The sequence below is a fragment of the Mycolicibacterium stellerae genome, assembly GCF_003719305.1.
Taxonomy (GTDB): domain Bacteria; phylum Actinomycetota; class Actinomycetes; order Mycobacteriales; family Mycobacteriaceae; genus Mycobacterium; species Mycobacterium stellerae.
Map to the genome: position 1 here is coordinate 57,038 of NZ_RARC01000024.1, position 43,325 is coordinate 100,362.

General features: G+C 65.9%; 42 protein-coding genes and 2 tRNA genes (1 of these 44 cut by a window edge). 14 read left to right on the top strand and 30 right to left on the bottom strand.

Annotation, left to right across the window (positions count from 1 at the left end):
* Positions 1-373 carry the 5' end (the start) of a cytochrome P450 gene (locus D6M19_RS24290; protein WP_123027830.1) on the bottom strand. It extends 935 nt beyond the left edge of the window, so the window shows 373 of its 1,308 coding nt (coding positions 1-373); its start codon is at positions 371-373; its stop codon lies beyond the left edge, outside the window.
* A gap of 127 nt (positions 374-500) precedes the next feature.
* On the opposite strand from D6M19_RS24290, the gene D6M19_RS24295 reads away from it, so the two are divergent.
* Entirely contained in the window at positions 501-1,385 is an 885-nt protein-coding gene (locus D6M19_RS24295) for a fructose bisphosphate aldolase (protein ID WP_123027831.1), read from the top strand.
* Positions 1,386-1,389: 4 nt separating this feature from the next.
* Here the strand turns inward: D6M19_RS24295 and D6M19_RS24300 are convergent, their stop codons facing one another.
* Together D6M19_RS24300 and D6M19_RS24305 are read right to left on the bottom strand one after the other, a co-directional pair.
* On the bottom strand, positions 1,390-2,211 hold the full coding sequence (locus D6M19_RS24300) for a lysophospholipid acyltransferase family protein (RefSeq protein ID WP_123027870.1): 822 nt from the start codon (positions 2,209-2,211) through the stop codon (positions 1,390-1,392).
* A 132-nt stretch (positions 2,212-2,343) separates the two neighbouring features.
* Entirely contained in the window at positions 2,344-2,790 is a 447-nt protein-coding gene (locus D6M19_RS24305; protein ID WP_123027832.1) for a universal stress protein, read from the bottom strand.
* Between the two features lie 181 nt (positions 2,791-2,971).
* Between D6M19_RS24305 and D6M19_RS24310 the strand changes: the two genes are divergently transcribed.
* Entirely contained in the window at positions 2,972-3,592 is a 621-nt protein-coding gene (locus tag D6M19_RS24310) for a UdgX family uracil-DNA binding protein (RefSeq protein ID WP_234835023.1), read from the top strand.
* A 9-nt stretch (positions 3,593-3,601) separates the two neighbouring features.
* Here D6M19_RS24310 and D6M19_RS24315 read toward each other — a convergent pair.
* Positions 3,602-3,672 (bottom strand) — tRNA-Cys (locus D6M19_RS24315).
* Positions 3,673-3,785: 113 nt separating this feature from the next.
* On the opposite strand from D6M19_RS24315, the gene D6M19_RS24320 reads away from it, so the two are divergent.
* On the top strand, positions 3,786-4,523 hold the full coding sequence (locus D6M19_RS24320) for an MgtC/SapB family protein (protein WP_123027834.1): 738 nt from the start codon (positions 3,786-3,788) through the stop codon (positions 4,521-4,523).
* Here D6M19_RS24320 and D6M19_RS24325 read toward each other — a convergent pair.
* Both D6M19_RS24325 and uvrB read right to left on the bottom strand, forming a co-directional pair.
* On the bottom strand, positions 4,520-5,914 hold the full coding sequence (locus tag D6M19_RS24325; RefSeq protein WP_123027835.1) for an MFS transporter: 1,395 nt from the start codon (positions 5,912-5,914) through the stop codon (positions 4,520-4,522). The genes D6M19_RS24320 and D6M19_RS24325 overlap by 4 nt on opposite strands.
* Positions 5,915-5,953: 39 nt before the next feature.
* Positions 5,954-8,110: an excinuclease ABC subunit UvrB gene (gene uvrB, locus D6M19_RS24330; protein ID WP_123027871.1), complete on the bottom strand. Its 2,157-nt coding sequence runs from the start codon at positions 8,108-8,110 to the stop codon at positions 5,954-5,956.
* Between the two features lie 56 nt (positions 8,111-8,166).
* On the opposite strand from uvrB, the gene D6M19_RS24335 reads away from it, so the two are divergent.
* Together D6M19_RS24335 and D6M19_RS24340 are read left to right on the top strand one after the other, a co-directional pair.
* Entirely contained in the window at positions 8,167-8,679 is a 513-nt protein-coding gene (locus D6M19_RS24335) for a ribonuclease FAU-1 family protein (protein WP_206428624.1), read from the top strand.
* A gap of 104 nt (positions 8,680-8,783) precedes the next feature.
* A complete protein-coding gene (locus D6M19_RS24340; RefSeq protein ID WP_123027836.1) occupies positions 8,784-9,320 on the top strand; it encodes a hypothetical protein in 537 nt (178 codons plus the stop codon).
* On the opposite strand, the gene coaE is transcribed toward D6M19_RS24340, so the two are convergent.
* Together coaE and rpsA are read right to left on the bottom strand one after the other, a co-directional pair.
* Positions 9,317-10,486, bottom strand: coding sequence for a dephospho-CoA kinase (coaE, locus tag D6M19_RS24345; RefSeq protein ID WP_123027837.1), 1,170 nt, complete (start codon positions 10,484-10,486; stop codon positions 9,317-9,319). The two genes, D6M19_RS24340 and coaE, sit on opposite strands and share 4 nt — an antisense overlap.
* A 15-nt stretch (positions 10,487-10,501) precedes the next feature.
* Positions 10,502-11,950 (bottom strand): 30S ribosomal protein S1, encoded by a 1,449-nt coding sequence (gene rpsA, locus D6M19_RS24350; RefSeq protein ID WP_123027838.1) that lies wholly within the window; start codon positions 11,948-11,950, stop codon positions 10,502-10,504.
* Between the two features lie 168 nt (positions 11,951-12,118).
* Between rpsA and D6M19_RS24355 the strand changes: the two genes are divergently transcribed.
* The gene (locus tag D6M19_RS24355; RefSeq protein WP_123027873.1) at positions 12,119-13,291 is read left to right on the top strand and encodes a PrsW family intramembrane metalloprotease; all 1,173 of its coding nucleotides are present in this window, start codon (positions 12,119-12,121) and stop codon (positions 13,289-13,291) included.
* Between the two features lie 26 nt (positions 13,292-13,317).
* Here D6M19_RS24355 and D6M19_RS24360 read toward each other — a convergent pair whose 3' ends face one another.
* From D6M19_RS24360 to D6M19_RS24370, 3 genes are read right to left on the bottom strand one after another with little or no spacing between them, the layout of a single operon-like run.
* Entirely contained in the window at positions 13,318-14,877 is a 1,560-nt protein-coding gene (locus tag D6M19_RS24360) for an APC family permease (protein ID WP_123027839.1), read from the bottom strand.
* Positions 14,878-14,895: 18 nt separating this feature from the next.
* A complete protein-coding gene (locus tag D6M19_RS24365) occupies positions 14,896-15,303 on the bottom strand; it encodes a RidA family protein (protein ID WP_164478665.1) in 408 nt (135 codons plus the stop codon).
* Entirely contained in the window at positions 15,300-16,235 is a 936-nt protein-coding gene (locus tag D6M19_RS24370) for a phytanoyl-CoA dioxygenase family protein (protein WP_206428622.1), read from the bottom strand. Before D6M19_RS24370 ends, D6M19_RS24365 begins: the two co-directional genes overlap by 4 nt.
* A 134-nt stretch (positions 16,236-16,369) precedes the next feature.
* Here D6M19_RS24370 and D6M19_RS24375 point away from each other — a divergent pair, with 134 nt between their 5' ends.
* Positions 16,370-17,068, top strand: coding sequence for a TetR/AcrR family transcriptional regulator (locus tag D6M19_RS24375; protein ID WP_123027841.1), 699 nt, complete (start codon positions 16,370-16,372; stop codon positions 17,066-17,068).
* Between the two features lie 8 nt (positions 17,069-17,076).
* Here the strand turns inward: D6M19_RS24375 and polA are convergent, their stop codons facing one another.
* On the bottom strand, positions 17,077-19,737 hold the full coding sequence (gene polA / locus D6M19_RS24380; RefSeq protein ID WP_234835026.1) for a DNA polymerase I: 2,661 nt from the start codon (positions 19,735-19,737) through the stop codon (positions 17,077-17,079).
* Between the two features lie 57 nt (positions 19,738-19,794).
* The gene (locus tag D6M19_RS24385) at positions 19,795-20,685 is read right to left on the bottom strand and encodes a LysR family transcriptional regulator (RefSeq protein WP_123027843.1); all 891 of its coding nucleotides are present in this window, start codon (positions 20,683-20,685) and stop codon (positions 19,795-19,797) included.
* Between the two features lie 70 nt (positions 20,686-20,755).
* Here D6M19_RS24385 and D6M19_RS24390 point away from each other — a divergent pair, with 70 nt between their 5' ends.
* Both D6M19_RS24390 and D6M19_RS24395 read left to right on the top strand, forming a co-directional pair.
* Positions 20,756-21,898 (top strand): FAD-dependent monooxygenase, encoded by a 1,143-nt coding sequence (locus D6M19_RS24390; protein ID WP_123027844.1) that lies wholly within the window; start codon positions 20,756-20,758, stop codon positions 21,896-21,898.
* Entirely contained in the window at positions 21,895-22,575 is a 681-nt protein-coding gene (locus D6M19_RS24395) for an alpha/beta fold hydrolase (RefSeq protein WP_123027845.1), read from the top strand. The genes D6M19_RS24390 and D6M19_RS24395 overlap by 4 nt, the downstream gene beginning before the upstream one ends.
* Here the strand turns inward: D6M19_RS24395 and D6M19_RS24400 are convergent.
* Together D6M19_RS24400 and D6M19_RS24405 are read right to left on the bottom strand one after the other, a co-directional pair.
* The gene (locus D6M19_RS24400; RefSeq protein ID WP_123027846.1) at positions 22,566-23,003 is read right to left on the bottom strand and encodes a hypothetical protein; all 438 of its coding nucleotides are present in this window, start codon (positions 23,001-23,003) and stop codon (positions 22,566-22,568) included. The two genes, D6M19_RS24395 and D6M19_RS24400, sit on opposite strands and share 10 nt — an antisense overlap.
* A gap of 17 nt (positions 23,004-23,020) precedes the next feature.
* The gene (locus D6M19_RS24405) at positions 23,021-23,395 is read right to left on the bottom strand and encodes a hypothetical protein (protein ID WP_123027847.1); all 375 of its coding nucleotides are present in this window, start codon (positions 23,393-23,395) and stop codon (positions 23,021-23,023) included.
* A gap of 156 nt (positions 23,396-23,551) precedes the next feature.
* On the opposite strand from D6M19_RS24405, the gene D6M19_RS24410 reads away from it, so the two are divergent.
* Complete coding sequence (locus D6M19_RS24410) at positions 23,552-23,986, top strand: Zn-ribbon domain-containing OB-fold protein (RefSeq protein WP_123027848.1); 435 nt, start codon at positions 23,552-23,554, stop codon at positions 23,984-23,986.
* On the top strand, positions 23,971-25,182 hold the full coding sequence (locus D6M19_RS24415; RefSeq protein ID WP_407665402.1) for a lipid-transfer protein: 1,212 nt from the start codon (positions 23,971-23,973) through the stop codon (positions 25,180-25,182). Before D6M19_RS24410 ends, D6M19_RS24415 begins: the two co-directional genes overlap by 16 nt.
* Before the next feature lie 289 nt (positions 25,183-25,471).
* On the opposite strand, the gene D6M19_RS24420 is transcribed toward D6M19_RS24415, so the two are convergent.
* From D6M19_RS24420 to D6M19_RS24445, 6 genes are all read right to left on the bottom strand, one after another.
* A complete protein-coding gene (locus tag D6M19_RS24420) occupies positions 25,472-26,224 on the bottom strand; it encodes an ABC transporter ATP-binding protein (protein WP_123027849.1) in 753 nt (250 codons plus the stop codon).
* Positions 26,208-27,062, bottom strand: coding sequence for an ABC transporter ATP-binding protein (locus tag D6M19_RS24425; RefSeq protein ID WP_123027850.1), 855 nt, complete (start codon positions 27,060-27,062; stop codon positions 26,208-26,210). The genes D6M19_RS24420 and D6M19_RS24425 overlap by 17 nt, the downstream gene beginning before the upstream one ends.
* Positions 27,059-28,273: a branched-chain amino acid ABC transporter permease gene (locus D6M19_RS24430; RefSeq protein ID WP_123027851.1), complete on the bottom strand. Its 1,215-nt coding sequence runs from the start codon at positions 28,271-28,273 to the stop codon at positions 27,059-27,061. The genes D6M19_RS24425 and D6M19_RS24430 overlap by 4 nt, the downstream gene beginning before the upstream one ends.
* Positions 28,270-29,307 carry a branched-chain amino acid ABC transporter permease gene (locus tag D6M19_RS24435; RefSeq protein ID WP_123027876.1) on the bottom strand — a complete coding sequence of 346 codons (1,038 nt, stop codon included), beginning with the start codon at positions 29,305-29,307 and terminating at the stop codon, positions 28,270-28,272. The genes D6M19_RS24430 and D6M19_RS24435 overlap by 4 nt, the downstream gene beginning before the upstream one ends.
* A gap of 92 nt (positions 29,308-29,399) precedes the next feature.
* Positions 29,400-30,611, bottom strand: coding sequence for a branched-chain amino acid ABC transporter substrate-binding protein (locus D6M19_RS24440; RefSeq protein ID WP_123027852.1), 1,212 nt, complete (start codon positions 30,609-30,611; stop codon positions 29,400-29,402).
* 123 nt (positions 30,612-30,734) lie between these two features.
* Positions 30,735-31,358 carry a two-component system response regulator PdtaR gene (locus D6M19_RS24445; RefSeq protein WP_123027877.1) on the bottom strand — a complete coding sequence of 208 codons (624 nt, stop codon included), beginning with the start codon at positions 31,356-31,358 and terminating at the stop codon, positions 30,735-30,737.
* 67 nt (positions 31,359-31,425) lie between these two features.
* On the opposite strand from D6M19_RS24445, the gene D6M19_RS24450 reads away from it, so the two are divergent.
* Positions 31,426-31,499: transfer RNA gene (locus tag D6M19_RS24450), tRNA-Leu, on the top strand.
* A gap of 60 nt (positions 31,500-31,559) precedes the next feature.
* Here D6M19_RS24450 and D6M19_RS24455 read toward each other — a convergent pair.
* From D6M19_RS24455 to speB, 6 genes are all read right to left on the bottom strand, one after another.
* A complete protein-coding gene (locus D6M19_RS24455) occupies positions 31,560-31,907 on the bottom strand; it encodes a limonene-1,2-epoxide hydrolase family protein (protein ID WP_123027853.1) in 348 nt (115 codons plus the stop codon).
* A 154-nt stretch (positions 31,908-32,061) separates the two neighbouring features.
* Positions 32,062-32,772, bottom strand: a complete 711-nt coding sequence (locus tag D6M19_RS24460) for a hypothetical protein (RefSeq protein WP_164478666.1) — start codon at positions 32,770-32,772, stop codon at positions 32,062-32,064.
* Between the two features lie 106 nt (positions 32,773-32,878).
* On the bottom strand, positions 32,879-33,661 hold the full coding sequence (locus D6M19_RS24465; RefSeq protein WP_164478667.1) for a hypothetical protein: 783 nt from the start codon (positions 33,659-33,661) through the stop codon (positions 32,879-32,881).
* A gap of 108 nt (positions 33,662-33,769) precedes the next feature.
* On the bottom strand, positions 33,770-35,224 hold the full coding sequence (locus D6M19_RS24470) for a sodium:solute symporter family protein (RefSeq protein ID WP_123027856.1): 1,455 nt from the start codon (positions 35,222-35,224) through the stop codon (positions 33,770-33,772).
* A 13-nt stretch (positions 35,225-35,237) separates the two neighbouring features.
* Positions 35,238-36,815, bottom strand: coding sequence for a thiamine pyrophosphate-binding protein (locus tag D6M19_RS24475; RefSeq protein ID WP_123027857.1), 1,578 nt, complete (start codon positions 36,813-36,815; stop codon positions 35,238-35,240).
* Positions 36,812-37,762 carry an agmatinase gene (speB, locus tag D6M19_RS24480; RefSeq protein WP_123027878.1) on the bottom strand — a complete coding sequence of 317 codons (951 nt, stop codon included), beginning with the start codon at positions 37,760-37,762 and terminating at the stop codon, positions 36,812-36,814. The genes D6M19_RS24475 and speB overlap by 4 nt, the downstream gene beginning before the upstream one ends.
* Before the next feature lie 83 nt (positions 37,763-37,845).
* Between speB and D6M19_RS24485 the strand changes: the two genes are divergently transcribed.
* Both D6M19_RS24485 and D6M19_RS24490 read left to right on the top strand, forming a co-directional pair.
* The gene (locus D6M19_RS24485; RefSeq protein ID WP_164478668.1) at positions 37,846-39,354 is read left to right on the top strand and encodes a PucR family transcriptional regulator; all 1,509 of its coding nucleotides are present in this window, start codon (positions 37,846-37,848) and stop codon (positions 39,352-39,354) included.
* A 9-nt stretch (positions 39,355-39,363) separates the two neighbouring features.
* Entirely contained in the window at positions 39,364-40,671 is a 1,308-nt protein-coding gene (locus D6M19_RS24490) for an adenylate/guanylate cyclase domain-containing protein (protein ID WP_234835024.1), read from the top strand.
* Here D6M19_RS24490 and D6M19_RS24495 read toward each other — a convergent pair.
* The 3 genes from D6M19_RS24495 to D6M19_RS24505 all read right to left on the bottom strand — a co-directional run.
* Positions 40,643-41,095 (bottom strand): SRPBCC family protein, encoded by a 453-nt coding sequence (locus D6M19_RS24495; RefSeq protein ID WP_123027860.1) that lies wholly within the window; start codon positions 41,093-41,095, stop codon positions 40,643-40,645. The two genes, D6M19_RS24490 and D6M19_RS24495, sit on opposite strands and share 29 nt — an antisense overlap.
* A gap of 29 nt (positions 41,096-41,124) precedes the next feature.
* A complete protein-coding gene (locus D6M19_RS24500; protein WP_123027861.1) occupies positions 41,125-41,610 on the bottom strand; it encodes a Dps family protein in 486 nt (161 codons plus the stop codon).
* Positions 41,611-41,665: 55 nt separating this feature from the next.
* The coding region (locus tag D6M19_RS24505; protein WP_123027879.1) for a DUF2339 domain-containing protein at positions 41,666-43,325 on the bottom strand (1,660 nt) is incomplete at its 5' end.

Below are 43,325 nucleotides of genomic sequence, written 5' to 3' on the forward strand. Positions count from 1 at the left end.
GCCGCAGATGACGCGGATCGTCGAGGCTGATCATCGACCCCGCGAACTCCGCGATCTCGGGTGGCACTTCGTTGAGGGACGTGCTGGTCGGAATGGAGCTGAAGATCTCGGGATGGCGGCTGGCGTGGTGGATATCGTCAAACTTCGTCAACGCCCAGTGGCCGGCGCCAGCGGGGAAACCGGGAAAATCCGCAACGTCGAAGAAGGCGATAGGCGACTCCCGTCGCAACGTCGCGAACGCGCCGTCGCGAAGGTCGTCGTCGCGCTCCCAGAACTCGAGCGACCCGAGGTCGATATCCTCGAGCGGTACGTCGGGAGGGGCAACGCCGTTTTCCCGGCGCGCGATACCGACCCGAGGTGTTGTGATCGTCATAGTTACCCCCGTCGTCAATTCGAGTGTCGCACCCCCCAAGTTCCGATGATCGGATTTTGAGTCAGCCTTCGTTCGGGTCGCGATGCGGGCAGCGCTAGATTGCCTGGTGACGAAGAAAGGGGAAGAAATGAACAACGACCAGTTCAAGAAGGCGCATACCGGCGCGGGCTTCATCGCGGCGCTCGACCAGAGCGGCGGCAGCACCCCCAAGGCACTGAAGCTCTACGGCATCCCCGAGGACGCGTACTCGGGCGACGAGCAGATGTTCGACCTGGTGCACGAGATGCGGACTCGGATCATCACCAGCCCCGCCTTCGGCTCGGACCGCATCATGGGCGCCATCCTGTTCGAACAGACCATGGACCGCCAGATCGAGGGCCGCCCCACCGCCGACTACCTGTGGAACGTCAAGGGCATCGTGCCGTTCCTGAAGATCGACAAGGGGCTGGCCGACGAGCAGGACGGCGCTCAGACGATGAAGCCGATGCCCGGCCTCGACGACCTGTTGGACCGCGCGGTGGCCAACGGCGTCTTCGGCACCAAGGAGCGGTCGGTCATCAAGCTGCCCGGCGCAGGCCTCGATGCAGTCGTGGCGCAGCAGTTCGAGGTCGCTGCACAGGTCATCGCGAAAGGTCTGGTGCCGATCATCGAGCCCGAGGTCGACATCAAGAGCCCCAAGAAGGCCGAGGCGGAGGACCAGCTGAAGGCGCGCCTCCTCGACGGCGTGAGCCAGCTCGGTGACGGCCAGAAGGTCATGCTGAAGCTGACGCTGCCCGATACCGACAACCTGTATCGGGATTTCGTCGAACACCCCAATGTGGTTCGTGTTGTGGCACTTTCGGGTGGTTACAGCCGCGACGAGGCCTGCGAGAAGCTGTCCCGCAACAACGGCGTGATCGCCAGCTTCTCGCGCGCCCTCACCGAGGGACTCACCGCGCAGCAGAGCGACGAAGAGTTCAATGCCACGCTTGATGCGGCGATCGCCGAGATCGCCAAGGCGTCGAGCACGTAAGGAGCTACCCGAATATCGGCAGCCGGCGACGGCGGCCAAGCGTGTCGAGCACGGACTGCATCACCCAGCGAACGTAGCGGTCGACGTCGTGTACGTCGGGGTCCTTGCCAAACCTGGCGGCGATGTCGATCGGCGGCAACACCTGCGTGACGATCTTGCTCGGCAGCGGCATGTTCAGCGGAATGGTGAAGATGCTCAGCCCGAACGGGAATCCGAACGTGATCGGCAGAATGTCGCTGCGCCCGACCTTGCGGCTCAGCTTCGCCAGCCCGAGCCGACGCGACAGCCATTCGCCGCGGGCCAGAAAGAGCTGTGTCTCCTGGGCGCCGACCGACACCGCGGGAACGATCGGCACACCCGCTTCGATCGCGGTGCTGACGTAGCCCGTCCTGCCGCCGAACGCGATCTTGTTGCGTCGCAGGGTCGACCTGTAGACCTCGTGGTCGCCACCGGGGAACACCATCACCGCCGCTCCGGCCGCCAATCCGGCAGCGGCGTTCTCGCGCGTCGCCCGGATGACCCCCGTGCGCCTCAGCAGGGCTGCCGCCGGCGTGTCGAACAGCAGGTCGTGGGCGAGCGTGTACAGCGGACGGTCATAGCCGTACTCGTCGTAGTAGGCGACGGCGAACACGGACATGTCCGGGGTGAGCAGGCCTCCCGAATGGTTGCCGACCACCAGGCACGGGCCAGCGGGGATGTTGTCGATGCCGCGTACCTCGGAGCGGAAGTATGTCTTGACGATCGGGCGGGTCAGCCCGACGATCGTCTCGGTCAGGCCCGGGTCGTATCGGCCGACGTCGGATTTCTCGATAGCAGCGTCACTCATGCCCGTCCCCACTCTTCTGCGGAGATCGTGCATCCTCGCGTCGGAGCCACACCAGGGCCCGAGAGCCCGACTGGCGGTGACCTTGGACCCCTAGCCAGCCGGACGGCGGTCGACCTGATCGCGCCGAGCGGATTACGTCGTGGTGTGAACGATCAGCACGTCGGTCTTCGACCGCCGCGCGACGTTAGCCGGCACCGAGCCGAGCAACCGGCCTGCGATGGTGCTCAGGCCGACGTTGCCGACAACAAGAAGGTCCGCGTTAACCTCCTCGGCAAGGTCGACGAGGGCGTCGACGGGGGCGCCGACGACGGCCTTCTCCTCGACTTCGGTAGCCCCAGCGGCCTTCGCGCGGTCCCTGGCTTCGCGCAGGATCGCATAGATCGGCGCGTTGCCCGACATCTTGTAGCCCTCGTCCTTGAGGACGTCGGCTGCCCGCTGGTCTTCGCTCTGGGGAAAGTACGCGGTCGCGACGATGACCTTCGCGCCCGAACCCGCAGCGATCTGACCGGCCTTGTCCACCGCACGCAACGACGAATCCGATCCGTCCGTGCCGACCAAAACGGTCTGATAGCCGCTCATTCATACCCTCCGAGTGTCGTTTGCACCGCCAACGAACGACCCTAACCCGATGTCGGGCGAAACTGGGAGTTATTCACCACCGTGAGCAGCATTTTCCTGGGTCTTTGCGGCCTTTGCGCTATCAAGGTCACGACGCCGCCGCATAAGTGACAGCGGCAACAGGATGGGTATCCATCGACTCGTGACAGGTCTGACCGGGCTGGCCAAGCAGGCCGAGGGCTGTCAGCGCTGCGATTTGTACCGCAACGCAAAACAGACTGTGTTCGGGGACGGTGCGCACGCGGCCTCGCTGGTCCTGGTGGGCGAGCAACCCGGCGACCAGGAGGACACGGCCGGAAAGCCGTTCGTCGGCCCCGCGGGGCGGTTGCTCGACAAGGCGCTCACCGCCGCACACATCGATCGCGCGAACGTCTACCTGACCAACGCGGTCAAACACTTCAAGTTCGAGCAGCGCGGCAAGCGCCGAATCCACAAGGCGCCGAGCAGGACCGAGGTGATCGCGTGTCAGCCGTGGTTGCTTGCCGAGCTCAATGAAATCGGACCCGACGTCGTTGTGCTGCTTGGCGCCACGGCCGCCAAATCACTGCTGGGCAACGCCTTTCGGTTGACGCAGCACCGCGGTGAGGTGCTCCGACTGCCCGCAGGAGCCGCACCCGTCGATCTGAATGTCGACCCGCGGCTGGTGGCGACCGCGCACCCGTCTTCGGTGCTGCGCGGACCGCCCGCGGACCGTGAGACGGCGTTCGACGCGCTCGTCTCCGATCTGAAGTTCGCCGCCGGTCTGCTGCCTCACGCAGGCTAGAACATGTCGAGCGAGTGACGGGATTCGAACCCGTGTAGACGGCTTTGCAGGCCGCTGCCTAGCCGCTCAGCCACACCCGCACGAGCACCACCTTGCCAGGCCGCATCGGCACAGAACAGCATTCGGCTCGCGGTGAGGTTTTCGCCCGGCGCGCCGGAAGCCGCGTCGAGGACGCCGGCGTTAGCTTGTTCCCATGGATCTGTGGCTGGCGGCCGATCCGCCGTTCTTCGGCGGACCGGGGCAGGGTATCCGGCAGATCACCGAGTTGTTCGTCGCATTCGGACTGACGGCGCTCATCGGGCTGGAACGCGAACTCCAGGGCAAGAGCGCAGGCATCCGCACCCAGACCATCGTCGGCACCGCGGCCGCCCTGATTCTCTTGGTCAGCAAGTACGGGTTCAGCGATGTCCTCGCCGCGGGCACCGTTGAGGTCGACCCGTCGCGTGTGGCGGCCCAAATCGTCTCGGGGATCGGCTTTCTCGGCGCGGGCATCATCATCTTCCGCCGCGGGTCGGTGCACGGTTTGACCACTGCCGCCTCGATATGGGAGTCCGCGGCGATCGGCATGGCCGCTGGCTCCGGCCTGCTCCTGCTGGCGTTCACGGTGACCGCCATGCACTTTCTCGTGGTGGTCGGCTTCATGCCACTGGCCCGGCGGCTGAGCTCCCGGCTCAGCGGTGCGATCCGCCTGCACGTCACCTACTCCGAGGGGCAGGGGGTGATGAGCCGACTGCTGCAGGCCTGTGATCGACGGCAGTGGCAGCTCACCGAACTAACCGCCGATCCGGAGGGTGAACCGCTCGGCAATGCCCCTGGTCAGTCGGGCGTCATGCTGACGCTGGCGGGTAACGGCATCCTGAACGCGCCCACCGTGCTGGCAGGTATCGACGGCGTGACCGCGATCCGTCAGCTCGACGAGGACCCCGACTAGCGTTCGCGCGACGCGCGGTAGGAGGCCGCCAACCCGACGGCGGCCAGCACGGCGAACACGATGAACAACCACCGCGCCGCCGCAGCGTCCCCGCCATGGGTGAGGTTGACGACAACACCGGCCAGTCCCGCGCCGAACGCGCCGCAGATCAGCTGCACGGTGTTGATCGCGGCCGCGGCGGTGCCTGCCTCCACCGGATCCTCAACTGCCCCCATGATCCAGGCCGAAAGATGCGGCCACGCCATGCCGACACCGGCGCCGGCGATGAACAACCCGACAGCCCACACCGTCATCAACGGCCACCTCAACCCCTCGCCGAGGACGAGCGCGCCGAGCGCCAACCCGACCGCCATCACCACGGGAGCCGCGGCAACCAGGCGGACGATCGTGCCCGTCCGGCTTGCCGATGCGCTCACGATCTCCGACACCGTCCAGCCAACCGCCAACACCGCCCCGAAGAATCCGGCCGCGGCAGGAACCATGCCGGCCAAATGCTGAGCGAACAGTGGCACATACATGTCGACCATCGTCGCCGCCATCAGCAGCCCGATCGTGACGTACATCCACTTCAACGGCCCCGGCCCGAACGCCGCGCGCGGCAGCACCGTCGCCCCGGCACGACGGTCGACGACCAGGAACACTGCCACCACCACCGCCGCAAGGGCGAGGAGGCCAAATGTGGCGGCAGCACCTCGCTGCACTCCGGCAACACTGATCGCCAGGGCGGCGGCGCCGAGCAGAAGCAGCGACCACACCGGTACCCGCGGGAGCGTCGAAGGCTCGTCACTGTGTTGGCGGGCGGGCAATGCACCCGGCACCAGCGCCGCCATGCCTGCTGTCAAGATCACCAAAGTCCCGAAAGCCCAACGCCAGATACCGAATTGGGCGAAAACACCGCCCATTGCGGGACCGATGATCACGCTCACGCCCCACATCGCCGACACCAACGCCGACGCCCTCGTCCACAACCAGTTCGGCAGCGCGGAGTTGATCACCGCATAGCCGAGGCCCGCGAGCATGCCACCGGCCGCGCCCTGCACGGTGCGGGCGACCAGCAGCAGCTCCATATTCGGGGCGAGTGCACAACCCAGCGTTCCCACGCCGAAGATCGCCAGTGTCAGTAGGTACGACGCCCTCGGCCCGAACTTGACGAGAAGGGGGTTGACCGCGGCCGCGGCGACGACGGAGCCGACGAGGTACACCGCGATCACCCATGCGTAGAACCTCTGGCCGCCGATGTCGGCGACCGTGCTGGGTAGCAGGCTGATGGTGAGGAACTCGTTGGTGGCATACAACCCGACCCCGCCTGCGAGCAGGGTCGCGGTGCCGAGCCGCTCACGACCCAACAGCTCGCGCCAGCTGCCCGGCTTGATCGTCGGGGTCTCAGTCATACGGTCACCGTATGACCTCAACCACAGTTGAGATCAAGCTTATTTCAGGCCGGCGGCATCCATGCCGCGGAGTTCCTTCTTCAAATCCGCGATTTCGTCCCGTATTCGGGCAGCCAGTTCGAACTGGAGGTCACGCGCTGCGGCCATCATCTGCGCCGTCAGATCCTTGATGAGATCGGCAAGCTCGGCCCTCGGCATGCTCGAGGTGTCGCGGCCCTCGATGATCCCGGCGCTGACCGCGCGACCCGGCTCACCCTGTGCGCGACGGCCCCGCGAAGCATTTCGTCCCGAGCCGCCCACCTCGACGTCCGTGTCGTCGGCCTCGCGGTACACCTGGTCGAGGATGTCGGCGATCTTCTTTCGGAGGGGCTGCGGGTCGATACCGCGCGCCTCGTTGTAGGCGATCTGCTTGGCCCGCCTCCGGTCGGTCTCGTCGATGGCCTGCTTCATCGAATCGGTCATGGTGTCGGCGTACATGTGCACCTCGCCCGACACGTTTCGCGCCGCGCGGCCGATCGTCTGAATCAGGCTTCGCGGCGAGCGGAGGAAGCCCTCCTTGTCCGCGTCCAGGATCGCCACCAGCGACACCTCGGGTAGGTCGAGCCCCTCGCGCAGCAGGTTGATTCCGACCAGAACGTCGTACTCACCCAGCCGCAGCTGTCGCAGCAGCTCGACGCGGCGCAAGGTGTCGACCTCGGAGTGCAGATAGCGGGTCCGGATCCCCGTCTCCAGCAGGTAGTCGGTCAGGTCCTCGGCCATCTTCTTGGTCAGGGTGGTCACCAAGACGCGCTCGTCGACCTCGGTGCGTTTGCGGATCTCCCCGATCAGGTCGTCGATCTGCCCCTTCGTCGGCTTGACCACCACCTGCGGGTCGACAAGGCCGGTGGGCCGGATGACCTGCTCGACGAATTCTCCGCCGGTCTGGCTCAGCTCGTAAGGACCGGGCGTGGCCGACAGATACACCGTCTGGCCGATCCGGTCGGCGAACTCCTCCCACGTCAGCGGCCGGTTATCGATCGCTGACGGCAGGCGGAAGCCGAAATCGACCAGGTTGCGCTTGCGGGAGATGTCGCCCTCGTACATCCCGCCGATCTGCGGCACCGTCACGTGCGACTCGTCGATGACGAGCAGGAAGTCTTCGGGGAAGTAGTCCAACAAGGTGGCGGGCGCAGAGCCGGCCGGACGCGCGTCGATGTGCCGCGAGTAGTTCTCGATACCCGAGCAGAAGCCGACCTGTCGCATCATCTCGACGTCGTAGTTGGTGCGCATCCGGAGTCGCTGCGCCTCCAACAGCTTGCCCTGCTTCTCCAGCTCGGCCAGTCGCTCCTCGAGCTCCTGCTCGATGGTCGAAATCGCGTGCGCCATCCGCTCGGGCCCGGCGACGTAGTGAGTGGCCGGGAAGATCCGCAGCGAGTCGACCTTGCGGACCACGTCGCCGGTCAGCGGGTGCAGGTAGTAGAGCCCCTCGACCTCGTCACCGAAGAACTCGATGCGCACCGCGAGCTCCTCGTACGACGGAATGATCTCGACCGTGTCGCCGCGCACCCGAAACGTACCTCTGGTGAACGCCATGTCGTTGCGGGTGTACTGAACGTCGACCAGCAACCGAAGGAGCGCGTCGCGCGGTATCTCCTCGCCGACCTTCACCTCGACCGACCGGTCCATGTAGGACTGTGGCGTGCCAAGGCCGTAGATGCACGACACGGACGCGACCACCACGACGTCGCGCCGAGACAGCAGGCTCGAGGTCGCGGAGTGCCGGAGCCGCTCCACATCGTCGTTGATCGAGCTGTCCTTCTCGATATAGGTGTCCGTCTGTGCGATGTACGCCTCGGGCTGGTAGTAGTCGTAGTACGAGACGAAGTATTCAACCGCGTTGTGCGGCAACATCTCCCGCAGCTCATTGGCCAACTGTGCGGCGAGTGTCTTGTTCGGCGCCATCACAAGGGTCGGCCGCTGCAGCCGCTCGATCAGCCAGGCAGTCGTAGCAGACTTGCCGGTGCCGGTAGCGCCCAGCAACACAACGTCGCGCTCCCCCGAGTTGATGCGGCGCTCCAGATCGTCGATCGCCGCGGGCTGGTCACCGGCTGGCTCATATTCGCTGACGACCTCGAACCTGCCGCCCGCGCGCACCATCGCCTCGACAGGGCGGTACTCAGAGTGCGCCAATACGGGGTGTTCGGTAGCGAAAGCCATGTTCACAGGGTAGAACCACGCACCGACATCGGCTGTTCCCCAGCCTATGCTTGGGTATCCACGCTCCCAAGCACGAGAAATTCGACCTGGTCGCACGCACCAACACCGATCCCAAGGGGATCGTCCGCGCGGTGGACACATACACCGTGAAGCCGTGGGGACTCTATATGGCCCGCCCGACGCCGGGCCGTGCCCAGTTCCATTACCTGGAGTCGTGGCTGCTGCCGTCACTGGGGCTTCGTGCGTCGATCTTTCATTTCAACCCCGGCTACGAACTCGATCAGGACTATTACCTCGACGTCGGCCGCTACTCCCCCGGCCCGACCAGCTGGCATTCCGAGGACCACTATCTCGACCTGGTGGTGCGCACCGGCGAAAGCGTCGAGCTCGACGACGTCGACGAGCTTCTGACCGCAGTGCGGCACGGCCTGCTGACCCCTGAAGACGCCGAACAGGCGGTTCAGACGGCCGTGGCCGCGACAGCCGGTCTGGCCAGACACGACTACCACCTCGAACGCTGGCTGGCCGAGGCGGACATGACGCTGAGCTGGCTTGGGGCACGTTCCTGAGCAGTATCGGGTAACGGCTCCACACGCCGCAGCGATGGTCTTCATGACGCCAAAACTGCAGGTCGACGAGGCCTGATCACACCCGAGTTGTAAGGTTTTATGTCATGAGTGTCACCAAACGCAGCGCCCTCGCGCTCGTGGCCGCGGCTGCTCTCGGGCTCGCGGCGCAGGTCAATGCTCCCACGGCGCCGGCCGATCCGGGCGCCGATTCCCAGACTGACGTGGCGCCCGCTCCCGGTGACGGGTTGCAGCACAACGTCACGTATCGAGCTCGCGCCGACGGCACGTCGCGCGGAGCGGTGGTGTCCTACAAGATCGATGACACGAACGTCAACAGCGACCAACCGACGCTGCTACCGGGAGCCACGTTCGAGGTCAACACGGTCCTTTCCGACCCGAAGCTGGCGGGCATGACAGTCTCCATCGAGTGGCCGTACGGATCGAATCTGCACTGCGAGATCCTCGTCGACGACGAAATAGTCGCCCAAGCCGATCAATTCATCGCGCCGAGGCTGTTCCGCGTCAAGGACGACCCGCTGTACGGCACGCTGCAGTGCGGCGCGGCGCTTGACAGCCCTATGCCCGATGCGCCTGCGCAGGAAGCACCGCCTGCCGAAGGCGCTGCTCCCGCGGCCGCCTAGCGGGCCCCGGCCGTCCACCCTGTGGAATCGGCCCACGCCTTCGCCCGCCAATAGGCGTCGAGGAACCACGGCTCTTTTGCCTCTGCGTAGTGAGGCTCCGTCAGCGCGTGGCGCTTTGCCTTCAAGTAGTCCTCGCGCACACCGGGATTGGCCTTGAGCCAGTCGGTGAACAAGAGCGCGAACTGTTGACCTGGCCAACCGTCGACCCTGACGTGAACGTTGGCAGGCCTGCCGGGATCGGCCGCGCAGTGAAACCGCTTGCGCCACAATGCCGGATCATCGGTATGGGGGGTGTCGGTGCTGATGTGATCGACGCGCGGGTAGCCGACGTCGGCCAACGGTTCGGCGAGTTCGTCGGCGACATCGAGTGATTCAACGGTGATCTGGATGTCGATGACGTCTTTTGCGTCCATCCCCTCGACGGCGGTGGAGCCGATGTGATCGACCCGCAATGCCTTTGGTCCGCAGGCGGTTTGGATGCGCTTGATGATCCGACTTGCGTCGTCAAACCATGCCGGATTGAAGGGCACGAGCTGATGGACGGACGGGACGCATTGCCCGGCGCGGATATTGGCCGCGAGCGGCAGCACTCGGTTGTACCAGAGGTCGCGTGCCTTCTCGACTAGCGCGCCCTGCGAGCCCGAGTTGTCCAGCAGCACATCGGCAATCGCGCGGCGCTGCTCCTCAGACGCCTGAGCGGCGATCCGCGCGCGGGCGTCGGCCTCGTCCATTCCGCGCTTGATGAGCCGTGCCACCCGAGTCTCTTCATCCGCATGGACGACGACCACGAGCGGGAACATCGGCGCCATCCCCGTCTCGACCAGCAGTGGGATGTCCTCGACCACGACCGCGTCGTCGGACACCGCGGCGATGATCTCCTCGCGCCGCCTGCCCACCAGCGGATGGACGATGCCGTTCAGCTTGGCGCGCTGCTCGTCGTCGACGAACGCCTTGGCGGCCAGCGCCGGCCGGTTCAACGCCCCATCGGGCAGCAGGATGTCCGCGCCGAACGCGTCGACCAGCGCGGACAGTCCCTCGGTGCCGGGCTCGACGACCTCCCTGGCGATGACGTCTCCATCGACGATGATGCCGCCGCACTCGTTGAAGGCGGCGGACACCGTCGACTTGCCGGCGCCGATTCCGCCGGTCAGACCGATGCGCAGCATGCGGTCAAGCGCTGACTATGCGCTGCCCGCGAGCTTCTCCCGGAGCGCCGCCAGCTGAGCGTCGCTGGCAAGCGACCCGCCTGCCGACTGCTCGTCGTCCCGCGGTGCGCCGTTGCCCTTCGATGCGGACGCCGCGACATCTGCTGCCTCGGCTGCTGCGAACTTCTCCATCTGCGTGGTGTGCATCTTGTGCCTGCGCTCGGCCTCCGCGTAGCGAGCCTCCCACTCGTCGCGCTGCTTCTCGAAGCCCTCGAGCCATTCGTTGGTCTCGGAGTCGAAGCCCTCGGGGAAGATGTAGTTGCCCTGCTCGTCGTAGCTGTCGGCCATGCCGTACTTGCTGGGGTCGAACTCCTCGGTGTAATCCTCGTTGGCCTGCTTGAGCGATAGCGAGATGCGGCGACGCTCCAGATCGATGTCGATGACCTTGACCATGGCGTCGTCGCCGACGGCGACTACCTGATCGGGCACCTCCACGTGGCGCTCGGCCAGCTCGGAGATGTGCACCAGGCCCTCGATGCCTTCCTCGACGCGGACGAACGCACCGAACGGCACCAGTTTGGTGACCTTGCCTGGCACGATCTGACCGATCGCGTGGGTGCGGGCGAAGTGCCGCCACGGGTCTTCCTGAGTCGCCTTGAGCGACAACGACACCCGCTCGCGGTCCATGTCGACGTCGAGCACCTCGACGGTGACCTCGTCGCCAACCTGAACAACCTCGGACGGATGATCGATGTGCTTCCAGGACAGCTCGGAGACGTGCACCAGGCCGTCGACACCGCCGAGATCGACGAACGCGCCGAAGTTGACGATGGACGAAACGACACCCTTGCGGATGGCGCCCTTCTGCAGCTGGTTGAGGAACTCGCTGCGCACCTCCGACTGGGTCTGCTCCAGCCAGGCGCGGCGGCTCAGCACCACGTTGTTGCGGTTCTTGTCGAGCTCGATGATCTTGGCCTCGATCTCCTTGCCGATGTACGGCTGCAGATCGCGGACACGGCGCATCTCGACCAGCGACGCGGGCAGGAAGCCACGCAGGCCGATGTCGAGGATCAGGCCGCCCTTGACGACCTCGATGACGGTGCCCTTGACGGCCTCGTCCTTTTCCTTGAGCTCTTCGATGGTGCCCCAGGCGCGCTCGTACTGCGCACGCTTCTTGGACAGGATCAGACGGCCTTCCTTGTCCTCCTTGGTGAGGACAAGGGCTTCGACCTCATCGCCGACGGACACAACCTCAGAGGGGTCGACGTCGTGCTTGATGGAGAGCTCTCGGGAGGGGATGACGCCTTCGGTCTTGTAACCGATGTCGAGCAGGACCTCGTCACGGTCAACTTTGACGATGGTTCCCTCGACGATGTCGCCATCGTTGAAGTATTTGATGGTTTTGTCGATGGCGGCGAGAAAGTCCTCGGCCGAGCCGATGTCGTTGACGGCTACTTGCGGCGAGGTGACGGAGGGACTTGGCATGTGGTGGGTTGCTCCGGACAGGTTGGGTAGTAGGGACAGTTGTTATTGGCGTGACCCGCAGCAGAGATCGCAAAACCACAGACGGGTACCCGTCGAGATTACTCGACTGTGTACACGCTGGACAAACTAGGTCCCTCGGCCTTGGCGATCGACCGCTACCCTGCTCAGGTGACTTATGCCGGTCCGCCGCAGCAGCCACTGCAATTCCTCCCGCCGTATCCGCCGATCCAGAAGAAGGTCCGCAAGGTCGGGGCACCGCTTGCCGTGCTGATCCTGCTGGGAACGATCGCCGGCCTGATCATCATCGCGCTGACCGCGTTCAACCCGGTCGGAACGGCAATTGGGTTCGTGTTGTCCAGCATCGCCATGACGGTCGTCGTGCTGGCCTACCTGTGGTTGGACCGATGGGAGCCGGAGCCAGCTCGGCTGCTTGTGCTGGCCTTTCTCTGGGGCGCGTCGGTCGCCGTCATCATCGCGTCGATACTTCAGCTCGTCGCCGAGGCCGCGATCAACCCTGGCGCAGCGGAGTCGGTCAGCCCGGTCACGATCGTGCTCGGCGCGCCCTTGACCGAAGAGGCGGCGAAGGGCCTGTTTCTTCTGCTGATGATGACCGGTCGGCGTCGCAACGAGCTCAACTCGCTGACCGACTGCCTGGTGTACGCCGGCCTGGTCGGCGCCGGGTTCGCCTGGCTGGAGGACATCCTCTACATCGGCGGAGGAGAGACGGTCGGCGACTCGCTGTTGACCGCGGCGATGCGGCTGATCATGGCGCCTTTCGCGCATTCGCTGTTCACCACGTTCTTCGGCATCGGCGTGTGGTTCGCGTTGCAACACCGAAACGCCCTGGCCAAGGTCGGCTATCTCCTGCTCGGCTACATCGCCGCGGTGATCATGCACGGAATGTGGAACGGGTCGTCGCTGCTCGGCATCGGCGCGTACTTCGGCGTTTACCTGCTGTGGATGGTGCCGATCTTCGGGCTGGCGATCTGGCTCGCGGTGGCAAGCAGGCGCAAGGAGCAGCGGATCGTCGCCGAGAAGCTGCCGGGCATGGTGGCCGCGGGCCTGGTGACGCCCAACGAGGCGACCTGGCTCGGCGCGATCCGTCCGCGGAAGGCGGCGATAGCGCAGGCCGCCCGGATTGGCGGAAAGCCCGCGGCCAAGGCCGTGAAGACCTTCGCCGCGCAAGTGGTCGAGCTGGCCTTCGTCCGGGACCGCATCGACCGCGGCTTCGGGGACCAGCGGGTGAACGCGCTGCTGACCGAGGAGACGTACGCGGTCTACGGAGCGCGGGCGGGCGCCCCTGCCCTGCAGGGGCTGACCCACTTCCGCTCCCCGGCCTAGCGCGCCGACTTAGGGCGCGGGCGACCTCACCCTGCCTCTAGAGCCAGACCGCCGTCGACGGCAGGCGAGCGCACCGGTGCCGGCACCTGCTGAAGGTCCGGCTCCGGATACGCGGATGCCGATAGCATCTGCAGGCTCGACCGGCGCTTCACCAGCAGATAGCCCATCAGTGCGATGCCGATCAGATACCAGGCGGCAACGACTGGACCGGCCAGACTCAACGGCCAACTCAGCGCGGTCGCGAAGCTGAACGCCGGGATCCCGGCCCCCGCGCAGAACGCCGGAATCAGCAAGACCGCACCGAGCACCGGCACGAGGAGGTGCAGGAACACGTTGAACTCGGACCGTCGGTAGCGCAGGTAGTACACCGGGCAGGCCAGGGCCGTCACGAAGTAGATCGGCAACACCGCGACCGTCAGCGCAGTGCCGAACACCGCGTACGCCGTGACCGGATCCCACGCGTAGCCGCCGACCAAGGTGAGAATCGCCCCGAGCACGAAGAACACCGTGATCGCCGTGGACGGCGACCGCCAGCGTGGGTGGACGTGGCCGAAGAACTTCGGCAGCGTCCCGCTGCGTCCCATGGCCATGATGCTCCGGGTGGCAGCCATCGCCGCACCATTCATGCATGCGAACGACGAGACCAGCAAGACCGTCAGCAGGATCACCCAGCCGCCGCCCCACAGATTCGTGGCAAGCCCAATCCAGGCATTGCCGCCGTGATACGCCATGAAGTCAGCCATCTTGTCCGGTCCGAAGTACACCGCCGACGCATAGGAGGTGAGCACGTAGAACAGGCCAATAAGCAAGCAGGACAACATTACCGCCCGAGGGACCGTGCGGCGGGGGTCCTTGGTTTCCTCGGCAAGTGGCGCGGCCGCCTCGAAGCCGATGAACGCGAGGAAGCCGTAGACGGAGGCGGCGATCACACCGCCCATCCCCTCGAATCCGGGCACCGTCGCAGCCGCAGGGGTGAACAGCGTCACGGTGTTGGCGTCACCCGCGGCAAAGACCATCCACACCGACATGACGACGAGTACCGCGATCTCGAACAGGCCGAGTATCAACCCGAACCGGACACCGATCTCCACACCGAAGAAGTTCGTCGCGAACGCGCCACCCAGGCAGGCCAGCGCCCCGACCGTCCAGACGACGTTGAAGGCAGTTCCTCCGTCGGGTGCCACCGTCGTGGCCAGCAGGTTGCCGAACACCAGCGCCAAGTACGGCATCGCGAACAGATACATGAACGGATACGCCCACGCGATGACGAAACCGACACCGGTGTGCATGGCGGTGCCGACGTATGACGCCAACCCGCCGGCCGACGAAATGTGTTTGGCGAGTTGGCCGATCGCCGTCGCTACCAGAAGGCTTCCGACGAGTGCAAAGACCACCGCCAACGGGAGCGCGCCACCGCCGAACAACGCACCGGTGCTGATGGCGTATGCCGCGCCTGCGCCGGGCGCCATCGTCGCGATGGCCACGAATAGAACGCCGGGCAAGTTGACGACGCCCTTTGCCAGACTCGGCTCCGCCGAGTCGTCTGCTACAAGAGGCGCCGCAGCGACCTCAGGGTTTGCGGTCACGTAAGTTCTCCATACCTTCTAGAGGTCGACCGCGGTTGCGGTGAGCTCGACGAGTTGATCGGGGTGAGCAAGGGCGGTGACCCCGACCCAGGTGCTCGAGGGAGGCGCGGCGCCGAATCGCTTCGCGAAGAGCTCGGCGGTCGCCATGAGAGCCGGCACGTCGGTCGCGTAGACGGTGACGGCCACCAAGTTCTCCAGCGTCTGGTGCTCGGACGCCAGACACCGTTCCAGGATGTCCATCAGGAACAGCACCTGCTCTTCCATCGAGCCGGTGCCGATCACCGTGAATTCCGGTGGGGCGCCGGTGAAGGGTGCGATTCCGGAGTAGTAGACGGTGTCCTTGGCGCGAACGACCTGACTGAAACCCAGCAGCTCGAACGTCGACTCGTCGACGTACCCGACCTCGGGGTTGCTACGGACGATCACGCCATTCCTCCTGCAGCAACTGGGGTTTCGGCGTTCACCATCTCTTCGTGGAAGGTATCCATGTAATCGGAGTTGAGGTGGTCGGTCTTCTTCGTCAACGACGCGAACTCGTATTGCTTCTTCGGCAGGTCGTCTCGGATGGCGGCCATGGGGTCTTCGAAGTCCCTGATGTATCCCACTGCCAGCCCACCCATTTGGTAACCCATCAACTTGAGCAGGTCCTCATCGAGCGTGCGTGCCACTTCGATCGGCGTCGACAGATACTGGTTCTCTTCCTGCCGGACCCAGCCGACGCAGTAAGTGAGGTTGATCCCCTGGCGAACCGACTGCGAATTGTTCGCGGCGGCACCGTGATACACCTTGCCGGAGTAGAAGAACATCGAACCGCGCTCCATTTCCGCGCGCACGATCCTCGGGTCGTCGTCCTCGTAGGTCTGCTTGCCCTCGATGAGGTGGCTGCCCGGCACGATGCGGGTCGCACCGTTCTCGACGGTGAAGTCGGTCATCGCCCACATGGTGTTGCACTGGACGTCGTAGTCGAGCGGGAAGGGGAAGAAGTCCCAGGCGAGTTCGTCACGGTGGAGGGGCTGATGCGTCTCACCGGGCAGCACGGAGATCACCTGCGTCAGATGCAGCTGATAGGCCGTGGCCTTGTGCAGGAGGTCCGCCGTGGCACCCAGTACCAGCGGGTGTGCGATGAGCTCACGGCTGGTCACCGACCGTGGAATCAACGAGCCGGTTCGCCGCGTCTGGCGACCGACGAAGTCGTCGAGACCCAGCGGGGTGAGGTCGATGTATTCGTCCAGCTCCTCGGTGATTCGGTCCATGACCTCGTTGGAGACGAGATTGTCGACGATGACGAAGCCGTCCTTGCGGATCGCGGCGGTGACGTCGGCTGGCGTGGCGGTGGGCGGCAGGTGGTACTTGGGCACGCGGGTACTCCATTCGTGTGACAGGGCATTCGAGGCGAACGGCGACGGGGCCTCGGTGGGCTAGAGTCGAGCGATCCGGTGGACTCGGGTGCTTCGGCATTGAGGCGGCGCCCGCAGGAAGGTGACAGCTGAAAGTGAATCAGTCTCAGGTTTCGGCGGCGCTGCCCGTCGGTAAAGGGCTCATTACACCGGAGCGCCTGGCGGACTTGATGATTCCGGTCATGTCGCAGGTCGGCGCCCGACGCTCGGCGATCCAATCTCGCAGCCAGGACAAGTTGGCGCGCGTCCTGCAGGCCACCGCGGCGTTCCTGGACGAGGCCGGCCCGGAGTCGGTGACGACAACATCCGTGGCCGGGCGGGCAGAAGTGTCCATCGGTTGGCTCTACAACTTCTTCGACGACCGCGAAGCGCTCCTGGAAGAGGTCATGGTCAACGGACTGCTCCAACTCGACCGCAGCCTGGACGACGTCGGTTTCAGCCTCGCGGGGCCGGACTGGCGCCCCACGGTGGTCGCCGGAATCGACACGGTGATCGAATTCTTCGACGCTTCACCGGGGTTCAGGTCACTGTGGTTCTCGGCGGAGTTCACCGGCCGCATGCTGCAGGCGAACCGGTTGCACGACGACGCGCTCGCCGCCTACCTCGCCGCCAGTGTCACCGAGATCAGACCCGACGCCCCGAACGTGCCGTTGGACATAGTGACTCAGGTTTTCGTCGGCATGCTCGACAAGGGTCTCGACCTCGCTTATCGAAATGATCCGGTCGGCGACAAGAACATGCTTGCCGAAATGTCCCGCGCAAGCGTCGACTACCTCGGCTGCTTCCTGCGGTAAGACTTCGGTTAGTGCGCCGCAGTGTCCCAGCTCCGGCCGTATCCGACCGACACCTCCAGCGGCACATCCAGCGCATAAGCGCCGCCCATCTTGTCGCGCACCAGCTTCTCGAGGTCGTCTCGTTCCCCCGGCGCGACCTCGAACAGCAATTCGTCGTGCACCTGCAACAGCATCCGCGACTTCAGCCCGGCGTCCTTTAGCGCCGTGTCGACCTCGATCATCGCCACCTTGATGATGTCGGCGGCGCTGCCCTGGATCGGGGCGTTCAGCGCGGCCCGTTCGGCGGCCTCTCGGACGTTGCGGTTGCTGCTGTCCAGCTCCGGCAGGTACCGCCGTCGACCGAACACCGTCGACGTATAACCGTCCTTGCGGGCCTGGTCGACGACATCGCGAAGGTAGTCGCGCACCCCGCCGAACCGGTCGAAGTACTGCTCCATCTGCACCTTGGCCTCTTCGGTGGAGATCTTCAGCTGCGCGGCGAGGCCGTACGCACTCAATCCGTATGCCAGCCCGTAGGACATCGCCTTGACGCGGCGCCGCAGCTCGGCGGTGACCTCGTCGATCGGAACGGAGAACGCCCGCGACGCGACGAACGAGTGCAGATCCTCGCCGGTGCGGAACGCCTCGATGAGGCCCTCGTCCTTCGACAGGTGCGCCATGATCCGCATCTCGATCTGGCTGTAGTCGGCCGTCATCAGCTCTTCGAAGCCGTCGCCGACAACGAACGCGTCGCGGATCCGGCGCCCCGCCTCGGTGCGGATCGGGATGTTCTGCAGGTTCGGTTCGGTCGACGACAGCCGTCCAGTGGCCGCGATCGTCTGGTTGAACGTGGTGTGGATCCGGTCGTCGGACGCGACCGAGTTCAGCAGCCCGTCGACGGTGACCTTGAGCCGGGTGACGTCGCGGTGCGCCAGCAGATGTTGAAGGAACGGGTGGCCGGTCTTGTCGAACAGCGACTGCAGCGCATCTGCATCGGTGGTGTAGCCGGTCTTGGTGCGCTTGGTCTTCGGCATCTCCAGCTCGTCGAACAGCACCACCTGCAGCTGCTTGGGCGAGCCGAGATTGATCTGCTTGCCGATCACTCCGTAAGCCGCCTCCGCGGCGTCGCGGATCTGGGCGGCGAACTCGCTCTGCAGTTCCGAGAGCTGGCCGAGGTCGACGGCGATGCCCGCGGTCTCCATCTCGGCGAGCACCCGCTGGACAGGCAGCTCCATCTCGCCGAGCAGCGATGCCGACTCGATGCGCGCCAACTCCTCATCGAGCGCGTCGGCCAGGTCCATCACCGCACTGGCCCGCAGGATCGACGTCTGGACCGCCTGCTCATCAACTCCTTCGGTGTCGTCGAGTAACGAAAGCTGTTGCTGCTCAGGATTATCCGCACGGAGCTCGCGTTTCAGGTACCGCAATGACAGGTCGTCGAGCGCGAAGCTTCGTTGGCCGGGCCGAACGAGGTAGGCGGCGAGCGCGGTGTCCGACGTGACACCGCGAAGCGTCCAGCCGCGGCCTTGCAGGTCATGCATGGCGAGCTTCGCTTCGTGCAGCGCCTTGGGTATGGCTGCGTCGGCGAGCCACGACGCGAGCGCGGCCTCGTCGTCGGGATGCAGGTTCGCGGTGTCGAGATAGCGACCGTCTCCGTCGGAGGCGACGATCGCCAACGCTGTCGCATCGGCGTCGAAGGCCAGGTGTGTGCCGACGACGGCCATCCCGAACCGGCTGCCGGTACTGCGCTCGGTCAACCATGAGGCCAATTCGCCCGCCTCGAGCGCGCCGCCCCGCACGTCGAACCCCTGGTCGACCTCGGGGTCGGCCGACGCCAGCGTGTCGAACAGCCGGTCTCGCAGCACCCGGAACTCCAGATCGTCGAACAACCGATGGATCTGGTCGCGATTCCACGGCTGCATGCGCAGGGTGTCGGGGGTCTGGGCCAACGGCACGTCCTTGACGAGATCGGTGAGCTCGCGGTTGAGCACGACGTGCGACAAGTTGGCCCGCAGCGCATCGCCGACCTTGCCCTTCACCGTGTCGACCTGATCCACGAGGGCCTGCAGTGAGCCGTATTCTGCGATCCACTTCGTCGCGGTCTTCTCCCCCACGCCAGGGATGCCGGGGAGGTTGTCGCTCGGATCACCGCGCAACGCGGCGAAGTCCGGGTACTGCAGCGGCGTCAGCCCGTACTTCTCGAGCACCGCCTCCGGTGTGAACCGGGTCAGCTCGCTGACGCCCTTGCGCGGGTAAAGCACCGTGACGTCGTCGCTGACCAGCTGCAGCGAGTCGCGGTCGCCGGTGACCACCAGCACCCGGTAGCCCTCGTCTTCGGCCTGCGTCGCGAGCGTGGCGATGACGTCGTCGGCCTCGTACCCCGGTTCGGCAAGCACGGTGATGCCCAGCGCACCGAGCACCTCTTTGGTGATGTCGATCTGCCCGCGGAACTCGTCGGGGGTGGCCGATCGGCCCGCCTTGTACTCGGGATACTTCTCCAGCCGGAACGTCTGGCGCGACACGTCGAACGCGGCGGCGATGTGGCTGGGCTGTTCGTCGCGCAGCAGGTTGATGAGCATCGCGGTGAATCCGTACACCGCGTTGGTGGTCAGGCCGCCCTGGGTCTTGAAGTTCTCGGCAGGCAGCGCGTAGAACGCCCGGAACGCCAGCGAATTGCCGTCCAGCAGCATCAATATCGGCTTCTCGGTCGCCTTCTCGGCCGTCGCGCTTGCGGTCACGGCCCTACTCTATGCATGGCCGCTGACACGCAGTAGCCGACGAGCCCGATCGATCAGAACACGTGCGGCGGGGCTGATCGGTCCCGCCGAGCGCCAGGCCAGCACGAGCCGCCCCCGCAGTTCCGGGACGAACGAGACCGCGTGCAGATCGGCACGGCCACGCGGCACCGAAGCCGGCACGATGGCGACCCCGAGCCCGCGCTCGGCCAGGTCGGCCAGCGCGAGTGGAGTGCTGGCCTCGAAGGCGATCCTCGGTGTCACGCCTGCCCGCGCGCAGGCGCGGTCGAACTGATGGCGGATGCCCGCACCGGCAGGAAGCGCGATCAGCGTTCTGTCCCGCAGATCGGCCAGCCTGATCGTCTTCCGTTTCGCGAGTGGATCGGCTCGGCACATCGCCGCCTCGATCGCCTCGTCGGTGACGACCTCGATGTCGAGCCCGTCGGGCACCTCGTCCGGGCCGACCGAGGCGATCGCGACGTCGAGCTCTCCGGTCCGTACGTTCTCGATCAGATTGTCGGAACTCTCTGTGCCGAGTGTGATCTCGACGTTGGGATGCTCTGCGTGAAAGTCGGCAAGCAGTTGCGGCATGTCGACGTTGTGAGACGTCACCGTTCCGATGGTGACGGTGCCGCGCACCAACTGGGTGAGCTCGTCGGCGGCGACATGCATGTCGCGGACGGCGCCAAGTGCGGCCCTGGCATAGGGCAGCACCGCTTCGCCCGCTGCGGTCAGCCGCACCGCGCGTCGCGACCGATCCACCAGGATCTGACCAAGCTCGCGTTCCAGACGTTGGATCTGTGCGCTGACCGCGGGCTGAGCGACGTGGATGCGTTCGGCTGCCCTGGTGAAGTTGGCCTCCTCGGCGACGGCGACGAGGTACTCCAGCTGTCGAAGTTCCATAAGTTTTCATTATAGTTTGACGACGAGATCGGTATTGGACTTATGAAGGTCATGCGCCAACGCTGGAGACATGACTGAAAACGTTCTCATCGCCGGGGCGGGCATCGGTGGCCTGACCGCCGCACTCGCACTCCATGCCCGTGATGTGGACGTGACCGTCATCGAACGCACGGACCTTCGCCCGCTGGGTGTCGGCATCAACCTGTTGCCGCATGCCGTGCGCGAGCTTTACGAGCTGGGGCTCGGCGACCGGCTGTCGCGGATCGCCGTGGCACCCGCCGCGGTCGCGTACTACGACACCGACGGTGCGCTTCTGTTCAGGGAGCAGCGCGGTATCGACGGGGGTTACGGGTATCCGCAGTACTCGGTGCACCGTGGCCTGCTGCAGATGTTGTTGCTCTCGGCACTGCGGGATCGACTGGGCCCCAACGCTGTTCACGACAACTGCGAGTTGGTCGGCTTCGACGAGTCGGATGGCTGTGTGCGGGTGCACACGTCGTCCGGTGACCTCGTGGCCGGTGCGCTGGTCGGTGCCGACGGCATCCACTCATGTGTCCGCCGCCGCATCCACCGGGGACCGGACCCGCTGCTGTGGTCGGGGTCGCGGATGTTCCGCGGCGCCGTCGACGGCGAGCCGTTCCTGGACGGGCGCACGATGTCAATCGTCAAGGGCGCCAACGGTGTCGATCTCGTCGTGTACCCGATCGGCGGTGGTCAGCTCAACTGGGTGGTGATGCTGCCCGAGGCACAGCAAGGACCACTGCCCGGCGATGCGAAATGGAACCGCCCGGGCGACCGTTCCGAGGTGCTGCGTCACGTCGACCACTGGAATCTGCACTGGCTGGACGCCGCCGATCTGGTGCGCCGGACCGAACCGGTACTGGAATACCCGATGGTCGACCGCGAGGTGCTGCCCTGGTGGGGGCGCGGCCGCGTGACACTGCTCGGCGATGCGGCACATCCGATGTATCCCGTTGGCGCCAATGGCGGCTCGCAGGCCATCGTCGATGCCGCCGTGCTGGCCGAGGAGCTTTCGCGCGACCCCGTGCACGGCTTGCGCGGCTACGAGGACCGGCGCCGGCCCGAGACGGCGAAAGTCGTCGAGGCCAACCGCGAGATGCACAGGGCCGGAGCAACTCAGCGTCCCGACGACCTGGCCCGCGTCACGGCCAAATACCGAACCGATACGAAAGCCGATAGGAGTCACGCATGACCACCTACGTCCTCATCCCCGGCGCCTGCCACGGCCAATGGTGCTTCGACGATCTCGCCGCCGGCTTGCGCAATGAAGGCCACCGGGTGCTCAGCTACACGCTCACCGGAATTGCCGAACGCGCGCACCTGGCGCACGGCGGCGTCAACCTCGAAACACACATCACCGACGTGCTGGCCGCATTGGCGGCCGAGCCCGACGCCGACGATCTGGTGCTGGTCGGACACAGCTATGGCGGCATGGTGATCACGGGGGTCGCCGATCGCGTTCCCGAGCTGGTGGACGCGCTGGTGTATCTCGACGCAGTCGTCCCCCACGACGGCGAATCGTGCTGGGATCTCGTCAACGACGAGCAGCGGCAGTGGTATCTCGACGTCGACGACACCGGTTACGGTGTCCAGCCGATGTCGTTCTTCGACCCGCGCGCGACGGCCCATCCCCTCGCGTCGTTTCTCCAGCGGATAAGGCTGACCGGAGACTTGAACAGGTTCCGGCGTCGCGACTTCGTCTATGCGCTGAAGTGGCCGGGAGATTCGCCGCTGCGGCCGTCGTACGAACGGGTCAAGGACGACCCGAACTGGCACGTGCATGAACTCGATGGCGCCCACAACCTGATGCGGGACAACCCGGGCGATCTACTGCGCATCCTGACCGAGGTGGCGAAAGGTCAGAGCTGACCGCTACGGATCCAGTCGATCGTCATGTCAACCGGGTTCGCCGGATCGACGAACACCGCAAGCGTCGTGCCCGGCCGCATCCGCGCCATGTGCATCTGCGCGACAACCTCGTCGAAGACGGCGCAGTAGGGCGCGGTGCCGTCCTCGCGCTTGACGCGTCCCTGGACCCGCATGACGGGCGACATGTTCATGTATGAGCCGACCTGCCAGGCGCCATCGACGGTGACGATGGCCCGCACACCCGCGCCGTTGTTGAGCGCCGAGTGCCGCATCATCTTCATGCCGATCTCGCCTGCGTCGGCCGCCTCGTGGATCCGGTTGGGGATGTCGCCGATCTGGCCGAAGAAGGACGACGGCCGGCCCTGCGACTCCAGGTATTGCTTGTTGGCGCCGTACATCCGCGCCCAGTCCTTGAACGGGTTGGGCATGATATTTCCCGGCCCGCTCAGTAGCCGAGGAACTTGCGGAACTGCTGCCCGACGGCCATTGACTGACCCATCCGCTGCACCCAGCCGTCGAGCGCGGCCTTGGTGTCGGCGGGATTCCATCCGCGTTCCTTGGCGAGGGTGATCATGCCTGCCTCGTCGTTGATTCCGCGCGCCTGCGCGTCCCGGGCGAGCGCCGCGTAGTCCTGCAGCGAGATGCCGTTGATGGGCTGCCAGATCGGGTCGTCGGCGGCCACCGAGCGGGTCGACGGCCCGCCCATGATGGTCGGGTCGATCGGGCCCGCGCCGCGGACGTGCACCATGCCCTGACCCTGCTGGGCGAATGACTGTTGTGCCTGCTGTGCGGCTTCCTTGGCCTTCTTCAAAAAGCCCATGATGGTCTCCGTTCTTCCTGGCCCGGACCGTGATGCCCGGATCGCTCCTGGTGCCAAAGTGCACACGGGTCCGATCGCTACCGATCCCAAACTTCGCCGGGCCTGCGAAACTGGAACACGTTTCAGTTTCGGCGCCGGAGTCGGTACGCTGACCGCGTGTCAGCTTCCACCCAACCCGCGATCGACGGCTGGTTCGCCACCGACGGCTCAGGCGAGCCATATCTGATCGGCGGTAAGTGCCATCAGTGCGGCACCTACGTGTTTCCGCCGCGCGCAAACAACTGCCCCAACCCTGCCTGTGACGGCGACGAGCTGGCTCAGGTGCCGCTGTCGCGCAGAGGCACGCTGTGGAGCTACACCGAGAACAGATACGCGCCCCCGCCTCCGTATCCCTCTCCGGATCCGTTCGAACCGTTCGCCGTCGCCGCGGTGCAGCTCGCCAAGGAAGGGCTGATCGTGCTGGGCAAGGTCGTCGACGGCACACTGGCCGAGGATCTCAAGGTCGGCATGGAGATGGAGTTGACGACCATGCCGCTTTACACCGACGACGACGGGGTCGAGCGCGTCGTCTACGCATGGAGGATCGCATGAGCCCCGAACCCGTTTACATCCTCGGCGCCGGCATGCATCCGTGGGGGAAGTGGGGTCGCGACTTCACCGAGTACGGCGTCGTCGCCGCGCGAGCCGCACTCGCCGAGGCCGGCCTGGACTGGCGCCAAATCCAGCTGGTTGCGGGCGCCGACACCATCCGCAACGGATACCCCGGCTTCGTCGCGGGGGCGACGTTCGCCCAGAAGCTCGGCTGGAACGGTGTTCCCGTTACCTCGAGCTACGCCGCATGCGCCAGCGGCTCGCAGGCCCTGCAGAGCGCGCGGGCTCAGATTCTGGCGGGATTCTGCGACGTCGCCCTGGTGATCGGTGCAGACACCACGCCCAAGGGCTTCTTCGCGCCGGTCGGCGGAGAACGCAAGAACGATCCGGATTGGCAGCGCTTCCACCTGATCGGCGCGACGAACACGGTGTACTTCGCGCTGCTGGCGCGCCGCCGGATGGACCTCTACGGCGCGACGCTCGAAGACTTCGCGCAGGTAAAGGTCAAGAACGCCAAGCACGGCCTGGACAACCCGAACGCGCGCTACCGCAAGGAAAGCTCCGTCGAGGATGTGCTTGCCAGCCCGGTGGTGTCGGATCCGCTTCGGCTGCTTGATATTTGCGCGACGTCCGACGGCGCGGCGGCTCTGATCGTGGCGAGCAAGGCGTTCGCCGAGAAGCACCTCGGATCGGTGGAGGGTGTGCCTTCGGTGCGTGCCGTCAGCCTTCAAACACCGCAGTATCCTCAGCATCTGCCCGAATTACCGGATATCGCAACCGATTCGACTGCCGCCGTGGCTGCACCAGAACGCGTTTTCAAGGACCAGATCCTCGATGCCGCCTACGCGGAGGCCGGTATCGGACCCGAGGACCTCAGCCTCGCGGAGGTCTACGACCTCTCGACGGCGCTGGAACTCGACTGGTACGAGCATCTCGGCCTGTGCGCCAAGGGCGAGGCCGAGGGGCTGTTGCGCAGCGGCGCAACGACGATCGGCGGAAAGATCCCCGTCAACGCGTCCGGCGGTTTGGCGTGTTTCGGCGAGGCGATCCCGGCTCAGGCCATCGCCCAGGTCTGCGAGTTGACATGGCAGCTGAAGGGCCAGGCCACCGGCCGCCAGGTCGAGGGTGCCACCGTCGGCGTCACGGCCAATCAGGGATTGTTCGGACACGGCTCGTCGGTGGTCGTGGCTCGCTAGCCTCCTCCCATGGCCTCAGCCGTCGAGGAGATTGCGCCCGCCCTCTTTGGTCGTCGATGACACCACCATCGAGGGCGTTGCGAAAGGCGAGTCGACGGGGTGGATCATGCAGGCCCGAGTGGAGGTCCCCGGAGCGGGATCACCCTAGACCCGGGCCCGCGCCGCGGACGCGTCGCGAGCGCTCAACCTTGTACGGTTTGAGCTCGATGATCTGTACAAGAATGAGCGGTCGGCAGTTTTTCACCGGGCCTATTGCCGAGAGCGTCCGCGCGCACCACCGCTCGCTTTGCTAGGCGACGCCGAGGTAGGCGGCGCGAATGCTGTCGTCCTCCAGCAACTCTCGGGCATTACCCTCACGGGTGATCTCGCCCGTCTCCAGAATGTAGGCACGGTCGGACCGGGTGAGCGCCTGCTGCGCGTTCTGCTCGACGAGCAGCACCGTCGTGCCCTGCGCGTTGATGTCGGCGATGATCTTGAAGATCTGAGATATCACCATGGGCGCCAACCCCATCGACGGCTCGTCGAGCAGCAGCACCTCGGGACGCGCCATCAGCGCCCGGCCGATCGCCAGCATCTGCTGCTCACCGCCGGACAGCGTGCCGCCCACCTGGCTCCTGCGCTCGGCCAGCCGAGGAAAGGTCTCCAGCACCCAGTCGAGACGTTCTTTGTGCTCCGCCTTGGACGCGAATTTGCGTCCGTAACAACCCATTTCCAGGTTCTCAATGACGCTCATACCGGGAAACACACCGCGGCCCTCTGGCGCCTGGATCAGTCCTTCTGTCACCCGGCGGTGTGCTTTCACCCGCGAGATGTCTTTGCCCTCGAACCAGACCGAACCCGACGTCAGCGGCCGCAGCCCGGAGATGGCGCGCATGATCGTGGTCTTGCCCGCACCGTTGGAGCCAAGCAGGGTGACCAGCTCGCCTTTGCGTACCACCAGCGACACCCCGTGCAGGGCCTTGATACGGCCGTAGTGCACGACGATGTCGCGGGCCTCCAGCAGGACAGGCCGGTCGTCGGCGTCGTCAGGAGAGTTCGTCATCGGGCACCCCCAGGTAGGCGGCGATGACCTTCGGGTCATCACGGATCTCGGCGGGCAACCCGTCCGCGATCTTTCGGCCGAACTCCAGCACCACGATCCGGTCGGTCACCCCCATCACCAACCGCATGTCGTGCTCGATGAGCAGCACCGTGTAGCCGTCGTCGCGGATCTTGCGGATCAGGTCGATCAACGCCGCCTTCTCGCTCGGGTTGAACCCCGCAGCCGGTTCGTCAAGGCATAGGAGCTTGGGTTCCGTTGCCAGCGCACGCGCGATCTCCAGGCGCCGCTGATCACCGTAGGGCAGGTTCTTCGCCTTCTCCTCACCGCGGTGCGCGATGCCGACGAAGTGCAGCAGCGCCGCGGATCGCTCGATCGCCGACTTCTCCTCGCGGCGGTGTCGCGGGGTGCGGGCTAGAGCGCCTGGCACCGAAGTGTGGTGCCGCGCATCGGTGCCGACAATGACGTTCTCGAGTGCGGTCATCTCGCCGAACAGCCGGATGTTCTGGAACGTGCGGGCGATTCCCTTGCGGGTGATCTGGTGGCGCTTGATGCGGCCCAGCGGCGCCCCGTCGAAGATCACCGAGCCGGAACTCGGTCGGTAGACGCCGGTGATCGCATTGAAGCAGGTGGTCTTGCCCGCACCGTTGGGGCCGATCATGCCGAGGATCTCGCCGCGTCGGATGTTGAAAGTGACCGAATCCAATGCGGTCAGCCCGCCGAACTTGACCGTCAAATCCTCTGTCTGCAGCAGAGTTTCACCTTCGGCGGCATGGATCTCGCGATGGACCCCGGCCAGTTCCTCGACGGTTTCGTCTGCGCCCGGCAACGGTGTGGTCATGCCGCAGGCTCCTTCTCCGCGGGTGTCGCACGCAACAGATCGCGGGCGGCCTTGCCGTACGTCAGTAGCTGCTGGCGGGCCGGGAACAGACCTTCCGGGCGGAAGATCATCAGCACCACCAGCGCCAGACCGAAGAACAGGTACTTCAAGTCACCGAGGTTGATGCCGAGGAATTCCACCCCCAGCAGGCGGTTGGGCAGGTACACGATGATGAATGCGCCGAAGATCACGCCGAGCTTGTTGCCCTGTCCGCCGAGCACCACGGCGCACAGGAACAGCATCGAGTTGATGATGTTGAAGGTCGGCGGGGCAACGTACTGCACCTGGCCCGCGTACAGGGCTCCGGAAAGCCCACCGATCGCAGCACCGATCACGAATGCCCACAGCTTGAACCGGAAGGTGTTGACCCCCATGACTTCTGCAGCATCCTCGTCCTCGCGGATGGCGATCCAGGCGCGGCCGACCCGGCTGCGCTCCAGGTTCCCGACGAGCATCAGGAGGCAGACGATGAGAAAGAGACCGAGCCAGAACCACCAGGTGCCGTAGTTCGCTTCGCCCGTCGAGTTCGCGCTCGAGAACACTCCCTCCGGGAGCTTCTCGCTCTCTCCCACCCGCGGGAACGCGACCTCGTTGAGGCCGCGTGGGCCGTTGGTGATATCGGAGAGGTTGTCCGCCATCAGCCGGATGATCTCGCCGAATCCCAGTGTGACGATCGCCAGGTAGTCGCCGCGCAACCGCAGCGTCGGGATACCGAGGATCAGGCCCGCAAGTGCGGTGATCGCCATCGCCAGCGGCACGCACGACAACCAGGCCCACGGGGTGCTCAAGAACTTGCCGGCACCGACCTGGTTCCACGGGCTGTCCGGGCTGGTGAGCAGCGCGACGGTGTAGGCGCCGACCGCGTAGAAGCCGACGTAGCCGAGGTCGAGCAGGCCGGCCTGGCCCACCACGACGTTGAGGCCGATCGCGATGATCGCGACCATCGCGAACTGCGCCATCGTGCCGCCGAAGCTGATTCCCGGTGTGTCAAGGAACGGCGGGGTGTACAGCGGCAACAAGGCGACGGCGCCGAACAGCAGCACACCGAAAATCCACTTCTGGGTCCGGGACAGACCGTCCCACCACTGCCTCAGGCCGTCGCCGGGCGCCAGCAGCCGCTTTGCCCGCTTCTCGCTTGCCGTCGATGCGCGATCCGACTCGCTTGAACTCATGCGCGTGCCTTCCCGAGGCTCTCACCGAGTATCCCGGTCGGCCGGAACAACAGCACCATGACGAGCAACGCGAAGGCGATCACGTCACGCCACTGGGTGCCGAAAACGGCCTGCCCGTAGTTCTCCATGATGCCGAGCAACAGACCGCCGAGCAGCGCTCCGCGCAAGTTGCCGATACCACCGAGCACCGCAGCCGAGAACGCTTTGATACCGAGAAGGAATCCGCCGGAGTAGATGATCCCCTGCGGGACCTTCAACGTGTACAACAGCGCCGCGGCACCGGCCAACAGGCCGCCGATCAGGAAGGTCGTCATGATGATGCGTTCCCGCGAGACACCCATCAACGTGGCGGTGGTCGAGTCCTGTGCGACGGCGCGAATGCCGCGGCCGAACTTCGTCCTGTTGATCGCGATATCTGTCAGCAGCGCGAGGGCCAATGCCGCCACGATGATGAGCAACGTGACGTTGGACACCGACGCGCCGAAGATGGTGAATTGGGTCTTCGGCTGCACAAGGATGATCGGCTGTTGAGCGTTACTGCCGCCGTAACCCTTGATCAGCTTGGGGAGAACGAAATGCACGAATTCCTGCAGTACGAACGACATGCCGATCGCGGTGATCAGGAAGGTCAGCGACCGCGCATTGCGTCTTCGTAGCGGCCGGTAGGCGACGAACTCCAGTCCGACCGCGGCCGTACCGGAGACCAGCATCGCGAACAACATGGCGATCGCCAGATACAACACCGTCAGCGCGATGCCCTTGTTGTACGCGTTGCCGCTGGGCGTGAAACCCAGGATGATGTCGAGCGCGAAGTAGGTCCCGAACATGCCGAGCATGAAAATCTCGGAATGAGCGAAGTTGATCAGGCGCAGCACACCGAACACCAGCGTGTAGCCGACCGCCACCAGCGCGTAGATCGCCCCCCACGACAATCCGTCGATCGTCAACTGCCAGAAGCCGCTTCGCAGGTTCTCCAGATTGAAGTTGATGTTGGCGGCCAGGCAGGCGTACTGGTCTAGACAGTCAGTGGGCATCAAGCTCATCCGGTGGCGGGTCCCTCGCGAAGGTTATCTTGAAGCGAAAACGCGTCCGAGCCTTCAGGTCTCGGACGCGCTTCGCCGCAGGGTCACTGAACCTTGAAGATCCAGATCAAATTGGTAGTGAGCTCGCCGGTCGGCGACCACTGGTAGTTGCGTGCCACGCCCTGACCGTTGTAGTTCTTCACGAAATCGAGCAACGCGGGCCGGGTGATGGCGCCCGAGTCGATGCCCTTGACCAGGATGGTGCCCAGGTCATAGCCCTCGGCGCTGTAGGTGCCAGCTTCTGCGTTGAACTTCTTCTGGTACTCCTCGGCGAACGGACCGGTGGCCGGACCGCACGGGCACGACAGGATCGCGTCCTTGGCAGCTTCACCGGCCTGGCTGACGAACTGCGGGTCCTTGGTTCCGTCGGCGCTGACGAACGTTCCTTCGAATCCGCCATCCTTGAGCTGCTGGACAAGCGGAGCGGCCTCCGAGTAGTAGCCGCCGTAGAACACCGCGTCCGGGCTGACACCCTTCACCTGGGTCACCGCAGCGGAGAAGTCCTTGTCGCCCTTCTTCACCGAGATGTTGCAACCCGAATCGGCGACGTCGCCCAACGTGTCACGAACGGCAGTCGCCAGGCCGAGGCCGTAGTCGGTGCTGTCGTCGATCACGCAGACCTTCTTGTAGCCCAGCGCGCCCTTCATGTAGTTCGCCACCGACGGACCCTGAACGGCGTCGTTCGCCAAACCGCGGAAGAACGTCTGCCAACCGTTCTCGCTGAGCGTCGGGTTCGTCGCCGAGGCCGTCACGGCCACCAGGCCGGCCTGGGCGAAGACACCGCCGGTGGCCTTCGTCTCGCCCGAGAACGCAGGGCCGACAAGCCCGATCGTGTACTGATCGTCGACAATCTGCGGTGCAATCGCCGTGGCCTTCTGCGGATCGCCCTCGGTATCGAAGGGCTTCAGCTGAATCTGGCAACCCGGATTGGCGGCGTTGTGCTTGTCGATCGCCAGCTGCACGCCGTTCTTGATGTTGATGCCGAGCGCCGCGTCAGGGCCGTTGAGCGCACCTGCCATGGCAATGGACACCGGCGGGCAGTTGGCTTTGCCGTCGCCTGCGGGATCGGCGGGTGCAGCACCCTCCGCCGCCTTGACCTCGCCGCCCTTCTCGTCGATCTGCACCTGCTCGACGATTTTCAGGTCAGTCTGCGATGACTCCTCTTCGGGCTTGGACTGCTGACAGGCAGCCATGCTGAGGACCACCAGTCCTGCGCTACCGAGCGCAACTGCGCTCCGTGTCACGCGACCGCGCACGTTTCACCTCCGACTCGATGTTTCATCGGCATCGGCGATCCGGCCTCCGATCGGCCAGGGCGCTGACGCTTCGGGGTAGAACATAGCCAACACATGGCCGTGGTGCGCGTTTTCGGGGTATTGCTAGGCGGGCGGCGCGGCGTCCTCCGGCTCGTCGAGCGTCTCCAGCACCACCTCGGCAACGCGCCTCATGGTCGTGCGGCGGTCCATCGCCGCCCGCTGAATCCACTTGAACGCCTCGGGTTCGGACATCTGATGCTTGGTCTGGAGCAAACCCTTCGCCCGTTCGACCAGCTTGCGCGTCTCCAGCCGGTCCGAGAGCGTCGCGACTTCCTGCTCCAGCGCGGAGATCTCGTTGAACCGGCTGACCGCCACCTCGATCGCCGGAATCAGGTCGGTGATGGAGAACGGCTTGACGAGGTAGGCCATTGCGCCCGCATCGCGGGCCCTCTCGACCAAGTCACGTTGGCTGAAGGCGGTCAGCACGACGATCGGGGCGATGCGCTTGGCGGCGATTTCGGAGGCCGCGTCGATGCCGTCGCGACGCGGCATCTTGACGTCCATGATCACCAGGTCGGGTTTGAGGCTTTCGGCCAACTCGACGGCTTCCTGCCCGTCACCGGCCTCGCCGACGACCTCGTAGCCCTCCTCGCGGAGCATCTCGGCCAAGTCGAGCCGGATGAGTGCTTCGTCCTCTGCGATGAGAACGCGGTGTGGCTTGACACCGTCTGTCGTTGGGGCGGTCATGGCTGCCATTGTGGCGGTCGCGGCCTCAGTCAGCGACCTCGGGGGATCCTCTATGGTGGTAGGCCGCGCCCTCGTATCCCAACTGGCAGAGGAAACGGATTCAAAACCCGTACAGTGTGAGTTCGAATCTCACCGAGGGCACTCGTGCTGCGAGCGTGTTTCCGCAGGCAAACAGCAATTCCAGGGCCCTGGCCGCTTGGCTCATTGGTTAGGCACGTCGAAGTAGTCGCGCCACGCCGTGATCTTGCCGTCGACGACCTCAAAGGCTCCCATGCACCGAGCAGATACGTTCCTGCCGTCGTAGACGAAGCGGTCGATGCGTTCCACCATGACCAGACCACCGTTGACCGCCACACTCAGGACTTGGAGATCTGCTCGATCCATCCGCTTGATGTAGCCCTCAACTGTTCGACGTATCTCCGCAAGCCCGCGATACGTGCCCATTGGGTCTACGACAACTGCATCGTCGCTGAAATGGGCCAGGACGTTGTTGGCGTCCAACGTCGCCCACGCGTTCAGCTTGGCCCGCACGACCTCTTCAGGTGTCATGACTCTCCCAATGCACCAGCAAGCAGATTTCGCCGCGCTGAAGATATACCGGACAGGCGCCGGCTACCGCGAATTGCACCGGATGGGGAGGGTGGGAGCCGTGGTCAGGCCCATGACGTGAGCTCGAATCTCACCGAGGGCACCAGAGTCGTGGTTACAGCAGAATTCTCGTCGGAACCGGCGCCAGTAGCGCCCTTTGCACACCCTTGGCCTGGCGGTAGCCGGCAAACGCACCGATAAGGGTGAACCCGGCGATGCCCACCGCGCCGGGCAGCGCCGCCGCGAGAATGTCCATGTTGGTCGCGGACCGCAGGTACTCCGCGTAGCCGGCCCTGAAGCCCGCTGGGATCTTCGTCGGCGGTCGAAGGGAATCGCCAGGCGCGAGCGGGCGACCCGGCCAAGGCGCGCTCGTCGAAGGGATCACCGGCAGGGCTCGCGGCGCCGGCGGGCCGTAGGCCGGTGCGGCAGGCGGCGCGATCAGCCCGGCCGCCTGCGGAACGGCGGCTGGCGGCAGCGCCGCGGGCGGGGACGCAGCGGGGATCGCCTCGACCAGCGGGGAGCCCATCATCGTCGCAGGCGCATACGCGGCAGAAACGATCGCAGGTGCGGGCGCCGTCTGCGCGACGGGGACGGCCGCAGGGCCCCTTGATCGGATCACGACACTGCGGGCGCTCGGCGCGGTGGAGACTGCGTCTAGGCGAGCCCGTCCGCCGTTGACGGTCTTGGCTTTTCCTCCACCGCCAAGCAGGTCGATGCCCAGGACGTCGATTCCGCCGCCTCCACCGCCGACGCCGAGCAGATCTGCTTTAGCGACGGCAGTACCGACAAGCGACGGCCCGACAATCAGGGCAATGCAGGCGGTCACGCATCCGATCGCGCTTCGCGTCAGCGGCCTTTTCATTCTGCTCCCCACCCAAGAGACACAATGCCGGGCTTGGGTGCCCGCATTTCATCGAAATCAAACTACCTGCTCAGAGCAGGATGCTCGTGGGTACCGGAGCAAGCAGCGCGCGCCGCAGGGATTTGGCCTGCCGGTAGCCCGCGTACGCACCGACGAGGGTGAACCCCGCAATACCGGCCACGCCGGGCAGTGCCGCTGCGAAGAGGTCGCTGGTAGTCGCAGACCTCAGGTACTCCGCGTACCCGATCCGGTACCCGTCGGGCATCCGTGTTGCACCCGAATCATTCGGTGCCAGTGGGTCTTTCCCCTGTGGAGCCGATTGTGCCGGCGCAGGCGGTGCGGCGACCGCCGGCCGGCTCGCCGGTTCTGGTGCTTCCGGGGGCGGCGCGGCCAGCGCGACGATGGCGGGCGCCTGAGGCAGCGCAGGCGAAACGATCTCAGGCGCTGAGGCGGCCGGACTGGCCGACTGAGGGACACCACGGATCACGATGCTGCGCGTCACCGGCGCGGATGAAACGCGTGGCAGATTTCCCGCCCGCACAGCGGCGTTGGTGAGCGGAAGGCCGCCACCGCCACCCCGACCGACGCTTCCAGGAATGTCGACCGCCTCGGAGGCGGCGACCCCGCGGGCATTCGCGTTCTCGGGAAGGCTGCCGACCTTGGCCGTCGGGGCCTCCGCGGTCGTCACTCCGGCAGTCGTTCGAGACGACTGTGCACCGACGTCGGCCTCTGGCCGCGGGTGGTGCAGATCGGATTTCTTGTCGTCGCCGAATAGGTCGAAGATGTCGGGCCCGATCCCGAAGAGTCCTGCGTGTGCGACGGCGGTCCCCACAAAGCCCGGCCCGGCAGCCATTGCGCATGAAGCAACCGCGCAGCAGATTGCCACGTCTCGGACCCACCACCTGTCCAACCTTGCCCCCCAAGATCAGCGAACGGCAGGCTTAGACCTTACAACGTCACACTAAATTGTCGCCTCTGTCACCGGTTCTGGCGCGCTGCCCTCCCCCCGACTCCTGCGCTCCCACTCGGCCATCACCTCGCTGGCAGTCGGCTTACTGAGCAAACTGCCGACGACGAACACCACGAGGCCCGATGCCAGCCCGACGTAGATCGGTTCGTTGGCGAAGATGTCGCCGACGGCAATCATGGTGGACAGTGTGGCAACCGTGCCGACCGCCATCGCGGCTATCGCGCCGATGTTGGTGCCGCGACGCCAGAGCAGTCCGCCGAGGATCGGGATCAACAGGCCGCCGACAAGAATGTCGTACGCCACGGTCAGCGCCGCGACGACGTCTTGCAGCAGGCATGCGATGACGATCATCAGGATCCCGAAGACGGCTACGTAGATCCGGTTGCTGCGCACGTGGTCGTGTTCGCTTCCGGCTTCGATGTCGCGCTTGCGCAGCCGGGCGACGATGTCCTGGCTGAAAACCGTCGCCGTGGCGATCAGCGCTCCGCTCGAGGTGGACATCACCGCGGCCAGCGCGGCCGCCAGCACCAGACCGGCCAGGATCGGCGGTAGCTGCATCTCGACGAATTCCGCGAACGCGTCGTCGCGTGCCTCCAACGCGGGCAGCAATACCTTGGCCGCCATCCCGATCACCGCACCGGCCACGGCGTACAGCAGGCAGTACACGCCGGCTGCGGTGCCCGCCCAGCGGGCCACGCCGGGGCTGCGTGCGGTGAACACCCGCTGCCAGATGTCTTGGCCGATAAGGAGTCCGAAGGTGTAGACGACGAAGTACGTCAGGATCGTTTGACCGCCGATCGAGGTGAACGACGTCGCGTCGACTGGCAGCTTGTCGGCCAGCCCGCTGATTCCACCCGTCTTGTACAGGGCGACCGGCAGAAGGATGAAGAAGATGCCGATGGTCTTGATCACGAACTGGACGAAGTCGGTCAGCGTGATCGACCACATTCCGCCGAGCACCGAGTAGATGACCACGACGCTCCCGCCGAGAACGATGGCGGGCACCCTACCGATGTCGAACAGCGCACTGAAGATCGTCGCGTACGCGATGGTCGAGGTCACCGACAGCATCAACGTGTAGCCGAACATGACCACGCCGGACAGCACCGAAGAGCCTGGCCCGTAACGAAGTTCGAGCATCTGGCTTACGGTGTACACGCGCAGACGCTGGATCCGGCCCGCGAACAGCAGGCTCAGCAACAGAATGCCCGTGCCGATGGCGAACACCAACCACATGCCCGAGATGCCGTACTGGTAACCGAGACCGACGCCGCCGATGGTGGATGCGCCGCCGAGCACGATGGCAGCCATCGTGCCGGAGTAGAGCATCGGACCGAGTCGCCGACCGGCCACTAGGAAGTCGGATTGTGTTGTGGCTCTTCGCTTACCCCAGAACCCGAACGCGATCATGCCAACGAGATAGATGATGACGACAGCGATATCCATGAGGGGGGTCCTTTCAGCGGATGTCGAAGTGAATGAGGGTCGGGCCGTCGGCGGCGAGCGCGGAACCGACGAGTTCGGACAGGTCTGCGGTCGAGGTGGTACGGACGCCGTTGGCGCCCATCGCGACGGCGAGGGCCGCCAGGTCCGGCGTGTGCAGCTTGACCCCGATCGGCGGGATCCCGCGGGCCGCCTCCTGATCCTGGATCTCCCGATAACCGCCGCTATCCACAACGACTATCGGTACCGAAAGGCCCTGTTCCACAAGCGTTGTCAGCTCTTGCACCGAGAACATCAGTGCACCGTCACCGAGCAGGACGGCGACCGGTGCGCCTGGCTGTCCGACCGCGGCTCCCAGCCCGGCAGGAAGTCCGTAGCCGAGGGTGGCGAACCCTGGGCAGTAGCAGAACCGCCGCGGAGCGGGCAGATCGAAGTAGTGCACGGAGCCGAAATAGGTGACCTGTGAGCTGTCGCCGGCCAGCACGCCGTCGGCGGGAAGTGCCGCGCGGACCGCGGCGTTGATCTCAGCGTATGGGCCGGCATCGACGGCCGCCTCGTCCCGACACGCGGTTCGCAGTATCGCTGCACGCTGTTCTCCCCCAGCCGGTTTCGCAGGCAGCGCCTCGAGCAGCGCGCTCAGCGTGGTGGCGGCGTCGCCGAGCAGCGCGTGGTCGGCGGGGCAGTTCTTGTTGAGTTGGGCCGGGTCGATATCGCAACGGATGACCTTCCGTCCGCGGATCTGGCCCTCCCACAGGTCGGAGTCGCCGAGCTCGGTGCCGATCACAAGAAGCGCGTCGCTGTCGGCCGCGGCTTTCTGCAGCGCACGAAGCCGTACCGACGCGCCGACCGACAGCGGGTGTGCCTCGTCGACCGTGCCCTTGCCGTTGACGGTGGTGGCCACCGGCGCGCCCACCGCCTCGGCGAGGGCCGTCAACCCGGCCTGCGCGTCGACGGCGCCGCCACCGGCGATGATGAGCGGCAACTCGGCTGAGCCGAGCAGTTCGGCGGCGCGGCGCACGGCGTCGCGCTCGGGTATAGGCGGGGCGACCGCCGCCGCGATCCGCGGCTCACCGCCCCAGGCCTGCTCGAGCACGTCGACCGGAATCTCGATGTGGACCGGTCGGGGACGCCGCCCGGTGAAACCGCTGAACGCCTCGGTCACCGCCGATGCCGCTTCGTCGGCGGTGCGCACCCGAAGGCTCCATGACACCAGTTGGTCCATTGCGCCGCTGACGTTCTTCGCTTCGTGCAGCTGACCCAGGTCGCGGCCCTCGGTACCCGTAGGCATACCGGAGGACAGCAGCAGTACCGGCTGGGATTCGGCATATGCGGTGGCGGCCGCCGTCATTGCGTTGGTAAGACCGGGCCCGCTGGTCGTGACCACGACGCCGGGCCGCCCGCTGACGCGGGCATATGCCTCCGCCGCATAGCCTGCGCCCTGCTCGTGGCGGGGCGTAATAGCCCGGACGCCATGATCATCGAAGTGCCGGTACAGCTCGAGGTTGTGAGTGCCTGGGATACCGAAGAGTGTGTCCACACCGTGTGCGGCAAGCGTTTCGACGACGGCTGCGCCGCCGTTGCGGTAGTCGGTCATGAACCGGCCGCCAGCACGGACAGGAGTTCGTAGGCGACGTGTGCTGCAGCGATCCCGGTGATCTCGGCGTGGTCGTATGCCGGTGCGACCTCCACAATGTCGGCCCCAACCACGTTCACACCCACCAGGTTTCGCAGGCAGTGCAGCAGTTCACGGCTGGTCATACCGCCGGCTTCCGGGGTTCCGGTTCCCGGCGCGTGCGCCGGATCGAGTACGTCGATGTCGATCGAGATGTACACCGGCGCCTCACCGAGGCGGGCGCGCATCCGCTCGATGACCGTGGCAAGGCCGTCGATCTGGAAGTCGTCGGAGCCGATCACCTGGAAGCCGAGCACACGGTCGTCGGAGAGGTCGCTCGGCGCGTACAGCGGGCCGCGAATGCCAACGTGCAGGCAGTGTTCGGGGTCGAGCAGGCCTTCTTCGCTCGCCCTGCGGAACGGGGTGCCGTGGGTGAACGGCGCGCCGAAGTAGGTATCCCAGGTGTCCAGGTGAGCGTCGAAGTGCAGTACCGAAATCGGCCCGTGGTCGCGATGCAGCGACCGCAGTAGCGGCAGCGCGATGGTGTGGTCCCCGCCCAGGGTGATCAGCTTGGTACCGCCGTCGCGCAACTCGTCGGAGGCCCGCTCGATTGTGGTGATCGCTTCCGCGATATCGAACGGGTTCACGGCGATGTCGCCTGCGTCGGCGACCTGGTGCACCGCGAAGGGCTCGACGTCGAGGCGGGGGTGGTAGGTGCGCAGCAGTTTGGACGCCGCGCGGATGTGCGCGGGCCCGAACCGCGCACCCGGTCGGTAAGAGACGCCGGAGTCGAACGGGATGCCGACGACGGCGACGTCGGTGTGGGTCACCTGGTCGGTCCGCGGCAGGCGCGCGAAGGTGGGCGGACCGGCGTACCGCGGCACCTTGGTGGCATCGACGGGACCGATGGGCTGGTGTGACGACGTCATGCCCGAACAGCCTTCCGAGATGGCGGCCACACCGACATCGACGATTTGTAGATATTCGTGGCAATCGGTTGGACGATATGTCGATGCTCACCGTGTCCGAGCTGCTCGCCGACGCATCCCTTGGCCTCGAGCTGGTCGCCGGCCGCCGCGCCGCCGACCGTGAGATCGAGGCGGCCGCGGTGTCCGAGCTGTCTCATCCCGGGCCGTGGCTGCAGGGCGGCGAGCTGTTGCTCACGATCGGTTTGCTCTTGCCTGACACCGTCGACGGCTGCCGGGCCTACATCAGCGAGCTTCATGACGCCGGTGTGCGGGCGGTCGGACTTGGGCTGGGCGCCCAACTGCCCCACCAGCGGGCACCGGACCGGCTCATCGTCGCCGCCGACGGGCATGAAATGCCACTGCTGACGGTGCCCGACGAGGTGCCCTTCATCGCGGTCACCAAGGCGGTTTTCGCGTACCGGGCGCGCGCCGAACGCCAAGTCTTGGAACGCACGCTGCAGACGCAGCGCGCGCTCACCGCCGCCGCCGTCAGCCCCGGCGGCCTGCTGGGAATCCTCAACGCGCACCGCGACGCAACGGGCCGTTCGGGTGTCATCGTCGATCAGCTGGGCCGGGTGCTTGCGCAAACCGACGCCGACGGCGGTCGTCTGGTGGAGCGGATGTCAGGCCTGCTCGCGTCGGTCCGAGACCACGGTCTGACTGCCGCGGCCGCCGACATCGGCGAAGGCCGCCGCCGCGAGTTGCACGCACTCGGCGCTCAGCGGCTTCGGGCGTGGTTGCTGATCGACGGTCCGGCGGAAGTGCCTGCCGCCGAACAGATCACCGGCGATTTGGTCTCGCTGTTGTCCCTGGAGTTGGAACGCCGACACGGGCTCGGCAGCGCACAACGCCGCGAACGCGCGCAGGTGCTCGACAGATTGGCCAGGGGCACGGTCGACGACACGGTTGCGGCCCGCTGGCTGGCATCGCTCGGCTTGAAGGACGCCGATCAGCGGGCCGCGGCGATCGCCGCCCCCGACGACGCAGAGGATCTCGCCGCCGATCTGCTCACCATCCTGCGGGACGCCCTCGTCCGGGTGGTCGGCAACGTCGTCGAAGTCACGGTGCCGCTGGCGACCGATCTGCCTTCCGCGCTGGCCACGCTGGCGCCGGGCAGGGCGGCCGGCATCGGCATCGGGGTGCGGCCCGGCGCCGTTGCGGTGTCGCTGCGGCAAGCCCGCTCGGCTTTGCCCGCGAGCCGGGTGCAGGGTCGGCATCTGCACGCCGAAGAAATCGCCAGCAGCCGAATGTTGCTTGGTGCCGTCGGCCCGGAAGCTCTTCAGGCCTACACCGATGCGGTGCTCGGCCCGCTGGACGCCAGCGACCGGGCCACCGAACTGCTGCGCGCGCTCACCGCGTTCCTGGAACACAACGGCCACTGGGCGGCGGCAGCCAACGCGCTGCGCGTGCACAGGCACACCATGGCGAACCGGGTCGAGGCCGTCGAGCGGCTGACCGGCAGGCGAATGGAATCGGCGCAGGACCGTCACGAGCTCTGGCTTGCGCTGCGCGCTCGTGAGATAGCCAGGCTTTCTGCGGACCCGGCGAAGTAGGCTCGTGCCATGACGCGCAGGGCGCGGTCGGTATGTATGCCCGAGCTGGCCATGGCTAACGCGGTGCCGGCCCGAACTCAGCACTACGCCGAGAGCGTGGCCAGTCGCTTCCGGGTTCTCAAGATCGCGGCGTGGATCGGCGCCGTGATCAGTGTGGCGTTCGGGATCTTCCAGCTGACGCTCGGCGGCAACCTCTGGTGGATCGGGCTGCTCAACCTCGCGTTCGCTGGGGTTTTCGTCGCGGTTCCGCTGCTGTATCGGTTCGGCGAGCTGATCGCGCCACTGACGTTCTTCGTGGCCGCGTACAGCCTTGTCGGGTACGTCTGCTACACCATCGGGACGAATTCCGGCCTGCAGTTCTACTTCCTGGTTGCGGCAACTCTCGTTCTCCTCGTGCTCGGAATCGAGCGCGTCGTGCTGGCGTCGACGATCGTGGCGATGGGGGTGGCCGGATCGATCGCACTCGAGCTGCTCGTTCCCGACGACAGGAATCTCGGCCCGCCGTGGATGCTCACCGTCGGCTTCATCTTCTCCGTCATCGGCTCGGCGGTCATGGTGGTGGCAACGGTTTGGTATGCGATGCGCGAGATCGACCGCGCCGAAAAGGCGATGGAGGCCGAGTATCAGCGATCCGAGGCGCTGCTGGCAAACATCCTGCCCGCGTCCATCGCGAACAGGCTCAAGGATCCGGCGCGCGACATCATCGCCGACAAATATGACGACGCCTCGATCCTCTTCGCCGATATCGCCGGATATACCAAGCGGGCCAGCGATATGACGCCCACCGAGCTGGTCCGGTTCCTGGACACCCTCTACACCGACCTCGACGCGCTGGTCGACACCCACGGTCTGGAGAAGATCAAGACCAGCGGCGACTCGTACATGGTGGTCAGCGGTGTGCCGACGCCCCGTGCCGACCACGTCCATGCCATTGCCTGCCTAGCCCTGGACATCACCGAAGCGGTCGCCGACCTGACGGATCCGCAGGGCCGCGCGGTGCCGTTGCGCATCGGGCTGGCGTCCGGACCCGTCGTCGCCGGTGTCGTCGGCGCGCGCAAGTTCTTCTATGACGTCTGGGGCGACGCGGTCAACGTCGCGTCACGGATGGAGTCCACCGACGTCGAGGGTCGAATCCAGGTGCCCCAAGCGATGTACGAGCGGCTCAAGGACGGCTATGTGCTCGAGGAACGCGGCGACGTCGTCGTCAAGGGCAAGGGCCTGATACATACCTGGTATCTGGTTGGCAGGCGCAATGGCGACGGGCCGCACGACACCCAACTGCAGTCGATCAGCGGTCCGACAGCTCAATCGGTTTGAGCCGCTGAGCCAGAGCGCCGAGCCGCCACAACGACTCTCGGTTCCGTGGCCACGCGGCGAGGTCCGACAACCGACTCGGCAGGACGGCGCCGGGGCCGCTTACCGGGTACTCCTCCATCACCACGCGACAACCGTCGGGAATGTCACTGAGCCGCAATATAACCCGGGCCCCACCGAACAGCCCACCCTTTGCGTGCAACACCAGCTTCTCCAGCGGCACGCTCTCTTCCACCACCGTCTCGTCGTCGATCACGAGCGGCCAGACGCCGATCGAGTGGCGAATGGTCGCCCCCGGTGCGGGCCAGGTCGGATCGACCGCCCGCATCCTGCTGTTGCCGACGACCCATTGGGAGTAGGTCCAGCCGTCGGCGATGATGTCCCACACCTGCCGGCGGGACGCGCGAATGTCTCTTGTCACTGTCACGACGCGTGGAGTACCCGCTTCGCCGGTGCCTAGACTTTGCGATTCTCCGACTTGATGAGCCAGGCCAGCTTCTCGAGCCCGTCGATGAGCTGGTGCAGGATGTCCGCCGTGCTGGGATCTTCTGCGTCGACCGCGTCGTGCACCGCGCGCAGGGTGTCGACTGCCGCGTAGGTGCGCGCGGTAATCAAGTCGACGACCTCGGCGGTGCCGTGCTCGTAGGCCGGGAACTGCGGAAGTGACGTGCCCGCGACCACGGTGTCGGAGCGGCCGTCGGGGACCACGTCGAGGGCGCGCATCCGCTCGGCGATCGTGTCGCTGGCCTCACGCGCGAAGTCCACGAGTTCATCGAGCTGCAGATGGAGGTCGCGGAAGTTCGTGCCGACCACGTTCCAGTGCGCCTGCTTACCCTGCAGGTGAAGCTCGATCAGGTCCACAAGGACGCGCTGCAAATTGCCGCCGAGCTGGGGGGATGCTTGAAAGTTTCGGATTTCTGCTTCGGTTCGACGTGTGCTCATGGACATTTCAACGAGCAATAATCTTGAATGACTCCAGATTATGCCGTGAATGGCATCACACTTCCTGCTGATCCTGCTGGGCCAGCAGTCGGGCATACCCGGCGCCCATACCGAGCAGGACCAGGCCGACGACGATGAACACCGCGACCCGGAACATCCCGTCCAGCGTGCCGAGGTCGAATAGGAACAACTTCGCCATCGAGCCCCCGACCAGCGCCAGGCCACCGGCGATGGGAAGCGACCGGTCGTCGCGTGGCTTGCGCGCCGCGTACCCGAACAGCGCGGCCGCCATCGCAATCCAGCAGATGGTGGCGGCCATATGGCCGGCGAAGAACCCGCCGCTTTCGCCGCCTGCCAACACGCCTGCCGTCACGGTGAAGGTGGTGATCGAGTAGACGACCACGACCGCCAGTCCGGCCAGAAGGACACGGACCGCGTCGGTGTCCAGCACTCCGCGCCCGACCCACGACCAGAAGGTTGCGATGACAGCGGCGATCAGCAGGATGCTGGAAACCAGTATGGCGACCGAATCCGGTGTGGACAGCGCCGTCGCGCGGACCAGCAACGTGGGCGGTGCGTAGCCGAGGTAGAGCAGCCCGCCGACGACGCCGAACCCGACGGCCACAAGACGCGCGACGGCGTCTCGGCGTCCCGCGACGGAGGTCACCACAGCCATTGCCAACAGCACCGACGTGGCGATCTCGCCGTCGAAGGCGACCGTCACCGCGATCAGAGCAGACACCGCCGATGTCACCGACCAGATCTGGCGGACGATCTTCGAAACGCCGGGCAGCCGGTCCCCGACGAGCACGACCGCAAGCAGTGCGGCGGCCAGTCCGGCTGCCATCAGCGCGGCGACCGTCGATGGCAGTGCCACCGACGCGCACAACACCGGAAACACGCCCCCGATGGTCAGCAGCGCCATCGCGACCTTGTTGTCGGTCGACGGCAACAGGACCAGCGCGCCCACCATGGCGAGCAGGGCGGCGATTGCGCAGCCACCGGCCAGCCAGGCACCGTTGTTGTCGCCGACACGGGCCGCGACCAACGCGATCAAAAGCGGGAACGTCGGCGCCGTGATTCGCGCCGCATGCAGCCAGATCCAGTCCTTGCCGAGCGCAGCGAGCAGCGATGCAGCCGAGATGGCAAGCATGAACGCGATCAACAGCAACGTAACGCCGTCGGAGACGATCGGCGCGAGGACGATCAGCGGTACCAACACGAGTAGGCCGAGGTGCTGTGAGTCCCAGCGCCGGGCCAGGGTGAGGCCACCGCCGCCGATCACCGCGGCGAGCACCAGCCCGACGGGCGCCGACACCCAGTGATAGATCGTCGTGATCGCGATGACGTCCATGTACGCCGCGGCGACACCCGTTGCGGCAAGGGCGATGGCACCCACGCGTCCGCCCTGGCGCGGGTTCAATCGAACCGCGACGACGACGAGCGCCCCGGCAAGCACTGCACCTGCGCCGACCCGGATTTCAGGACGAAGGATGCCGGCCTGGGCGGCGAGCACGAGCAGCAGAACGACGCCGATGAGTGTGACAGCGACGCCCGCGACGGCGAGAACCTTGCCGATCCAATTCGAGTCCCGCGGTGGCCGAGGTGCTTTCGCGGGCGCGGGCGGTTGCGTCATCCGTGGCGGCGGGGCGATCGGAGGTGGGGGCGGCGGAGGAGGTGGCGGCGCGTACGCCACGGCGGGTGGCATGTACGGC

Excerpts from the sequence above, each read along its gene's own strand:
- D6M19_RS24500 (WP_123027861.1), bottom strand. The coding sequence starts at position 41,610 with ATGAGCACACGTCGAACCGAAGCAGAAATCCGAAACTTTCAAGCATCC.
- D6M19_RS24325 (WP_123027835.1), bottom strand. The coding sequence starts at position 5,914 with ATGACTGAGACCCCGACGATCAAGCCGGGCAGCTGGCGCGAGCTGTTG.
- rpsA (WP_123027838.1), bottom strand. The coding sequence starts at position 11,950 with ATGCCAAGTCCCTCCGTCACCTCGCCGCAAGTAGCCGTCAACGACATC.
- D6M19_RS24420 (WP_123027849.1), bottom strand. The coding sequence starts at position 26,224 with ATGACGAACTCTCCTGACGACGCCGACGACCGGCCTGTCCTGCTGGAG.
- D6M19_RS24340 (WP_123027836.1), top strand. The coding sequence starts at position 8,784 with ATGAGTGTCACCAAACGCAGCGCCCTCGCGCTCGTGGCCGCGGCTGCT.
- D6M19_RS24300 (WP_123027870.1), bottom strand. The coding sequence starts at position 2,211 with ATGAGTGACGCTGCTATCGAGAAATCCGACGTCGGCCGATACGACCCG.
- uvrB (WP_123027871.1), bottom strand. The coding sequence starts at position 8,110 with ATGGCTTTCGCTACCGAACACCCCGTATTGGCGCACTCTGAGTACCGC.
- D6M19_RS24400 (WP_123027846.1), bottom strand. The coding sequence starts at position 23,003 with ATGCCCAACCCGTTCAAGGACTGGGCGCGGATGTACGGCGCCAACAAG.
- D6M19_RS24390 (WP_123027844.1), top strand. The coding sequence starts at position 20,756 with ATGACTGAAAACGTTCTCATCGCCGGGGCGGGCATCGGTGGCCTGACC.
- D6M19_RS24415 (WP_407665402.1), top strand. The coding sequence starts at position 23,971 with ATGGAGGATCGCATGAGCCCCGAACCCGTTTACATCCTCGGCGCCGGC.
- D6M19_RS24455 (WP_123027853.1), bottom strand. The coding sequence starts at position 31,907 with ATGACACCTGAAGAGGTCGTGCGGGCCAAGCTGAACGCGTGGGCGACG.
- D6M19_RS24385 (WP_123027843.1), bottom strand. The coding sequence starts at position 20,685 with ATGGAACTTCGACAGCTGGAGTACCTCGTCGCCGTCGCCGAGGAGGCC.
- D6M19_RS24405 (WP_123027847.1), bottom strand. The coding sequence starts at position 23,395 with ATGGGCTTTTTGAAGAAGGCCAAGGAAGCCGCACAGCAGGCACAACAG.
- D6M19_RS24490 (WP_234835024.1), top strand. The coding sequence starts at position 39,364 with ATGACGCGCAGGGCGCGGTCGGTATGTATGCCCGAGCTGGCCATGGCT.
- coaE (WP_123027837.1), bottom strand. The coding sequence starts at position 10,486 with ATGCTGCGCATCGGTCTGACCGGCGGAATCGGCGCCGGCAAGTCGACG.
- speB (WP_123027878.1), bottom strand. The coding sequence starts at position 37,762 with ATGACGTCGTCACACCAGCCCATCGGTCCCGTCGATGCCACCAAGGTG.
- D6M19_RS24320 (WP_123027834.1), top strand. The coding sequence starts at position 3,786 with ATGGATCTGTGGCTGGCGGCCGATCCGCCGTTCTTCGGCGGACCGGGG.
- D6M19_RS24475 (WP_123027857.1), bottom strand. The coding sequence starts at position 36,815 with ATGACCGACTACCGCAACGGCGGCGCAGCCGTCGTCGAAACGCTTGCC.
- D6M19_RS24470 (WP_123027856.1), bottom strand. The coding sequence starts at position 35,224 with ATGGATATCGCTGTCGTCATCATCTATCTCGTTGGCATGATCGCGTTC.
- D6M19_RS24395 (WP_123027845.1), top strand. The coding sequence starts at position 21,895 with ATGACCACCTACGTCCTCATCCCCGGCGCCTGCCACGGCCAATGGTGC.
- D6M19_RS24485 (WP_164478668.1), top strand. The coding sequence starts at position 37,846 with ATGCTCACCGTGTCCGAGCTGCTCGCCGACGCATCCCTTGGCCTCGAG.
- D6M19_RS24465 (WP_164478667.1), bottom strand. The coding sequence starts at position 33,661 with ATGGCTGCCGGGCCGGGCTTTGTGGGGACCGCCGTCGCACACGCAGGA.
- D6M19_RS24425 (WP_123027850.1), bottom strand. The coding sequence starts at position 27,062 with ATGACCACACCGTTGCCGGGCGCAGACGAAACCGTCGAGGAACTGGCC.
- D6M19_RS24295 (WP_123027831.1), top strand. The coding sequence starts at position 501 with ATGAACAACGACCAGTTCAAGAAGGCGCATACCGGCGCGGGCTTCATC.
- D6M19_RS24445 (WP_123027877.1), bottom strand. The coding sequence starts at position 31,358 with ATGACCGCCCCAACGACAGACGGTGTCAAGCCACACCGCGTTCTCATC.
- D6M19_RS24435 (WP_123027876.1), bottom strand. The coding sequence starts at position 29,307 with ATGCCCACTGACTGTCTAGACCAGTACGCCTGCCTGGCCGCCAACATC.
- D6M19_RS24430 (WP_123027851.1), bottom strand. The coding sequence starts at position 28,273 with ATGAGTTCAAGCGAGTCGGATCGCGCATCGACGGCAAGCGAGAAGCGG.
- D6M19_RS24305 (WP_123027832.1), bottom strand. The coding sequence starts at position 2,790 with ATGAGCGGCTATCAGACCGTTTTGGTCGGCACGGACGGATCGGATTCG.
- polA (WP_234835026.1), bottom strand. The coding sequence starts at position 19,737 with ATGCTGCTGGACGGCAATTCGCTGGCGTTCCGGGCGTTCTACGCGCTG.